49 protein-coding genes (1 of these 49 only partly in view) are annotated in these 57,671 nt (G+C 49.1%); 34 read left to right on the plus strand and 15 right to left on the minus strand.

Annotated features, from left to right (window positions below; translation table 11 throughout):
• Positions 1-393: 393 nt before the first annotated feature.
• Positions 394-2,139: a DUF6035 family protein gene (locus E4L36_RS14505; protein ID WP_136681194.1), complete on the minus strand. Its 1,746-nt coding sequence runs from the start codon at positions 2,137-2,139 to the stop codon at positions 394-396.
• Between the two features lie 780 nt (positions 2,140-2,919).
• Between E4L36_RS14505 and E4L36_RS14510 the strand changes: the two genes are divergently transcribed.
• Entirely contained in the window at positions 2,920-4,002 is a 1,083-nt protein-coding gene (locus E4L36_RS14510; protein WP_136681195.1) for an alkene reductase, read from the plus strand.
• 47 nt (positions 4,003-4,049) lie between these two features.
• A complete protein-coding gene (locus E4L36_RS14515) occupies positions 4,050-4,364 on the plus strand; it encodes an antibiotic biosynthesis monooxygenase (RefSeq protein WP_136681196.1) in 315 nt (104 codons plus the stop codon).
• 52 nt (positions 4,365-4,416) lie between these two features.
• Here the strand turns inward: E4L36_RS14515 and E4L36_RS14520 are convergent, their stop codons facing one another.
• Together E4L36_RS14520 and E4L36_RS14525 are read right to left on the minus strand one after the other, a co-directional pair.
• Positions 4,417-5,307, minus strand: a complete 891-nt coding sequence (locus E4L36_RS14520; RefSeq protein ID WP_136681197.1) for a halocarboxylic acid dehydrogenase DehI family protein — start codon at positions 5,305-5,307, stop codon at positions 4,417-4,419.
• 170 nt (positions 5,308-5,477) lie between these two features.
• Positions 5,478-6,155 carry a response regulator transcription factor gene (locus tag E4L36_RS14525; protein ID WP_127693833.1) on the minus strand — a complete coding sequence of 226 codons (678 nt, stop codon included), beginning with the start codon at positions 6,153-6,155 and terminating at the stop codon, positions 5,478-5,480.
• Positions 6,156-6,310: 155 nt separating this feature from the next.
• On the opposite strand from E4L36_RS14525, the gene E4L36_RS14530 reads away from it, so the two are divergent.
• The 7 genes from E4L36_RS14530 (at position 6,311) to E4L36_RS14560 (ending at position 12,655) form a co-directional block, all read left to right on the plus strand.
• Positions 6,311-6,688, plus strand: a complete 378-nt coding sequence (locus E4L36_RS14530) for a glycine zipper family protein (protein WP_127693832.1) — start codon at positions 6,311-6,313, stop codon at positions 6,686-6,688.
• A 62-nt stretch (positions 6,689-6,750) separates the two neighbouring features.
• Positions 6,751-8,046, plus strand: coding sequence for a HAMP domain-containing sensor histidine kinase (locus E4L36_RS14535; RefSeq protein ID WP_136681198.1), 1,296 nt, complete (start codon positions 6,751-6,753; stop codon positions 8,044-8,046).
• A gap of 125 nt (positions 8,047-8,171) precedes the next feature.
• Complete coding sequence (locus tag E4L36_RS14540) at positions 8,172-8,927, plus strand: hypothetical protein (RefSeq protein WP_136681199.1); 756 nt, start codon at positions 8,172-8,174, stop codon at positions 8,925-8,927.
• 128 nt (positions 8,928-9,055) lie between these two features.
• Entirely contained in the window at positions 9,056-10,042 is a 987-nt protein-coding gene (locus E4L36_RS14545) for an alpha/beta fold hydrolase (protein ID WP_169051553.1), read from the plus strand.
• A 136-nt stretch (positions 10,043-10,178) separates the two neighbouring features.
• Positions 10,179-10,661: a low molecular weight protein-tyrosine-phosphatase gene (locus E4L36_RS14550; RefSeq protein ID WP_136681201.1), complete on the plus strand. Its 483-nt coding sequence runs from the start codon at positions 10,179-10,181 to the stop codon at positions 10,659-10,661.
• Positions 10,658-11,662: a UDP-N-acetylmuramate dehydrogenase gene (gene murB / locus E4L36_RS14555; RefSeq protein ID WP_136681202.1), complete on the plus strand. Its 1,005-nt coding sequence runs from the start codon at positions 10,658-10,660 to the stop codon at positions 11,660-11,662. Before E4L36_RS14550 ends, murB begins: the two co-directional genes overlap by 4 nt.
• A gap of 129 nt (positions 11,663-11,791) precedes the next feature.
• Positions 11,792-12,655 (plus strand): cache domain-containing protein, encoded by an 864-nt coding sequence (locus E4L36_RS14560; protein WP_136681203.1) that lies wholly within the window; start codon positions 11,792-11,794, stop codon positions 12,653-12,655.
• Between the two features lie 129 nt (positions 12,656-12,784).
• On the opposite strand, the gene E4L36_RS14565 is transcribed toward E4L36_RS14560, so the two are convergent.
• Entirely contained in the window at positions 12,785-14,500 is a 1,716-nt protein-coding gene (locus tag E4L36_RS14565; RefSeq protein WP_136681204.1) for a proline--tRNA ligase, read from the minus strand.
• Between the two features lie 259 nt (positions 14,501-14,759).
• Between E4L36_RS14565 and E4L36_RS14570 the strand changes: the two genes are divergently transcribed.
• The 3 genes from E4L36_RS14570 to E4L36_RS14580 all read left to right on the plus strand — a co-directional run bounded on the left by E4L36_RS14570 (position 14,760) and on the right by E4L36_RS14580 (position 17,722).
• Positions 14,760-16,223: an ATP-binding protein gene (locus E4L36_RS14570; protein ID WP_136681205.1), complete on the plus strand. Its 1,464-nt coding sequence runs from the start codon at positions 14,760-14,762 to the stop codon at positions 16,221-16,223.
• A gap of 95 nt (positions 16,224-16,318) precedes the next feature.
• The gene (locus E4L36_RS14575; RefSeq protein WP_136681206.1) at positions 16,319-16,921 is read left to right on the plus strand and encodes a LysE family translocator; all 603 of its coding nucleotides are present in this window, start codon (positions 16,319-16,321) and stop codon (positions 16,919-16,921) included.
• Positions 16,922-17,722 carry an AraC family transcriptional regulator gene (locus E4L36_RS14580; protein WP_136681207.1) on the plus strand — a complete coding sequence of 267 codons (801 nt, stop codon included), beginning with the start codon at positions 16,922-16,924 and terminating at the stop codon, positions 17,720-17,722.
• Here the strand turns inward: E4L36_RS14580 and metH are convergent, their stop codons facing one another.
• The gene (gene metH, locus E4L36_RS14585; RefSeq protein ID WP_136681208.1) at positions 17,723-21,430 is read right to left on the minus strand and encodes a methionine synthase; all 3,708 of its coding nucleotides are present in this window, start codon (positions 21,428-21,430) and stop codon (positions 17,723-17,725) included.
• A 371-nt stretch (positions 21,431-21,801) separates the two neighbouring features.
• Between metH and E4L36_RS14590 the strand changes: the two genes are divergently transcribed.
• On the plus strand, positions 21,802-23,694 hold the full coding sequence (locus E4L36_RS14590; protein WP_136681209.1) for a propionyl-CoA synthetase: 1,893 nt from the start codon (positions 21,802-21,804) through the stop codon (positions 23,692-23,694).
• Positions 23,695-24,017: 323 nt separating this feature from the next.
• A complete protein-coding gene (locus E4L36_RS14595) occupies positions 24,018-26,093 on the plus strand; it encodes a 3-hydroxybutyrate oligomer hydrolase family protein (protein ID WP_136681210.1) in 2,076 nt (691 codons plus the stop codon).
• A gap of 42 nt (positions 26,094-26,135) precedes the next feature.
• Here E4L36_RS14595 and E4L36_RS14600 read toward each other — a convergent pair whose 3' ends face one another.
• Positions 26,136-27,026 (minus strand): LysR family transcriptional regulator, encoded by an 891-nt coding sequence (locus E4L36_RS14600; RefSeq protein ID WP_136681211.1) that lies wholly within the window; start codon positions 27,024-27,026, stop codon positions 26,136-26,138.
• A 139-nt stretch (positions 27,027-27,165) separates the two neighbouring features.
• Here E4L36_RS14600 and E4L36_RS14605 point away from each other — a divergent pair, with 139 nt between their 5' ends.
• Positions 27,166-27,474: a monooxygenase gene (locus E4L36_RS14605; protein WP_136681212.1), complete on the plus strand. Its 309-nt coding sequence runs from the start codon at positions 27,166-27,168 to the stop codon at positions 27,472-27,474.
• A gap of 5 nt (positions 27,475-27,479) precedes the next feature.
• Complete coding sequence (locus tag E4L36_RS14610) at positions 27,480-27,854, plus strand: hypothetical protein (protein WP_206064574.1); 375 nt, start codon at positions 27,480-27,482, stop codon at positions 27,852-27,854.
• A 346-nt stretch (positions 27,855-28,200) separates the two neighbouring features.
• Here E4L36_RS14610 and E4L36_RS14615 read toward each other — a convergent pair whose 3' ends face one another.
• The 3 genes from E4L36_RS14615 to E4L36_RS14625 all read right to left on the minus strand — a co-directional run bounded on the left by E4L36_RS14615 (position 28,201) and on the right by E4L36_RS14625 (position 31,147).
• Positions 28,201-29,625, minus strand: coding sequence for an MBOAT family O-acyltransferase (locus tag E4L36_RS14615; RefSeq protein WP_136681213.1), 1,425 nt, complete (start codon positions 29,623-29,625; stop codon positions 28,201-28,203).
• A 3-nt stretch (positions 29,626-29,628) separates the two neighbouring features.
• Complete coding sequence (locus E4L36_RS14620) at positions 29,629-30,693, minus strand: GDSL-type esterase/lipase family protein (protein ID WP_136681214.1); 1,065 nt, start codon at positions 30,691-30,693, stop codon at positions 29,629-29,631.
• Positions 30,694-30,880: 187 nt separating this feature from the next.
• Positions 30,881-31,147: a VF530 family protein gene (locus tag E4L36_RS14625; RefSeq protein WP_240770758.1), complete on the minus strand. Its 267-nt coding sequence runs from the start codon at positions 31,145-31,147 to the stop codon at positions 30,881-30,883.
• A 126-nt stretch (positions 31,148-31,273) separates the two neighbouring features.
• Here E4L36_RS14625 and ahpC point away from each other — a divergent pair, with 126 nt between their 5' ends.
• Both ahpC and ahpF read left to right on the plus strand, forming a co-directional pair.
• Positions 31,274-31,843 (plus strand): alkyl hydroperoxide reductase subunit C, encoded by a 570-nt coding sequence (gene ahpC, locus E4L36_RS14630; RefSeq protein WP_127693815.1) that lies wholly within the window; start codon positions 31,274-31,276, stop codon positions 31,841-31,843.
• A gap of 57 nt (positions 31,844-31,900) precedes the next feature.
• Positions 31,901-33,469 (plus strand): alkyl hydroperoxide reductase subunit F, encoded by a 1,569-nt coding sequence (gene ahpF, locus E4L36_RS14635; protein WP_136681215.1) that lies wholly within the window; start codon positions 31,901-31,903, stop codon positions 33,467-33,469.
• Positions 33,470-33,566: 97 nt separating this feature from the next.
• On the opposite strand, the gene E4L36_RS14640 is transcribed toward ahpF, so the two are convergent.
• Positions 33,567-34,070, minus strand: coding sequence for a thioesterase family protein (locus E4L36_RS14640; RefSeq protein WP_169051554.1), 504 nt, complete (start codon positions 34,068-34,070; stop codon positions 33,567-33,569).
• An 89-nt stretch (positions 34,071-34,159) separates the two neighbouring features.
• Between E4L36_RS14640 and E4L36_RS14645 the strand changes: the two genes are divergently transcribed.
• Positions 34,160-34,828: a glutathione S-transferase gene (locus tag E4L36_RS14645; protein ID WP_136681217.1), complete on the plus strand. Its 669-nt coding sequence runs from the start codon at positions 34,160-34,162 to the stop codon at positions 34,826-34,828.
• Here the strand turns inward: E4L36_RS14645 and E4L36_RS14650 are convergent.
• The gene (locus E4L36_RS14650) at positions 34,825-35,742 is read right to left on the minus strand and encodes a LysR family transcriptional regulator (protein ID WP_136681218.1); all 918 of its coding nucleotides are present in this window, start codon (positions 35,740-35,742) and stop codon (positions 34,825-34,827) included. The genes E4L36_RS14645 and E4L36_RS14650 overlap by 4 nt on opposite strands.
• 124 nt (positions 35,743-35,866) lie before the next feature.
• Here E4L36_RS14650 and E4L36_RS14655 point away from each other — a divergent pair, with 124 nt between their 5' ends.
• The gene (locus E4L36_RS14655; protein ID WP_136681219.1) at positions 35,867-36,829 is read left to right on the plus strand and encodes an NAD(P)H-dependent oxidoreductase; all 963 of its coding nucleotides are present in this window, start codon (positions 35,867-35,869) and stop codon (positions 36,827-36,829) included.
• A 53-nt stretch (positions 36,830-36,882) separates the two neighbouring features.
• On the opposite strand, the gene E4L36_RS14660 is transcribed toward E4L36_RS14655, so the two are convergent.
• The 3 genes from E4L36_RS14660 to E4L36_RS14670 form a co-directional block, all read right to left on the minus strand.
• Positions 36,883-37,701 (minus strand): ion transporter, encoded by an 819-nt coding sequence (locus tag E4L36_RS14660; protein WP_136681220.1) that lies wholly within the window; start codon positions 37,699-37,701, stop codon positions 36,883-36,885.
• A 98-nt stretch (positions 37,702-37,799) separates the two neighbouring features.
• Positions 37,800-38,501, minus strand: coding sequence for a monofunctional biosynthetic peptidoglycan transglycosylase (gene mtgA / locus E4L36_RS14665; RefSeq protein WP_136681221.1), 702 nt, complete (start codon positions 38,499-38,501; stop codon positions 37,800-37,802).
• A gap of 23 nt (positions 38,502-38,524) precedes the next feature.
• Positions 38,525-39,358: a LysR family transcriptional regulator gene (locus tag E4L36_RS14670; RefSeq protein WP_169051555.1), complete on the minus strand. Its 834-nt coding sequence runs from the start codon at positions 39,356-39,358 to the stop codon at positions 38,525-38,527.
• Positions 39,359-39,456: 98 nt separating this feature from the next.
• Between E4L36_RS14670 and E4L36_RS14675 the strand changes: the two genes are divergently transcribed.
• The 13 genes from E4L36_RS14675 to E4L36_RS14740 all read left to right on the plus strand — a co-directional run bounded on the left by E4L36_RS14675 (position 39,457) and on the right by E4L36_RS14740 (position 55,078).
• A complete protein-coding gene (locus E4L36_RS14675; RefSeq protein ID WP_136681223.1) occupies positions 39,457-40,452 on the plus strand; it encodes a zinc-binding dehydrogenase in 996 nt (331 codons plus the stop codon).
• 128 nt (positions 40,453-40,580) lie between these two features.
• Positions 40,581-41,450: a TraB/GumN family protein gene (locus tag E4L36_RS14680; RefSeq protein ID WP_169051556.1), complete on the plus strand. Its 870-nt coding sequence runs from the start codon at positions 40,581-40,583 to the stop codon at positions 41,448-41,450.
• A gap of 18 nt (positions 41,451-41,468) precedes the next feature.
• Complete coding sequence (locus E4L36_RS14685; RefSeq protein WP_346763630.1) at positions 41,469-42,317, plus strand: ribonuclease Z; 849 nt, start codon at positions 41,469-41,471, stop codon at positions 42,315-42,317.
• Positions 42,318-42,391: 74 nt separating this feature from the next.
• Positions 42,392-43,681, plus strand: a complete 1,290-nt coding sequence (locus tag E4L36_RS14690; protein ID WP_136681226.1) for a site-specific integrase — start codon at positions 42,392-42,394, stop codon at positions 43,679-43,681.
• A 185-nt stretch (positions 43,682-43,866) separates the two neighbouring features.
• The gene (locus tag E4L36_RS14695) at positions 43,867-44,730 is read left to right on the plus strand and encodes a cache domain-containing protein (protein ID WP_136681227.1); all 864 of its coding nucleotides are present in this window, start codon (positions 43,867-43,869) and stop codon (positions 44,728-44,730) included.
• A 211-nt stretch (positions 44,731-44,941) separates the two neighbouring features.
• A complete protein-coding gene (locus E4L36_RS14700) occupies positions 44,942-46,300 on the plus strand; it encodes a diguanylate cyclase (RefSeq protein WP_136681228.1) in 1,359 nt (452 codons plus the stop codon).
• A 60-nt stretch (positions 46,301-46,360) separates the two neighbouring features.
• Complete coding sequence (locus E4L36_RS14705; RefSeq protein WP_136681229.1) at positions 46,361-48,274, plus strand: DNA topoisomerase III; 1,914 nt, start codon at positions 46,361-46,363, stop codon at positions 48,272-48,274.
• Between the two features lie 354 nt (positions 48,275-48,628).
• Positions 48,629-49,105: a GNAT family N-acetyltransferase gene (locus E4L36_RS14710; RefSeq protein WP_136681230.1), complete on the plus strand. Its 477-nt coding sequence runs from the start codon at positions 48,629-48,631 to the stop codon at positions 49,103-49,105.
• A 531-nt stretch (positions 49,106-49,636) separates the two neighbouring features.
• Positions 49,637-50,515, plus strand: a complete 879-nt coding sequence (locus tag E4L36_RS14720; RefSeq protein ID WP_136681231.1) for a DUF4145 domain-containing protein — start codon at positions 49,637-49,639, stop codon at positions 50,513-50,515.
• A gap of 92 nt (positions 50,516-50,607) precedes the next feature.
• Entirely contained in the window at positions 50,608-52,041 is a 1,434-nt protein-coding gene (locus tag E4L36_RS14725; protein ID WP_136681232.1) for an SEFIR domain-containing protein, read from the plus strand.
• Between the two features lie 70 nt (positions 52,042-52,111).
• Positions 52,112-53,878: an ATP-binding protein gene (locus E4L36_RS14730; protein ID WP_136681233.1), complete on the plus strand. Its 1,767-nt coding sequence runs from the start codon at positions 52,112-52,114 to the stop codon at positions 53,876-53,878.
• Between the two features lie 122 nt (positions 53,879-54,000).
• The gene (locus E4L36_RS14735; RefSeq protein ID WP_127693794.1) at positions 54,001-54,468 is read left to right on the plus strand and encodes a GNAT family N-acetyltransferase; all 468 of its coding nucleotides are present in this window, start codon (positions 54,001-54,003) and stop codon (positions 54,466-54,468) included.
• Positions 54,469-54,619: 151 nt separating this feature from the next.
• Complete coding sequence (locus tag E4L36_RS14740) at positions 54,620-55,078, plus strand: GNAT family N-acetyltransferase (RefSeq protein WP_136681234.1); 459 nt, start codon at positions 54,620-54,622, stop codon at positions 55,076-55,078.
• 32 nt (positions 55,079-55,110) lie between these two features.
• Here the strand turns inward: E4L36_RS14740 and E4L36_RS14745 are convergent, their stop codons facing one another.
• Positions 55,111-55,818, minus strand: a complete 708-nt coding sequence (locus E4L36_RS14745; RefSeq protein ID WP_136681235.1) for a DNA topoisomerase I — start codon at positions 55,816-55,818, stop codon at positions 55,111-55,113.
• A 199-nt stretch (positions 55,819-56,017) separates the two neighbouring features.
• On the opposite strand from E4L36_RS14745, the gene topA reads away from it, so the two are divergent.
• Positions 56,018-57,671: the 5' portion of a type I DNA topoisomerase gene (gene topA / locus E4L36_RS14750; protein WP_136681236.1), read on the plus strand. 998 nt of this gene lie beyond the right edge of the window; the window shows 1,654 of its 2,652 coding nt (coding positions 1-1,654); the start codon lies at positions 56,018-56,020; its stop codon lies beyond the right edge, outside the window.

Genomic DNA, 57,671 nt, shown 5'->3' on the forward strand with positions numbered 1-57,671 from the left:
TAAACTCATCGTTTGTGATAACAGAACTGAAATTTACTAGTAAAGCTATGTTCTTCTAGAGTAAGGAAAACAGTGCAAAGCCGGCTTTTGTCCAGCTAGAGAAGCCAACTCAGAGCGCCTTTGTAGAAAGCTTAGATGATAAGTTCAGGAGAGCATGCCTGATTCAGCATTGGTTCCGAAGCCTTAAAGAAGCCGAGTGGGAAATCAATCAATGGAGAGATCACTACAACCATATCAGGCCATATAGCTCGTTGTGTTATATGTCACCAGTGGTATTTAAAAACAAAGCAGCATAGGATGAAAAATCTCATCGAAGAAGTGGCTCTAAAGCTGGGAAAAGTCATTTTAATCTTGACAGCTAAGCACGTTGATCTGATTTTCTCTGGCCGCCTATTAACTTGTAATGCTTCGAAGTTCTTTTTCTAGAGTTAATAGTTGATAATCTATTTTATCAAAGAAATTATCGTTTCCTGTGCTACCCACCGGAAAGTTTATAGCCTCATAGTCAGCATTAGGTGGTAGGTTTGGCATTGGTAACCAACGGTTGGATTTAGTGTGGTAATGTATCATTCGTTCTAGATCCCTACTCACCAGTCCCTTGGAAATTTCTTCCCTTGAGCAGGCTGTCTTATAGCCATCAAAATCTGAAAAAACAACATCGAGAATATCACTTTCTTCTCTTGCCCTAAGCTCAGCTGTATAACAAAAGCCATTTGTTTCGAAATCAATTAGATTATATTTGATTGGATTATTTTCTGTGCCCTCAAACGTATCGGGAAACATTAACGATAGTAGGTTTTTTTCTTTATATGTTAAGTAGATGGGGGTTTTCTTTAAGTCTCTATAGGTTTCTTGAAAAATACTTGACTCGATCAGATCATCTAGAGGCCATACGTTGCTTTTCTTCAGTAGTTTAAGGAAAGGAGAAAACCACCTAGAGTGGTTCTGACATACTTGATGGCCAGCCCATTTCCAAGATTGATTTTCCCAATGAAGATGCCCGTCTGCAGCACTTTGTAACAAAGCTAGAGTAGTATCCTTGCACTGTAGGTCTTTCCAATTAAGTCCGTATAGTCTTAAGAGGATTCCTAAAAGGTGGGAGGATTGGCTACCTTTTTGATACTTTTTGGTTATAGTGGAAATAAGATGCTTTTGAATAGCATCGTCAGTGATTGATTCGCAAATACTAGACCATCTACCCCATAGCCGCCTTTGTGAGGGCACAACTTTATTTGTATAGGTTGGGTAAGTAGTAGGCTGCTTTTTTTCCTCGATCAGTTCACATTCTGCCTTAATTTCGGATTCTATTGCTTCCACATCGACGACATATGGATGTCCGTTTTTAAATTGAACATCAGAGAGACCGATCGTTTGTTGTTGCCATTCGTACTCTAAACGACTGGCATTTCTGTAGGGCACATGAATCCAGCAACGAAGGTGCAACTCTTTTCTTTCAACACTCAGTTGGATCATCTCATCATCTAACACAAACAAGTGGTCATTGTTCGTGACAGCAATATCAATTTGGCTTTGTCGTATTTTTCCTGGGTCAAAATGAGGCATGACCCAGATTATTCGACCGAATTTCTGATAGAAGTATTGTCTGACAGAAATCATTGGAGCCATTTCAGTAGATACTTGAACTTCGAAGGCTGTTACAAGCCCATCGAGAGAGACTTGAACATCAGGCTTTCGCCACTCCCCCTTAACCTTAATTGTTCTCTCAATATATATGGTGTCACTAGGTATACTTGAATCTAGCCTGAGGATTTCAGCTATACGGTGTTTTAAGTCATGATGGAGCTTGCTTTCAGCTGCACCTTGATATTTGAGCGCTCGTATAACTTCTATTGGGATATGAGAGTGACTTCTTTGAGGGCAGAGTTCTTGTTCCTCAGAAAGAGCCTTATGGTGACTCGGAAAATACTCGTGTTTATCTGATAGGCTTTTGGATCTGATGTAAAGTGGTTCTTTACACAAGCTGCAGCGAAGAGTGGGGGGCGCTCCTGAATTTCTTGTGTCATTTATTTCCATCCTGAGCCGTTGATATGCCTTCTGACTTAGCTCTTCAAAAAAATCAACTCCATTAATGGGGTCGTAAGTTGATCCGTTCCAATAGTCTATCAGTTGTATTTTCATTCTCTTCCTTGATACGGCGATTTATCAATACGGTCTCTGGTTACTAAGCTATTATTCGATAGTTATTTATCTTGGATGTTTTGCGTGTTATTGAGCCCTGATAAATAGGTTTATTGCAGCTTCATCCAATGCCCCAATAAGTGAAGTGGCAAGAGTAACGATAGCAGCGTTATGCTAATCGTAATAACACATAATGTCTCTTATTTACTGCGGAAAGAAGGTGGAGAGTGTCAGAAATTTGGCATTCATTATTATGTGTTTAATCACTCCTTCTTGGTTCATAAGGAAATCACTAGAGGCCGCTTCGTGCGGGTCAGAATTCGGATAGATACAATCTTCTGATGATGCTTTGGTTACTAATACCGCAGAATGCAGTGCTTAATCTCTCTCTGTAAATTTCGTAGTTCAACTCCAGCGCTCTCTGCACTGTACAAAGCGCAGTAGTTCCAGTAAAGGATAAAGGTCATGACTTTTCAGTTTTTTGGAAACTCTTCTGCGCCTTAGAGCCCATCGATGGTAGAGCGATTTTAATAAGTTGGAACTCAGTTTCGGTACTCACTACATCCGAATCGCTGCACCAGATTTTTCGCCGCTGTGGGATCAGTAACGCTCAACAAAATGTGGTTGTCCAATTCGGGTTGGTTATTACTAATCGTTACAACCGTTTCAATTTTTTCCTCTCTACCCAGTGATGTTATCACTTGTTGTAATAGCAGCTGAGTTAATCAATTTAGGCGCCACAAGCCGGCCTAAAACCGCAGACAGATTCGAGGATTTTCGATGAATACACTGTTTAGCCCCTTACAACTGGGCGCTATCGAACTGAATAATCGCATTCTTATGGCCCCGCTGACGCGTACACGTGCGGATGCAGACCATGTCCCCACTGACCTTATGACCGAGCACTATGCTCAGCGCGCATCAGCAGGTTTGCTTATCGCAGAAGCCACGATGATCGCTGAAGGCTGCTCTGCATTCTGGCGTGAGCCGGGTATCTACTCGGATGCACAAGTGGCGGCGTGGAAGCGTGTTACGGATGCGGTACACGCGAAAGGCGGCAAAATTGTTCTGCAAATTTGGCATGGCGGCCGTGCGTGTCATCCGCTGTTAAATGATGGCCGTGTGCCGGTTGCACCGAGCGCGATAGCGATTGCTAACGAAGAGGTGCACACGCCCGAAGGCAAAAAGAGCTACACCGAGCCGCGTGCGCTTTCAGATGAGGAACTGCCAGAAATTATCGCGCAGTTTAGAGCCGCTGCTGAAAACGCCAAACGAGCGGGTTTTGATGGTGTTGAGGTACATGGCGCGAATGGATATCTGCTGGATCAGTTCTTGCGTGATGGCACAAACCACCGCGAAGGTCCTTACGGCGGCCCCATTGAGAATCGTGCGCGCTTGCTACTCGAAGCGATTGAAGCGGCGGTTGATGTCTGGGGGAGTGACCGAGTTGGCGTGCGCCTATCACCACTAAATAGCTTTAACGATATGCGTGATAGCGATCCCGTTGGTTTAATCACATGGTTAGCTAAGCGCCTAAATGATTACAACCTCGCTTATGTTCACCTAATGCGTACCGACTTCTTTGGTGCTCAGCAGGGCGATGTGGTGAGCCCGATGCGCGAGCACTACCAAGGCAATCTAATCCTAAACATGGGCTACAGCCATGACGAGGCGGCCACGGCGGTTGCCAGTGGTGAAGCGGACGCCATCGCTTTTGGCGTCCCGTTTATTGCTAACCCAGATCTACCCGAGCGTTTTAAAGTGGGCGCAGAACTAGCCGAAGCAGACCCTGCAACGTTCTACACGCAAAGTGCTGAAGGCTACACGGATTACCCCACGCTGCAAGACTCAGCAACGGCATAACCTAAACGGCGGGAGTTAACTCCCGCTTTTTTTTGGAGCAAAAAAGCATGTTACATCTAGTAGCGACGATCACCGCAAAGCCCGGCCAGAAACAACAAGTGCTTGATGCCTTGTTGGATATTCGTGACGACGTATTAGCAGAAGCGGGTTGTTACCAGTATTTACCGACGATTGATATGGCAGATACGGTGGCAAGGCAAGCGGCGCAACGTATGGATACGATCACCTTGCTAGAGCAATGGGAAAGCCTTGATCACCTTGAGGGGCTCTTTCAAACGGCGCATTTAAAAGCGTTCCAACAGACGGTTGAGCCGTGGTTGGAATCGGTGAGCTTACAGCTACTGCAACCTGCGGTTGTTTAAACCTGCACGATCGCGCTGATATTGCAGCGCCTTCAGCTGCGATGCTGTTGCATCAGCGATGTATGTTAGCCAACTGGTGTTTGAAGACCGCGACGTTGGTGATCAAGCCCGGTAATAGGTATTGAAATAGCTCAACGACACGCAAAACGGATTCGCGGTTAGTATCACGCGCAGCTGCATTGATTAGGGTCTGTGTATTCAGGCCCTCATGCACTGGTAGCTCTGAGATGATGTCGAGCGCTTTGCTGTGAATATCGGTAAGGATCTGCTCATAACGCGGTGTATCGATATGGGGCTGTAGGTCCTTCCATGCTGCCGTAAAGTAACTGGGCCAACGTGCTAGCGCACGATAATCTGTGTTCACGAACGGCAGGTCCAGTGTGCTTTTTATATCTGCATAAACCTGTTGAAGGTCAGGCGTAGCATGGTGCTCCTCTATTAGGAGTAATGGTGCTAATTTTTCGGTTGGTTTGGGCATTGGGGCCGCAGATGTTGGTGATACGGGTAACTCGTGGCCCTCTAGTATTGCGCGGGTCAGTGATGCAATGAGCAGATACGGCATGTTGCCCTTCGCGAAGACCTCTATAGTGGCCATGATTTGGCCAAGCTCGCGCTCTGAGTATCCCTGTTGAATTAGCGTATCTGAAAGATCCGTTGTTGGAATCTCCTTAGCGCGTAATTCCACATACTCTTGCAGCTTAATGCAGGCTTGAGAGAACTGCTCTGTACCACACGTCTCGCGAATGCCTTGCCAAAGTACCTCGTAAAAATTGTGGTAACTGGCAAACGCCATAGTGACGACGCCCATCCAAGGCACGCCGAGTATTTGCTTGGTATCCTCATAAACACGTTTGAGATCACCTCGTGCCTCGACTTCTGGAACAATATTAAGGCTCGGTAGTGGCGTGGGTTTAAGGCGGGGTAGTGGCTTCATCTGACGCATGTGGATACTCCCAAGTCTGATCTGGAGGGCTTGGCCGTGGTAACCGAAGATTGGCCTGCAGCGCATTATTTTTATGTGGTAAACAGACGGAATACCCGCACACTAACACCGCTGTGAGCTGCGTGGCTACATGTAGGAGAGCGTTTTACCGCTTTATGCAAGGCGCAGGCTCAGTTCAGCGCCAGTAGATAACCTTTACCGCGAATGGTTTTGATGTGCCGGTAGGGGGCGGATTCATCACCAAGCTTTTTACGCAACGTCGAGATACGTAGGTCGATAGAGCGGTCGAGGCCATCGAATGGGATGCCGCGTATATCTTGGTATAGCTGCTCTCTAGGGACGATATCGCCGTGGCGCTCGTACAGATAAGCTAACAACTGGTACTCACCGCTAGTCAGGTTTAAGCGCTGGCCATCTAGGTGGGCTTCATAGGTGTGCAGGTCGACCTGTAAGCGGTTCTCCGGTGTCGCGGAGCCGTTTTGCACGCGGCGCAGCAACGCGTGTATATGGGCTAGCAAAAGGTGTGGCCGGATCGGCTTTTGGAGATAGTTATCGACGCCAAGCTGTAAAGATGCCGCGGCAACCATATCGTCGTCTTTAGCGGTTAATATCAAGATGGGGCAGTCGCTGGTTTTACGCAGTTGGCGGCTTAGTTCAAGCCCATCACGCCCCGGCAGCATAAGATCGAAAATCGCTAGATCATAGTGGCTGGTATCGAGTGCTTGGAAGGCGCTATCGCCATCCATGAAGCAGGAGACATGATAGCCCTCCTGAGTTAAGAACTCTGTCATCATTTCGGCAAGTGGCGCGTCATCCTCGACGAGCAGAATCTGTTGTGGAGTGCTCATTTAGCAGTTGCCTTACTGTTTTTCCGAAGCGGCTTACAAACCCTTACAATTGCTCACCGAAACGCAACTTATTCCCGCGCGGCTCAGCGCTATTATCTCTCTCATTCACAGGATGCAGCTTGAAGCTTGCAACACTTAACTCGAGAGGAATTACGATGAAACTGAGCAACCATATTACCTTATCCGCTAGCGCTTTTGCATTACTACTCCTAACTGGCTGCGCCAATACATCTAGCCAATATACGCCGCTGGTTGATGGCCCAAAGGATCTGCGTTTTCAGCAAGATTTGGCCGCGTGTCAGAAGTTATCGGAGCAACGCGAGTACCTTAATGGCGATACTAAAAGTGAAGCGCTGTTAGGTGCTGCGTTAGGCGCACTGGCAGGCTCTGGCGGTGATACCGGCGATATCGTGGGTGGCGCGCTTGTTGGCGCTGCGGTAGGTAGCGGTGGCCGTGCGTGGGAGACCCGTGATGAGCGCAAAAATATTGTGATCAGCTGCATGAAACAGCGTGGCCACAAAGTCGTTGGTTAGTCGGTACGCTTAAGATAGTGCTACAGTGCGCTCTTTAACTTAGCGCTGGCTGGAGACGTTGAATGCGCCGACTGTTTATCAAAGCTTATCTTGGTATCTGTTTGATTATGGCGTTAGGGATTGCAGCGATCTTAACGATCGTTGTGGTCCCGCAGTTTGCGGACTTTAGCCGTATCGAGTTTCGCCAAGAGAGTGCGTTTGAGTATCAAGTGGTGCGTCCAAAGCTGGCAGCGGCGCCCGTTGATGAGTGGCCAGAACTATTGGCAGCGTATCACAGTTACTTTGAGTTAAGCGCTGAGTTAATAAAGACGTCGGAGCTCCCTGAAGAGAGTGAGCCGTTTACGATTGAAGAGACGATCACAGGTTTCTTTATGGCAACGGACGACGAAGATTTCTATACCTATTACCCCAGTCCACAGGAGGGACAACTCATTCGCTTTAAAGAAGGGGAGAGCGAGTGGGTTGATCCCTCCGACCTTGAGGGGCCGTTATTGTTTTTGCTTATCGGGCCATTAGTGGTGGTTTTGTTGACCATGTTCTTGGGCATCGCTTATCTGCTGTATCGGCTAAACAAACCCTTGAGCGCATTGGAAGTGGCCCTATCTGAGTTCACCGGGTTGCAGCAAACGCAGTTGCCGCAAGAGGCGATGAAGGCATTGCCCAATATCAGTGAGGCATTTCACTCGATGGCGGAACAGATCCAACGGCTCGTGTCTGAGCAGCAAGTGATGATTGCAGCGATCCCCCATGAATTGCGCACGCCAGTGGCACGTATCCGTTTTGCGCTTGATCTATTGGCAGCAAAAGCAGATGAGCCATCTTTGCAAGTGGGGCTAGGGCGGCTAGATCAATATGTGCAGCAGCTAGAGGATATTACGGAGGCGGTGCTAGCGTTTAGTCGCATCGAAAGGGATGAGCTGTACCTTGAACCTGTGGATCTCAATGGCTTGCTGACACATTTGTGCCGGAGTTATGACAATGCCAACCAAATCAACCTTGAACTCCCCGCCGAGCCTGTCGTTTTGATGGCAGATAAAGCCCTGCTGACGTTAGCGCTGGGCAATCTTGTGGGTAACGCACATCACTATACAAAAGCTGATGTAAAGATCACGTTATGCAGGAGTGCCGATAGCGTTGCGGTGACCATTGAGAACCCATGTGATGCAATTCCAGCAGAGGTGATCGCGCAGCTGTTTACGCCATTTTATCGAGCGGATAAAAGCCGTAGTCGCAACTCCGGTGGGCTGGGTATCGGCCTTGCGCTGGCGAAGCGTGTGATTGACACACTTGGCGGCTCAATCGTAGCCGAGCAACCTAGCCCTGATAGGTTTTCTGTGCGCGTGGTAATTAAAGTTTAGGCGGCCGTGAAAGCCAGTTTAAGCAAACGGTTCCTCCCTATTACGAATGTGTACCTTTATCGCTTCATTTCTTTTGTTTGAATGGGATATGATCTTGGCCAAACTATGAAGAAGGAGCTTTATCTGTGCGTTTCCTACAAAGCCTGATTATATTGTGCTTACTAAGCCGAACCGCCGTTGCGTTAGATGCCCCAGCAAATCTTATACCCACCGGCTTAACTCCGGGGGATGAGTTTTTTGTTGTCTTTACAACAAGCACGACAGATTACTTTTGTGGTGGGCCGCTAGGTGGAGTTGAAGTGCCCGTTTCCGCAATTGAAAACCACGCAACAAGTGCCGCCGCTGCAGGCAGCCTGACGAGCAGTATTAACGGCTGGCAAGCTTTGTATATTCACGAAAGCAGCAGCGCGTTAGGCGTGATCACAGATACGGTTGCAGCGTCTGGCAGCGCATTTAACAACAATATCGTGGCCCCAATCTACAACACGCAACGAAACCTTGTTGCCAATAACCGTTCAGATCTCTTCTCGGGAGGTGCAGTCCCTTTAGCTAACCCCATGCTATATGACGAGAATGGTAATGTGCTTTTATCAAGCCAATTTGCATTCACAGGCTTTGATGCTTTCGGGCAGCGAGTAGTAGGCTTTACGCTAGGCTTCGCGGGTACAGGGTGTGCGGTTGGGGATCTGGGCGAAATCGATCAAAATTGGGCAAATACAGGCAACTCAAATCTCGCTCGTCATCTTTATGTCCTTTCGCCGCTTCTCACCGTGCCTAGCCCAGCGGCAGCAGCCATACCGACAGTGCCCTTTGGCTTCCTTGTTGGCGGAGGCATAGTTATAGCCGGCATTGCGCGCCGTAAGCTGAAAGACTCTGCTTGATCCACAAATAAAGCGGGGCTTGCTGATAAAACTCCGCGTTGCTTTTCTGTCCATAAACCTTTTCAGCAATCATGATTCGGTTTTAAGCGTATTTGCTATCACAATTTTTTAGTTTTCAAGGAGCGATGATGAAGTATTTTCTTAGCGTGTTGCTGGCTCTGTGCTGTGGTTTCTCAAGCGTCTCTTTAGCATATGAGGTTGGCTTTAAACGCGTGGAGGTAGCGTCAGCGGGCGGTGCTGAGCGCTTCGACATGATGGTGTTTTATCCTACTCAGGCGGATGCAAAGCATGTGGAGTTTGGACCTTTTCATCTAAATTTGGCTATAGGTGCTCCGATAGCAGAAGGGCGTTTTCCCTTGGCGGTTTTTTCCCATGGTTCCGGTGCTAGCCCCTTGTCCTATAACCATATCGCTGTTGGGTTAGCGAGTCGCGGTTTTATCGTGGCAATGCCGTTACATCCTGGGAATAACTTTCGTGACAATACGCGAGCAGGTTCTGTACAAAACTATACTGAGCGCCCCAAGCATATCTCTTCGGCTATCGATTCTTTGCTCGCGCTAGCGCCAGTACATAACCATATTCAATCCGATAAGATCGCGGTGCTAGGGCACTCGGTGGGCGGCTACACGGCGCTGGCGGTTGCCGGAGGTCTTGCCTCTACCAATACACTGCTTGAGCAGTGCCTTACGAATGCGCTAACCGACTCGTATTGCCTTGCAGCTCGTGCTGGTGGCTTGAAAGAGGTTTCTATTCAGCACCCTAAAGACTCACGGGTAAAAGCACTGGCTCTAATGGCCCCCGTCGGCGTGCTATTTGCAGCCGACAGAGCGTTAGCGGTGGTCGATATACCGGTTTTTATGCTTAGTGCTGAGTTTGATCAAGCACTCACAACGCGTTACAACGCTGCCGTAATTGCCAACGGTTTCTCCGATGCAACCCTGCTGACTCATGAGGTTATAGTTAACGCGGGCCACTTCTCTTTTTTAACAACGTTCCCTGATGCGTTAGAGGTGGAACTCGGCCCTGTTGCAAAAGATCCAGACGGGTTCGATCGCGCTGAGTTTGAACAGGTACTGGTAGCCAAGCTCGCGCAGTGGCTCGATTCTGTTTTGTAGTTAGGGCCATATTCGAGAAGGAATATAGTTTGAGCTTTGGTCGCATAACGTTCTTTGCGGCCAATTTGCTTTATAATGTCCGCGCCAGTTTGATGTCCAGACTCTTTCCAATAACGCAGTAAGGTATGATTTTTTGATGGGAAATAAAAAATCCGTTCTTTTTGTCTGTCTCGGCAATATTTGCCGCTCTCCTAGTGCGCATGGTGTATTTGAAGATATGGTCGCGCAAGCGGGCCTTGCAGGTATGGTTAGCGTAGATTCGGCGGGGACAGCGGCTTACCATATTGGCAAGTCTCCTGATCAGCGCTCAAGTGCCGCTGCCGCAAACCGCGGGTATGATCTATCTTCGTTGCGTGCGCGTCAGGTTAGTGCGAGTGACTTTGAGGCATTTGATTATATCTTGGCGATGGACAATGAAAATTTGGCAAATTTACAAGCCATTGCTCCGCAGGATTATGATGGCCACCTAGGGTTATTGCTTGATTTTGCGCAGTGCGTTGAATCAGAGGTGCCGGATCCTTACTACGGTGGTGAAGCGGGCTTCGAGCACGTGCTAGACCTTGTTGAGAATGCGTCGATGGGGTTGTTGGTAGATATTCAGAAAAAGCTGATGGCATGAACGTTTTAGCAGATCATTCTCTGCAACAGCTCAATACGTTGGGGTTCCCCTCTGTTGCTCAGTACTTTATTCAGATTGATTCGGAGGCCGACCTTCTTGAGGCAGTAGCCTTTGCCAAGGCCGAGAATCTCAAGATCCACGTGCTGAGTGGTGGCTCTAACATCCTTATAGCGCCCCGTATCGAAGGGATTGTGTTGTTCATCAACATCCGCGGGATTGAGCTGCACAATGACGCGCTTGTCACTGTCAATGCGGGCGAAAATTGGCACGACTTTGTAGGCTGGAGCATTGATCAGGGGTTGTCGGGTATTGAATCAATGGCGCTGATACCCGGTAAGGTGGGCGCTGCGCCAGTGCAGAATATCGGTGCGTATGGCACTGAGCTGTGTGATGTGGCGGTTAGTGTAAGAGCGTTCGACCTTCAACATGAGTGCTTTGTTCGCTTCGATAATTTGGCGTGCGAGTTCGCTTATCGTGATAGTTTGTTTAAGCACACCCCAGGGCGTTACGTCATTACCCAAGTTACACTCCAACTCGCGCGAGAGTCGATATCGGTATGTCGTTACAAGGCACTAAGCGATGCGTTGGCGCAGCAAGGAGTTTTGTCACCTTCGCCTAAGCAGGTTTTCGAGACGGTTATCGCTTTGCGCCAACAGAAACTGCCAGACCCTGCGGTGTTGGGTAATGCTGGGAGCTTTTTCAAGAACCCAGTCGTTTCGCAGGCCCATTATGAAACTTTGCATAAGCAGTACCCCAAGATTGTGGCGTTTCCATCGGGAAATGGTATGAAACTAGCGGCAGGTTGGTTGATCGATCAGGCCGGTTGGAAGGGCTACCAAGAGGGTTGCGTTGGTGTTCACCAACAGCAAGCACTGGTGCTAACTCACACTGGCGGTGGCGAGATCGATATGTTGCTGCAGCTTGCCGAGCGCATTCGAGAATCGATCTCTAAGACCTATGGCGTATCCCTCGAGATCGAGCCGCAACGCTTTCCACTTTAATCATGCTTTCCATTCGGTGAAGAACCGAATATAGTCCTATGCGTTGGCAAACACGCCCATGAAGCCTTTAAATAACAATAATATAGTGAGGTTGTCGGATGCGACCTCTTGGCCCTTGGAGTTGGACTCGTGAGAAATCTCAAAATTAAGCAGAAGATCCTTCTGCTGACTGCTGTTCCGTTGATCCTTACCGTTATCGCACTGATGCTTGTTTCGATTTATCAACTTCGCTCTCTTGGTGAGCAAGAAGTGAATCAGATTCGAACCACCATGATGGCGTCAAAGCGCGAATCTCTGCTCAACTATATCGAGATTACCGAAAGCTCGATTCGTCCTATTCTGACATCTGAGTTGGATGTTGAAGAGATGAAGCGCGAAGTGTACACCGCAGTGCGTGCGATCTCTTATGGTGATGAAGATGGTTACATTTTCGGACTGAACTACGATGGGGTGATGACAATTCACGCCGCTAAGCCAGAGCTTGAAGGGCGCAACGTCATTGAGCTAAAAGATGTAAACGGTACGCCGCTTATTGCAGATCTGATCAAAGCGGGGCGTAACGGTGGTGGTTATGTCGAGTATCTTTGGGATAAACCGTCACGGGGTACAGAGGCGCCGAAACTGAGTTATGCCGTTGATATTAAGCCGTTAGGTTGGGTGCTAGGAACTGGCTTTTATATCGATGATATCGATGATGCTGTTGCGTTAAAACAAGCTGAGGTTGATGCAAAAATACAAGCAACAGTGGTCATATCGTCGGGCGTCGGTGTGGTGATCTTAATCGTGATTGTCTTAATTAACTTATGGTTCTCGAACCGAGCGCTGGTAAAACCAATTCTTGAATTGTCTGAAAGCGCACGCCAGATGAGTTTGGGTAAGCTGAACACCAATATCTCTGTCGATTCAAAAGATGAGATTGGTGAGCTGGCAGACGCGATTGGCCGTATGCAAAAGAGCTTGAAAGTGATTTTCAAAAAGCTCAAGCAGGGGTAGTTACACGTGATGATGAAAAAGGGACCGCTAGGTCCCTTTTTTGTATGAGTCGTGTTGCCTGCTCTGATCTACATAGCAATAAAAAAGCCTCCTAATGGAGGCTTTTTTCGTTAGTAGAAGAAGGCAGTTTTAGCCGATCTGCTGTTTGATAAACTCAACGATACCCTCAGCGGCTACGTCTTGCTTCTCATCATCACTGCGGCCTTTGTATTCAAAGGTTTCAGCTTTGATGCCGCGGTCAGAGATAACCAAACGATGCGGGATACCGATCAGTTCCATATCTGCAAATTTAACGCCTGGGCGCTCTTTACGGTCGTCTAGCAGAACCTCGACACCGGCTGCTTGCAGCTGCGCATAAAGATCGTCTGCCACACGGCGAACATCTTCAGACTTATCGTAGTTCAGCGTAACCAGTACCACTTGGAATGGCGCTAACGCTTTTGGCCAGATGATGCCGTTCTCGTCGTGGTTTTGCTCAATAGCAGCAGCGACCACACGTGTCACACCAATGCCGTAACAGCCCATCTCAACAGCTGTTGCCTTGCCGTTCTCATCTAGAACGGTCGCGTTCATCGCTTCGGAGTACTTAGTGCCCAACTGGAACACGTGGCCCACTTCGATACCGCGCTTAATTTGCAGTGTGCCTTGGCCACATGGGCTTGGATCACCCTCAACAACGTTGCGAATATCTGCAACTTCAGGTGTTGCGACATCGCGTTCCCAGTTGATGTTGAAGTAGTGCTTACCGTCGATATTGGCACCTGCACCGAAGTCAGACATCACCGCAACGCTGCGGTCGATGATGCACGGAATTGTCAGGTTCACAGGACCAAGGGAGCCCGGACCTGCGTTGATCACCGAGCGAATCTCCTCTTCAGTCGCGAAGGTAAGCGGTGCTGCAACCAGTGGCTGCTTCTCAGCTTTGATCTCGTTAAGCTCGTGGTCGCCACGCACCAATAGCGCAACGAAATCAACTTCGGCGTCTTCTGCAGCTTTAACGATGAGTGTTTTGACCGTCTTCTCAATAGGCAGCTCAAACTGCGTTACCAATTGCTCGATCGTTTTTGCATCAGGCGTGTCGACAAGGGTCATCTCAGCGCTAGCGGCAGCACGTTCGGCTGCGGGTGCTAATGCTTCTGCCATCTCCACGTTGGCTGCGTAATCACTGCCATTAGAGAAGGCGATATCATCTTCACCGGAGTCAGCGAGCACGTGGAACTCGTGCGAGCCTGTACCGCCAATCGAACCGTTATCTGCGATCACTGGGCGGAAATCCAGACCAAGGCGCGTGAAGATGTTGTTGTATGCTTGATACATCACGTCGTAGGTCTGGCACAGTGAATCACGATCGATATGGAAGGAGTAAGCATCCTTCATGATGAACTCACGGGAGCGCATCACACCAAAGCGTGGACGAATCTCATCGCGGAATTTGGTTTGAATCTGGTAGAAATTCGCAGGTAGCTCTTTGTAGCTACGCAGTTCACGACGGACTAGGTCGGTGATGACCTCTTCGTGTGTTGGACCAACACAGAATGGACGGCCGTGGCGATCTTTAAGGCGCAGTAGCTCAGGGCCATATTGTTCCCAGCGGCCTGACTCTTCCCAGAGCTCAGATGGCTGAATCGCTGGCATTAGAACTTCTTGGGAGCCTGCGTTGTCCATCTCTTCGCGGACGATGCGCTCAACTTTACGCAGCGTACGCAAACCCATGGGCAGCCACGAGTATAAACCAGAGGCTTCTTTACGAATCATGCCGGCACGCAGCATCAACTGATGACTGACGACTTCCGCGTCAGATGGGGTCTCTTTTAAAGTAGCAATAAGAAATTGGCTTGCACGCATGGCAATAGGAACCCTTTTAGTATCCAATCGGTTAATCGGACTATTCTATGGGGATGTGCCTTCGCTGCCAAGGGGCAGGCATGTTTGTGTCGACGGATTGGTAATGTCACCGGCAAGAAATTGCTATAATCGGAAGGGAACTTTGGAATATGATTTGTTATCAAGTATTTAGCGGTCTCTCGGTCGGCTGAGGTGATATACTCAGGCGGTTTCCGACAAGATCATAGATCCATTTTTTGTGCGATGAGCCCACAACTTTATGCAGAAATTTTTACTCCCCCTCGTGCTGCTCCTGATGACACCGTTTGTACAGGCAGCCATTAAGTTTACGATCAAAGATGAGCAGGGGAACACGAACTGGCAGTACGTAGCAAACTGGAGCAGCGGGATTCTGATCATCCTGCTTACCATTATCGCCATCTGGCTGTTTCTCACTAAGCGCCGCGAAAAGAAGACTAACCACGAACTCAATGTGATTCGTAAAGAGCTTGAGCAGCGTGTCAAAGACCGCACCGCGACGCTCGATGAATCCAACCGCTTGTTGCAAGAGAGTAACCAGCTTCTTGCCCAAGAGGTGGAGCAGCACGTCAATACGACCAGCCGTTTGCGGGTTTCGGAGTCCTATATCAAGGATATCCTTACCAGTATGCCGTTAATGCTGATCAGCTTAGATAAAGAGGGGCGCGTTACGCAGTGGAACCGTCGTGTAGCAGAAGCCTCTGGGATTAGTGCGGATGATGCGCTTGGGCGGAATCTGTGGGAGGTCTACCCTTCGGCGACAATCCAGCCAGAAACGGTTCAACAGGCGATCCGCGAAAACCGCACCATCCACCTTAAGCAAAGTTTGCGCAGCGTGTCTCACTTTGACATTACGATCTATCCGTTACGGGATGCTGACCATCCGGGCGTCGTGATACTGGTGGATGACGTGAGTAAGCAGATTACCGCTGAGAACATGCTTATCCATAACGATAAGATGTCGTTTATGGGGGAGCTGGCCTCAACCATGGCGCATGATATCAACGCGCCGCTGCAAGCGATTTTGCTGGACCTAAAGAGTTTTCAGGGCATTTTGTCCCAGCATGACTTCATTAAAGATGAGGCCGATAAAGAGAAAGTTGCCAAGTTGGAGGCGTTGCTGGCAGATATGTCTGAAAAGGGCACGCAGGTCTCTACGATTACCAACAACTTAGTGGCGTTCGCACGTAGCCAGCATCAGGGCAAACAACAGGCCAATGTCATCGATGTAATGGAGAGTGCCGTTGGCGTTGCGAACGATGTGATCAGCAGTGACTCATTCACGTTTCGCGACCTTAAGATCGAGCGTGATTTCGAGGAGAGCTTACCGGTATTGCCTTGCTATATCACAGAACTTCAGCAAGTGCTGTTAAGCCTTTTCAGACACGCGATGCGCTCTATCTCGGCTCGTGCTGCGCAGGCTAGCGATCCTTACGAGCCAAAATTAAAGCTGATGTTGTCTGAGTGTTATGACAGCCTGTGGATCCGGGTGCAGCACAATGGTATAGGGCTGACGCACGAAGAGCAGATGCACCTGTTTGAGCCGTTCTTCAGCCAAGATGGCGAGTCAGAAGATCATGATGCGGGTGGGCGGTTATCCTTCTCTCACTACATTATTACCGAGCAGCACCGCGGCAATATGGCTGTTACCTCTGATGTCGAAATTGGTTCGACCTTCCATATACAGTTACCCCTAGCGGACTAACGACCTCCAGCTATTGGCAGCGTAAGTTGCCAATAGCGTTCAATATTTCTCGCTAACCGTTTTGTAACCTGCTGCCTTCAGTGTTGGAGGTAGTTATGACGTTAGCTTTTTCGATGTGGATTTTTGCTTTAACCGGTGCGGTTTCGCCAGGGCCCGTTAATATCATCGCGACAACGACAGGGTCTCAGTTTGGTGTCATGCGGGCTTTACCGTTTGTACTTGGCGCGACGGTGGCTTACGTGCTGGTTGTGGTGACGGTGGGCCTGAGTATGGCTATAGCCACTCATGTGTTGCCAGCCATTGAACCTCTGCTCACGTTACTGGGCAGTGCTTATCTACTTTATATCGCTTATCGAATCGCTGTTTCTGCGCCGTTTGGAGAGAGCAGCGATGCGCGCTTGTTGGTGAATCCCGCCAGCTTTATGGATGGCTTTCTCACCCAAGTACTTAACCCTAAGGCGTGGTTGGTGGCGATGTCGGGTATCGGGCTCTTCGTTACGGGCGTTGAAAGTGCCATCTCGCCGCTGCTGTTATTCAGCATTATCTCCTTTATCGCGTGCTTTACCGGTGTGGGCACTTGGGCGTGCGCTGGGCACCTATTAAGGCCATGGGTTAGCGGGCCTGTGTCGGGGCGTATCTTTAATAGCGTGATGGCACTATTATTGGTGACGTGTGTGCTTTGGATATGGATCGGGTAGATGGAAGAGCAAAATCTATTTCAGCGCAGCCGTGCGTTGTCGCAGGTTGAGATGCGCAAAGCTCAGCATTCGGGAGCATGTTACGCGGAGCACGCCCACGACGAATTCTCGTTTGGGTTGATTGATCAAGGGCGAGCGCGTTATCTCAATCATCGTAATTATTATGATGTTGGGCAGGGCACCTTAGTGACGATTAATCCGGGCGATACGCACGCATGTAACCCCGAAGCGGGTGTTTGGTCGTATCGTATGCTGTTTGTTAACACCCATTGGGTTGCAGAACTACAAGCAGAGGTGGGCGGCAGCAAATTGTTTGACTATCAGCCGTTTGAGGCCGCTTTTTGTACTCAATCGCCTCTTATTGAGCAACGCTTCAACCGTCTCTACGACTACTTGCAGCACCAAGACGAAGGTGGTCTTGCAGAGACTGCTCTGATCAGTTTCTTAGCGCCGCTGTTTGCCAATACACAACATCAAGAGCCTACGTTGAGCCAAGGTATCGTTAGGGCGCATACGTTGTTGCTTGATCGTCTAGGCGAGAATATCCCACTGGAGGAGCTCGCCAACGAAGCGGGTTTAAACCGCTACACGTTATTGCGTCAATTTAAGCAAGCGTATGGTCAAGCGCCACATGTGTACCAAATTGATCAGCGTATTCGCCGAGCAAAGCGTTTGCTACGCGAGGGTGAGTCGCTTGCCGATACTGCCGCAACGCTCGGCTTTGCCGATCAAAGCCACTTTCAGCGCCACTTCAAACGGCGTGTAGCCATCACACCGCGTCAGTATCAGCAAGCCTGCTGATTAGCTATCTTCTGGCTCGTAACCAAGGTTAGGTGCAAGCCAGCGCTCGGCTACCTGTTTCTCCATGCCGGTACGTTTGGCATAGCTCTCTACCTGATCTTCACTGATCTTAGCAACGCCAAAGTACTGAGCCTCTGGGTGTGAGAAATACCAGCCGCTGACGGCTGCTGTTGGCAACATGGCATATGCATCCGTTAGCGTAATTCCAGCGGTATTGTCGACATCAAGCAGTTCCCAAAGCAGCCCTTTTTCAGTGTGGTCTGGGCACGCTGGGTAACCCGGTGCAGGGCGAATGCCTTGGTATTTCTCTTTAATCAAGGCTTCGTTATCGAGCGCTTCTTCTGGGTTGTAGCCCCAAACGTCGGTGCGCACAACTTTGTGTAGATACTCAGCAAACGCTTCGGCAAGACGGTCTGCCAGGGCTTTAACCATAATGCTGTTGTAGTCGTCGTGATCACGCTCATAGGCTTCAACCAGCGCGTCGATACCAATGCCTGCCGTGACTGCGAAGGCGCCGTAATAATCGGCTTTGCCGCTCGACTTTGGCGCGATAAAGTCAGTTAGGCACAGGTTGGCTTTACCCGCGACTTTCTCCGTTTGTTGGCGCAAATGGTGCAGCGTTGTGAGTACCTCCGTGCGGCTCTCATCGGTATATAGCTCGATATCATCATCGTTTACGCTGTTCGCCGGGAACAAACTGTACACGGCTCGTGCTTGCAGCGATCTATTTTCAATCAGTTGATCAAGCATCGTTGTCGCGTCTTTAAATAGTTTGGTGGCCTCTTCACCGATAATTTCATCGGTTAGGATGCGCGGATAACGGCCTGCTAGCTCCCACGAGTGGAAGAAAGGCGACCAATCGATGTAATCACGCAACACATTGAGGTCTAGATCTTCGATAACCTGTACACCGAGCTGTTTGGGTACCGGCGGGGTGTAGTTATCCCAGTCGATCACATGCTTATTTGCGCGTGCGTTATCCAAAGAGACGCGGCGCTTATCGTTTTGGCGTGCCAGATGACGCTCACGGGCGGCTTGATAGTCAGCTTGGATCTCTGCGACATAATCCGCCTTACGGCTGTCAGACAAGAGCGCAGATGCAACGCCCACTGCGCGTGATGCATTGGTGACATGAACCACTTGATCGCGCTTGAAAGCGGGCTCAATCTTTACTGCGGTATGTGCTTTCGATGTTGTTGCGCCACCGATCATCAGCGGGATATCAAAGCCTTGGCGTTCCATCTCTTTCGCAACGTGAACCATCTCATCGAGTGATGGTGTGATCAGCCCTGACAGACCGATCAGGTCTGCATTTTCCTCACGCGCTGTTTTGAGAATAGTTTCAGCAGGCACCATAACGCCTAAGTCAATGATCTCGAAGTTGTTACACTGCAGCACGACGCCAACGATATTCTTGCCGATGTCGTGCACATCGCCTTTAACCGTCGCCATGATCACTTTGCCAGCAGAGGAGGAGGCGTTCGCGTCCTTTTCATCTTCGATAAACGGCATGAGATAGGCCACCGCTTTTTTCATAACGCGGGCAGATTTCACCACCTGTGGCAGGAACATCTTACCTGAACCAAACAGGTCGCCGACGATTCCCATACCATCCATCAGCGGTCCTTCGATCACTTGGATGGGGCGCTCATAGTTTTGGCGGCACTCTTCTACGTCGTCGTCGATGAACTCAGTAATGCCTTTAACCAGCGCGTGGGCAAGACGTTTGTTGACATCCCAACCACGCCATTCCGCCGCTTGCGGGTCTTCTTCAACCGCGCCGTTGCCGCGATACTTCTCTGCAACATCCAGCAAGCGTTCGGTGGCATCGTCGCGGCGGTTTAGGATGACATCCTCCACCAACTCACGCAGCTCTTCTGGCAGATCATCGTAAATTGCCAGTTGGCCTGCATTGACGATACCCATATCCATACCTTGCTTGATTGCATGGTAAAGGAAGACGCAGTGGATCGCTTCGCGCACCGGGTTGTTGCCACGGAATGAGAAAGAAACGTTGGATACGCCCCCCGAAATCTTTGCATAAGGGAGGTTTTGTTTGATCCAGCCGGTGGCTTCGATAAAGTCAACCGCATAGTTGTTGTGCTCTTCTATACCGGTGGCGACTGCGAAGATGTTTGGATCGAAGATGATGTCTTCTGGCGGGAAACCCACCTCGTCGACTAGAACGCGGTAGGACTTTTCGCAGATTTCGATCTTACGCTCGCGGGTGTCAGCTTGGCCGACCTCATCAAAAGCCATCACGATCACGGCAGCACCGTAGCGCTTGATCAGCTTAGCTTGCTCGATGAACTTCTCTTTACCCTCTTTGAGAGAGATAGAGTTCACCACGCCTTTGCCTTGGATGCACTTCAGGCCCGCTTCGAGGACCTCCCATTTTGAGGAGTCGATCATGATCGGCACGCGCGAGATGTCAGGCTCGGATGCGATTAGGTTGAGGAAGCGAACCATCGCCGCTTCCGCATCAAGCATCCCTTCATCCATGTTGACATCGATAATCTGTGCGCCGTTCTCAACCTGTTGGCGCGCAACATCGAGTGCTGTCTCGTAGTCACCTTCTTTAATAAGGCGTTTGAACATCGCTGAGCCGGTCACATTGGTACGCTCACCCACGTTCACAAATAACGTGTCTGCGCCGATGTTCATCGGTTCAAGGCCAGCTAATCGCGCCTCTACTGGCAGATCTGGCAGTTGGCGCGGTGCGTGCTGCTCAACGGCTTCACGGATTGTTTTGATATGGTCCGGTGTTGTACCGCAGCAACCACCGACGACATTGAGGAATCCAGATGCTGCCCACTCGCCGATCTCTACCGCCATCTCTTCGGGCGTCTCATCGTACTCGCCAAAAGCGTTCGGCAGACCAGCGTTAGGGTGTGCAGAAACATGGCATTGTGCCACGCGTGATAGCTCTTCAACGTATTGGCGCAGCTCTTTAGGGCCAAGCGCACAGTTCAGACCAACCGCCACCGGGTTGGCATGACGAATCGAGTTCCAAAACGCTTCGGTCGTTTGCCCAGAGAGAGTTCGGCCGGAGGCATCGGTGATCGTGCCAGAGATAATCACCGGTAGTTTGATGTTGTTATCATCAAAAAATTTCTCAACCGCATAGATCGCAGCTTTCGCGTTCAGTGTGTCGAAAACTGTTTCGATCAAAATGATATCTGAGCCACCCTCAACCAGCCCTTGCGTTGATTCGTAGTAAGCCTCGACCAGTTGATCGAAGGTGATGTTACGAAAACCCGGATCGTTTACATCGGGCGAGATGGAACAGGTACGGTTTGTGGGGCCAAGCACGCCTGCCACATAGCGTGGGCGCTCTGGGGTTTGTGCAGTGAACTCATCACAGACTTCACGGGCAAGCTTTGCCGCTGCAACATTGATATCTAGGCTGACCGATTCCATATCGTAATCTGCCATCGCGACCTGTGTTGCGTTGAAGGTGTTGGTCTCGATGATATCTGCGCCCGCAGCGAGGTACTCGCGATGAATATCCTTGATGATGTTGGGCTGGGTCAGCACCAATAGGTCGTTGTTGCCTTTTACATCGCAGTGCCAATCAGCGAAACGCTCACCTCGATAGTCGGCCTCTTCAAGCTTATACGCCTGAATCATCGTGCCCATACCTCCATCTAAGATGACGATACGCTCTTTAAGGGTTGCGATAAGTTGATCTCTGATTGCCGCTGCCATTTTTGTTATCCAAAACCGTTATAAAACAGCGGGTATGATAAACCAATTTGGAATTAATTTACCTGAGCAAGCTTCATTTATAAGTGAAGTAGATTCATAGGTTCAGGTGCACTTTCGAGCTTTAAGGGGAGAAAAAAGCACAAAGCGGCCTGATATGTTCGCTGATTTGTATCAAAAATTAGCGTTGTGAGAGGAGCAAAAAGCCAACATTGTCGACAATGTTGCGATTTATTCGCCTTATGTCTTAGTTTAAACGCCCATTTTATTGCGTACAGTAGACACATCGAATCAAGTCGAGTGTCAACAATAACAATAAAGCTCGCATTATCGTTGTCCCGAAAAATTAATCTACAAGCAGAAGGGCCCACGCAATGTCGTACCAGGCAGAATATTCAAAATCGATCGAAACGCCAGAGCAGTTCTGGGGAGAGAAAGCGCAAGCGGTTGAGTGGTTTCAACAGCCAGAAACTATTTTGAGCCAAGACGAAAATGGCATCTACCGCTGGTTTGCCGACGGTGAGCTGAATACCGCTTATCTAGCGTTGGATTACCACGTTGAGAATGGCCGTGCGGATCAAGATGCACTGATCTATGACTCACCCGTAACCGATACAAAGCGTCGTTACACTTACCGCGAACTGCGTGATGAGGTTGCAAAATTTGCAGGCGTTTTAAAAGCACAAGGCGTTGAAAAGGGCGATCGCGTTGTTGTTTATATGCCGATGATCCCAGAAGCTGTAATCGCGATGCTAGCGGTAGCACGCTTGGGTGCTATCCACTCGGTTGTGTTTGGTGGCTTTGCGCCGCATGAGCTGGCGGTACGTATTGATGATGCGGAGCCAAAAGTTGTGGTGACGGCGTCTTGTGGTATCGAGATTGCAAAAGTCATTCCGTACAAGCCGATGCTAGATGAGGCAATTACGAAGTCAGCGCACCAGCCTGATAGCTGCATTGTGTTCCAGCGCCCTGAAGTGGAAGCTGAGATGGTTGCAGGTCGTGATATCGACTGGCAAGAAGCGATGGCAACAGCAGAGCCTGCTGACTGCGTGCCGGTGAAAGGCACTGATCCTCTTTATATCCTCTATACCTCGGGTACGACGGGCAAACCAAAGGGTGTTGTACGTGATAACGGCGGTCATGCCGTCGCGTTGAAATACAGCATGAAATCAATCTACAACATTGAACCGGGCGAAGTGTTCTGGGCCGCTTCCGATGTGGGTTGGGTTGTGGGCCACTCCTATATCGTTTACGGGCCGCTATTGGCAGGCTGTACAACCGTTGTGTACGAAGGTAAGCCGATCAAAACACCAGATGCTGGCGCCTTCTGGCGTGTATGTGAAGAGTACAAAGTTAAGGCGCTATTTGCTGCGCCAACGGCATTCCGTGCAATCCGTAAAGAAGATCCAGACTCTGAGTACCTCAAGCCCTATGATCTCTCAGGTCTAGAGACGATCTTCATGGCCGGTGAGCGTCTTGATCCGCCAACGTATCACTGGACAAAAGATACCCTCGGCAAGCCAGTGGTTGACCATTGGTGGCAAACAGAAACAGGCTGGGCAATCTGCGGCAACTTGACGGGTGTTGAGATGAAGGAACCAAAAGCGGGTTCTTCAACGCTGCCTATCCCAGGCTTCAATGTGCAGATTCTCGACAGCGCTGGTCAAGAGTTGCCAAATGGGGAGCAGGGTAGCATTGCCATTAAACTACCGTTGCCACCGAGCTGCCTACCTACAGTATGGGGTGATTTCGAGCGTTTCCGTACGGGTTACTTGTCTGAGTATCCAGGTTACTACTCAACAGGCGATGGCGGTTACAAAGACGAAGACGGCTACGTGTTTATTATGGGCCGTACGGATGATGTGATTAATGTCGCTGGCCACCGTCTCTCAACCGGTGAGATGGAGGAGATCGTCGCAGGGCACCCAGCGGTGGCTGAGTGCTGTGTTATCGGTGTCAACGATCCACTGAAAGGCCAGCAACCAGTTGGTATGGTCTTGATCAAAAACGGTGTTGATGTTGATGAGGACGAACTGGAAGCTGAGCTGGTGGGCATGGTTCGTAAAGAGATTGGCGCGGTTGCGTGCTTCAAGAAGGCGATTGTTGTACAGCGCCTACCGAAGACGCGTTCGGGCAAGATTCTGCGCAAGTTGCTGCGTCAGATTGCAGATGGAAGCGAGTACTCGATCCCATCGACAATCGATGATCCAGCTAGCTTGCCGGAAATCGAGGAGATTATGGATCGCCACGGTTTAGTGACGAGCTAAAAGTCCTCACCTATTTTGACCCTTAGTAGTTTAGGCAGCCAATTTGGCTGCCTTTTTTATGGACGTCATACAGCGCAGTTGCTGCGCGTTTTTAATACAAGGCAAGCACGACGTGGCGAAGCGTGCATTTACTCAAAGCACGCTATTAGATTTGTTAATGTATAAACGGTTGTTTGGCGATGCTGAATCTGCTTTGATGGAACGATGCGCAGCTCATCTGTGCATGCTAGGGAAAGCTGTACTGGCAGGATGCTAACGTTTCTTTCGCACCTCTGTGTCCGCTTTCTCGATCTCGACAAAAAATATAAAAAAGAGGTTATATCGTGAAGAATACGAGAGGTTTCAAGCAGTTATCGGCTGTACTTGCCTGTTCATCTATGTCACTTGTGATGGTGGGGTGTGGTTCGAGTAACGACAACTCAGCAGCCGTTCCAGCGCCAACAAATATCGGCCCAGTGGCTAAAACGTACTACGACGGTAGTGGTGATGGTTTGCTCGGTGGTTTTGGCCTCAGCGGTTTGCAAACGCCGCCAGCCAGTTTCTATACCGACCCAAATAACCCAGCTAAGACGGAACTGCGCAGCCAAGCGATCAGTGCGAACTACCGAGCCCTAGTTGACTCATCAGATGCAGGGGGCTTTGGTCGCCTTTATGGGCCGATGGATAATACTGTTTATCCCGGTCACGAATATCTCGCGTTTGTTGGGGAGGGCATCAACCGCTCCACTGTGATGGTGCAGATACCTGATAACTTCAATCCCAACAAGGCCTGTATTGTGGCGGCGCCATCGTCTGGCTCGCGAGGGGTTTATGGCGCGATTGGGACCTCGGGGGCATGGGCGGTTGAGCATGGCTGTGCCGCCGCCTATACCGATGCAAACAAAGGCACCGGCGCCGTGGATCTGACTCAAGGCATCGGCTATGGCTTGCAACTGAACCCTATCGCTATAGCTAGTGCTCAAGAGGAGCTCTCGTTCCAAGTACCCACACAAGAAGCGCTCGCTAAGCCCAGTGCCGAGTATGGTGGCGTCACACCGCCAAGCGCGGCTGAGCTGGCTGATTATGTGGCGAACAACCCGCATCGCTATGCATACAAGCATGCGCACTCGCAAAAGAATATTGAAAAGGATTGGGGTAAAGAGACGCTGGAGGCGATCCGCTTTGCCTTTGCCCAACTCAATGAGCAGTACCCCGATGCTAAGCTCAACAGCGATAACACCTTAGTGATCGCAGCGAGTGTATCGAACGGCGGCGGTGCCTCGTTGCGTGCGGCTGAGCAAGATGCTCACGGCTTAATTGATGCGGTTGTCGTGAGCGAACCTAATATCAACCCACAACAAGCATCAGCACCCTTCTCGATTGTCATGGGCAATCGAGCGCCGGTGAGCGAGCACTCCAAAGCGGCCTATGAGTACTTTGCTTTAGCTGAGCTGTATGCGCCTTGTGCCGCGTTAGCGCCCGACAACACCGGTGCACTATTCGCTCTTACGTCTATAGCGCCACAGCGCTGTGATGCTTTGGTCAGTGCAGGGATGATTCCGGCTTCCTCTGACTATGCAACGCTGGGCACATATGCCAAAGATGCGTTGAATAGTGCGGGTTTCCTTCCAGAATCCGATAAGTTGCTGGTGGGCTATGCGGGCATTAATCTGTTCCAATCGTTATTGGCGACATATGGCCCCGCTTACACCCGCAGTTCGGTGGTCGACAACCTATGTAACATCAGTATGTCGGCGGTTGATGGCGTGACGCCAACGGCTAACACCTCAGCAGCGACACTCGCAGCAACGAGTAACGGTATCCCGCGTACCGCGAATATTTTCCTCATCAAAAATGACTCGCCAGATGGGCCGCAACTGCAGATTGCAACGCGCTCAACCAATGGCCTTTTCGACTACAACTTCGAAGGTGCGCAATGCTGGTATGACCTTTATAGCAACTCAGACAACCCACTGCATGGCCGTTTAATGCAGGGTATTGATGAAGTACGCGGCACCGGTGATCTGCGTGGGTTGCCTACCATTATTGTTCATGGCCGTGCGGATGCGCTGATTCCGGTCAACCACTCTTCGCGTCCCTACTATGCACTTAACCAGCAAGTTGAAGGCGATAAAAGTCAGTTACGCTACTATGAGGTCACCAACTCGCAACACTTGGACGTGCTTAACCAGCTATATGCAACAGCGGGTATGAACTATGTGCCCATCGACTATTACTTCAAGCAGGCGATGGACCTGATGTGGTCTCATCTAACAACAGGAGCCGAGCTGCCACATAGTCAGGTTGTTGCTGCAACGGCACCGAATGGTAGCTTGGCACAAACTGATTTGCCGCCTATCGGTGATGCGAGCGCTCAGCCAATCAGTTACACCGGCGGTGTGTTGACCATACCCGAATAAATTCATTGCTTTAGCTTTGGGTTTAGTCTGAGGCTAAGACATTTAGAGGTTATCTCTCCGGTTCACCGACTCGCTTAGTAACGCGTAAAGCCTTCGGGCCGCTGGACCGGTTTTCTCCCCTTTAGGTAAAGTCAGGTGTAGCGGCACTTGATATTTGTTGGCCCCCTCAACAAGCAACCGGTGAAACGCATCGTTCGCGTAGCGTGCCAACATGTGCTCAGGGAAGCGACAATAGCCGACGCCAGAGATGACCGCATCCCATGCATGATCGAAGGTATCAACAGTGATCCGCTGGCTTGACTTTAGCCAACCGACATCATGCGTCTCACATGCGCCTAAATCGGTGACAACAATCTGCTGTAGGGCGGCAAGCTCGCTCAACGTGACTGATTCGTATTCGGCTATGGGGTGGTGAGCAGATACGATAGGTACCATCGAAACTGATCCGAAAGCCTCTGCTCCTGCATTTGTAACGGGGATATTGATAATAGAAAGATCGGTAAGCTCCGCCTTAACCATCTGCTCCGTTTTGGACAGTGATGTCTCGATCACTCGCACTGACGTCACGCTATTTTCAGCGATAAAGGTTGCAAGTGGTGCGTACAGCCAAGACCGGTCACACAGGTGGTCGATACCTACGATGATTTCCGCTTCTACGTTCTCCGCCAACAGCGCGCTGCTATTTTCAAGTGCGTGCGCTTGCTCCAACATTGACCGGGAGCGGCGCAGCAGTGCCTTACCGGCGGTTGTTAGTACGGACTTTCGTCCTTTGACTTCCAGAAGCGTGAGCCCGAGCTGCTCCTCAAGTTTGCGAACTGTGTATAGCAGAGTTGTGTGGCTTTTATTGAGGGATTTAGCAGCGGCTTGAATACTGCCCGCTGCCTCCACTTCGGAAAGTGTAAGCCATTGATCAAGGGTTGTTTTTAATCTCATATGTCTAATTTATCAACATTTACTGTCCGAATTATGAACTTTTATGTTTATAAATTGAAATTATCATAGATGTAAAGGTTGGGTAAGCGCAAAGTTGCTCAACAAAATACAAACATCAACGACCTTTCAAGAGGGCATTATGAAAAAGTTACTACAAGTTGATTTTGACTATCCAGAAGCTGCGTCTGCTGACCCAGATGCAATGTTCGAGCTCGCGCAATCGATTAACCACGAACCAGGGATGATCTGGAAGATCTGGACAGAGAACCGAGCAGACAATTTAGGTGGTGGTATTTACTTATTTGCTGACGAGTCTTCGGCCCAAGCGTATCTTATAATGCATACTGCGCGGTTGAAAAAGCTCGGAGTAGAAGAGGTACGTGGCATCATTTTTGATGTCAACGTACCGCTTACAGACATCAACCACGGCCCTATTCATGAGGAGTAAATTGTATGTTGTCGAATAAAGCGTTTTTGACGGTTCACGGCGTAATTTATATGATTTTTGCGCTCGCGCTATTTTTCCTGCCGAGTGTGTTCTGGCCTGTTTATGGTGTAGAGATAAACGATAAATATGCGTTGTTTTTATCCCAGCACACCAGCATTTTTTTAGGCGGTATTGGGGCAATAACATATCTTTTACGGGATATTGAGCCGGGTAAAACAGCCAAGCGCTTACTTGCGGGTGTGCTCATTACTAATCTGCTTGGTGTCGCTATCACCTTGTACGCTGCGCTAATAGGTATCTTTGTGGGCTTTGGCTGGAGTGACCCCATCTTTTTCGCACTGCTATCAGTGATAGGTTATTTACAGTTTTCGAAGCAATAATACGGCAATAAGCTGAGAGTGCCGCTCTCAGCTTACTTTGTAAGGTATCGTGGGGCCACAGGGTTGTTGTTAAGCTAAGTGAGAATCCGGTCTAAACGAGGTTGTTGGCTGCGTACAAGCCACTGCACTGCATGGCTTAGATAGTGAAATCACATTATAACGTCTGTGATTTTTGTCGAGTTGAAGAGGTGTCTGCCATTCGAGTTTGCGAGGCTGCAGTGGCATAGCCTTGTCTTCGTGTTGTTCACGTAGGTATACCTAAAACATGTACAATAGCTCCATGCAGTCATTGGGGGCATGTCATGAAAATGGGCAACAGCAGTTACTCTAATTTAATCATCGCCGCTTAGAACTGAAAGTAGATAAACGGCGCAGTGCCGGTGGAAAATGCCACCACGAGGTATGTTGTGGTTACGATAACTCCCGCTTGTAACCATGAAGGCATACGGCAGTAGATATTCTTCCACTCAAATGTCCATTTTGATGGTGTGTAATGCAGCGCGGTGGCGATCAAGAGTGTTGCGCCACCCACTAAGCCTATCGGCGTGTGCGTATTCGTGAAGTTCGTCATCGCTTCTACGTATAGCCACGCATCGTCAAGGCTCCCGCCACGGAATAGTACTCTTGTGAAAGATACAAGGGTAAAAATCCAAAATACACGCCAGATCCAATGCAGCCCAGTGTATTCAAGGGGAGGTAAGCCAGCAGCTTTGCGACGGTTCATGCGCCAACGCTCGTAGGCGATCATGCTGGCATGGCAAATACCGTACACGACGAAATTCCATCCGGCACCGTGCCAAACGCCGATAGCAACGAAAGTAATGAATAGGTTGGCATACACGTTGCCATACTTGGAGCCGCCGAGGCCGTAGAATAAGTAGTCCCGAAAGAAAGATGACATTGATATATGCCAACGGCGCCAAAAGTCGCCGATGCTGGTGGCTTTATAAGGGCGATCAAAGTTGATCTGCAGTTCAAACCCTAAACACCGTGCCGTACCTCTGGCAATGTCTGTATAGCCAGAGAAATCCATATAAACTTGGTAACTGTACGCATACAGCGCGATGAGCAAGAACCAAGGAGAGTAGTCACCCGGTGATGCAAACGCAGGGTCAACGATATGCACGGCTAAAACATCGGCAATGGCTATTTTCTTTATAAAGCCGCGTATTATTAGTGCGACGCCAGATTCTACTGGGTTTTTCTGCTCCTCTTTGTAGCCTTCTTCGAGCTGCGGCAAAAAGTGACTTGCCCGCACAATGGGCCCAGCGACAAGCTGTGGGAAGAAGGCTACGAACAGAGAAAAATCACGCAAACTGCTGACCGGTTTTAGCCTGCCTCGATAGATATCCAACGAGTAACTAATGCTCTGAAACGTATAAAACGAGATTCCCACAGGTAGGATTATGCTTAACAAAGGCAGCGATGTTTCGACGCCTAGGTTGGTGAGCAATGTGTTGAATGAGTCGATAAAGAAGTTGGTATATTTGAAGTAAGCGAGTATCCCCAAACTACTGACCAATGAGAGCGTCAGCCAAGCTTTCTTTTTCGGTTGATCTGTAGCATCGGCGATTTTCTGGCCAATGATGTAGTTAATTAAGGTGATGCCGAAAATTAACCCAGCAAAGCGCCAATCCCAACACATGTAGAAGTAATAACTGGCTGCTAGCAAACAGTTCTTTTTCGCATCGTGGTTGTCGCGGAATATGCCTCTCACCAAGCCAAAAATAACGAGGAAAAAAACAACATAATGAAAAGACTGAAAAGCCACACCTTACTCCTTGTTATTCGGTAAGTCGGAGGCTATTTTTGCCGCAATAATTTCAGCAACGCGTTTGTTACCTTTAACAGAGAAATGTGATGAATCACCGAACCATTCCTCCCCACCTGGTAATTCACTCTGTAAATTAAAAAACCGCAACCCGTTTTCCTCAGACGCTGCGCGGATAATGTCATTATGTGCGTCATAGAGCGTCAGTAGCCCCGCGGTGTCAAAGCAGCCATTATAGTAACGGGCGGTCTCCGACAAGCTGGCTTGCTGCTCCTTTGGCATATCTCGCCGAAATGCTACGGCGTTGCCTATCACTAAAACGGGCTTTTCGGTGCGCTTTAAGCTTTGCAGCAGTGCTTCTAGGTTGTGGCTGAACTTGCTCTTATCAACGTCTTGGGGATTCAATAGCGCCTGACTTTTTGCAAGCGATGTTCGCAAGGCTACCGTATTTTTCGTGATTAATTCGGTGGTGAGTAGCCATTTCGGCAACGCCAGCGTAGGGAGAGAGTAGTCATCTTTTTCCGCTGCACTCTGACTCGGTTTGCAATAGCCGCCAAGGTCGTTAAATCCCGTGTACAAGATGTAGCGATCAACATCGAGCTTAGATAGCAGGTTATCGACGATCTTTCTCTGATCTTGCAGTGAGTAACCAGCGATCCCCGCATTTATTACGCGCATCGGTCGTGACGTTTTATCAAGACTGTTATTCAGAATGTCCTGTAACTGATAGGAGAGTGTGTCAGCGTTATTCCGTGTATAGGTTCCCATCACCGTAGAGGCACCCACTAACGCAATACGATACTGATTTTCTGGCTTTGGGGATTCAAGATCATCATCACGCAGGCCCAAAGCATTCGTTGTGATGACCGCGTTTGAACCAGCAAGTGTATGGTTTGGACGAAGCAGTTTTATGCCAAGTTGCTCGTTAAACTGATAGGTCGTCTCATTTGCTAGCGCGTTGAAAACACTCTGTCCAAACCGGATGTGGGAACGTACCTGTAAGGCTATCTCAATTAAGAGGAAGAGCGCTAAGGTAATAACGAGCGTATTACGACTCTTTCTAAGCATCTGCCAAGACTCATTCTCTCGTGAAAATACTCAAAACTGGGTATCAACTGACAAAGAGACCGATCCTTGGACGTTGTCTGTTTTGCTATTAATCCGAGTAGATTACTCAAATTTTTTTAATTGTCCCTAAATCGAGCCTATCGGGGCAATTACTAGTTGTAGTGCTTCAAGCATTACAGGGGGTAGGCTAGCCCTTATTGCGTCGCTTTTTTAGCTCTGTTTTAAGATAAAGTGCTTCGACCTTATCGCGTGCCCATGGTGTGCGGCGCAAGAATTTAAGGCTTGAATTGATGCTAGGATCTTTTTTGAAGCAATTGATATCGATCTGCTTTGCTAGCCCCTCCCATCCATAATAGGCCTCCAACTCGGTAACGATGTGTTTGAGTGTGATGCCGTGAAGAGGGTCATTGGCGCCGGGGTTAGTCATTGATACATCCTGCTTATTGGCTTGCATAGTTGTTCTTAATCGTTCAATTAGAAAATTCTATCACACTCTTAGAAACTATTAATTTCCGAAATAAAAGCCGGTTTTTTACTATCTCTCCTGTCGAACACATACATCATCTCAAAGGAGAGAATCATGTCACATACACTGATCAACACTGAAGTTAAGCCATTCAACGCGACCGCATTTCACAATGGCGAGTTTATCGAAGTTTCTGACGCAGACCTGAAAGGTAAATGGTCAGTTGTGTTTTTCTACCCTGCTGATTTCACATTCGTGTGCCCAACAGAGCTAGGCGATTTGGCTGACTACTACCCAGAACTTCAAGGTATGGGCGTTGAGGTATACAGCGTATCGACTGACACGCACTTCACGCACAAAGCGTGGCACGACACCTCTGACACGATCCAAAAGATCTCGTTCCCAATGATCGGTGATCCAACCGGTGCTATCACGCGCAATTTCGGTGTGATGATCGAAGAAGCGGGTCTGGCAGAGCGTGGCACATTCGTGATCGACCCAGAGGGCAAAATCCAGATCATCGAAATTAACGCCGGTGGTATCGGCCGAGATGCGGGTGAATTGGTACGTAAAATCAAGGCAGCGCAATATGTTGCGGCTCACCCAGGTGAAGTATGCCCAGCGAAATGGAAGGAAGGTGAAGAGACGCTAGCACCTTCGTTGGACCTTGTTGGCAAGATCTAAATAGCGATACCTAGCCTGCCCTGCGGGGCAGGCGTTTCAGACTTATTTGGAGGCACTATGTTAGACGCTACGATTCGCGAACAGCTATCCCAGTACTTAACTAACTTAAAGCAACCTATCGTATTAACGGTTTATGTTGACGATTCGGCCAAGTCGAAAGAGCTGCACGCATTGGCTAACGATGTAGCGGAGCTTTCCGATAAGGTCTCTACCCAAACAGAATCTGGCGAAGCAGGGCGAATCCCGCGCTTGCAAGTCAGCCCCGCAGGTGAAACATCGCGGGTTGCCTTCGCCGGAATCCCAATGGGTCACGAATTTACATCATTTGTGCTTGCGTTATTGCAAGCTGGTGGTCACCCCTCGAAAGAGGACCAAGCGTTACTAGCGCAGATTGGTACGCTTGATCAGCGCTTGGATTTTGTTTCATATATTTCGCTGTCGTGCCAGAACTGCCCTGCGGTTGTCCAAGCGCTTAACTTGATGGCGGCGTTAAACCCGAATATCACCCACACCATGGTGGATGGTGGGCTCTTCCCGCAGGAGGTTGAAGAGCGCAATATTCTTGCGGTCCCCGCGGTGTACTTAAACGATGAACTCTTTGGCCAAGGCCGTATGTCATTGAGTGATATTTTGGCGAAGTTAGATACCACCAGCGATAGCGAGCTGGCAGAATCGCTCAATGCAAAAGAGCCCTTCGATGTCTTAGTTGTAGGGGGTGGGCCTGCCGGTGCGGCTTCTGCGATCTATGCGGCACGTAAAGGGATCCGCACAGGTGTATTAGCTGAGCGTTTTGGTGGGCAAGTCGCTGACACGATGGCAATTGAGAATTTTATCTCGGTTGCAGCGACGGATGGCCCGAAACTGGTCCGCGATCTTGAGCAGCATGTCAAAGAGTATGACGTTGATGTGAATACCGGCGTGCGTGCGACGCATCTTGAACCGGCAGAGCAGCCTGGAGGTTACTCGACCGTCACATTAGACAATGGCGCGCAGCTAAAGAGTAAAGCGATCATTCTATCTACGGGCGCCCGCTGGAGAGAGATGAATGTACCGGGTGAACATGAGTACCGTGGTAAAGGCGTGGCGTACTGTCCGCACTGTGATGGTCCGTTGTTTAAAGGTAAAAAGGTTGCCGTTATTGGCGGCGGTAACTCGGGGATTGAAGCGGCCATTGATCTGGCGAAAATCGTTGACCATGTGACGGTATTGGAGTTTTCCGATGTGCTGCGTGCCGACGAAGTGCTCATCCGCAAAGCGCGCTCGCTTAAAAACATCGAGATTATCATGCAGGCGCAGACCACAGAAGTGGTGGGAGATGGCCAGCGGGTAACCGGTTTACGCTACACCGATCGCCAAAGCGGTGACTCACACGATATCGAATTGGCGGGCATCTTTGTACAGATCGGGTTGGTGCCTAACACGGAATGGCTGAAGGGTGCGGTTGAGCTGTCGCAACATGGCGAAATCATCATCGACGAGCGTGGCCAAACATCGGCATTAGGTGTGTTCGGTGCTGGGGATGCCACCACCGTGCCTTACAAGCAGATCATTATTGCAATGGGTGCGGGTGCAACGGCTTCACTCGGAGCGTTTGACTACTTAATCCGGTCAAGCGATAACGACTAGACTACGGTTTAACTGATCAAAGAGCCTAGCATTTAGCTAGGCTCTTTTTTGTTGTAGGGCCTGCAAGCAGTAGCGCAAAGTGGAGGCTTATATAAGCTCAGGCAGAGGCGAGCGTGGTTAACTTTGGCATGCAGCCCTCAGCAGGGGCCGTAATGGATACGCCCGCGCCATCTGGCCAACTAAGCGTATTATGTGCTTCTTGCAATGCATAAACCTGCTCTGCAATCTCTGAAGGCCATGCTTCGCAGCGGCGCGATTCCATATTCACAGCTAGCATCACACTCTCCATGGTGGCCATGAGCGTGTTGTCATTTGGGTCACGCATTTCGTGCCACAAGCGCAGGCGTTTGTTATCGCTGGACAGCAGACGCGAGTGCGCAACAACCTGTTGGCCCTGTTTGACCTCGCGGAAATAGCGCAGGGTATTCTGCACGGTGAAAGCGCTAAATTGGTGCTTGTCTCGTGAAGTGGCATCTAATCCGGCATGATCAAGAATGGTATCGGTCGCCGTAGTGAGCATGACGAGATAGTAGCCCTCGTTCAAGTGGCCGTTATAGTCACAAAACGAAGACGGTATAGGCTCATAGTGCGTGAGCAACATAGGCGTTCCTTTTACTTTCTGTCTCTGGACCGGTACGCTATCCGGCATTATTTTTTTAGGGCGCAAGTATAACCACACCTGCTATTTCTATGACAAGTCCTATTCTCTACACGTTTCGTCGATGTCCATACGCAATGCGTGCCCGTTTAGCGGTTGCTGCGAGCACTATAAAAGTAGAATTGCGTGAGATTATCTTAAAAAACAAGCCCGCAGCGATGCTGGAGGCGTCTCCAAAAGGCACGGTGCCTGTGCTCCTTGATACAGACGGCGCTGTCGTTGATGAAAGCTTGGATATCATGCATTGGGCACTCAAGCAGTCCGACCCAGAAGGCTGGTTAGATGCAAGCTACTACGAAAGCGGTATGCAGCTTATCGGGCAAAATGATACCGCGTTTAAGCCTTGGCTAGATCGATACAAGTATGCTGATCGCTATCCAGAGCATCCAATGAGCTATTATCGCGACCAGTGTGCCGATTGGCTGAGTGAGCTTGACCACAAGATTGCGTCAAACGGTGGAGGCCTGTTGGCATCGCACTATGTGTTGGCCGATTACGCGCTGTTTCCGTTTGTCCGACAGTGCGCTCATGTTGATAAAGCGTGGTTTAACGCTCAGCCTTGGCCTGCGTTACAACAATGGCTAACACACCACCTTGAAAGCGACTTATTTGGCGCAGTTATGCATAGATACCAACCTTGGGAGGCGGGCACACAGGGTGTTATGTTTCCCCAGATGAGCGAGTCGCTAGCTGACTGCTAGGGTACTGTGCTGAATAGCGCGGCACCTTTCTCCACTAAAAAGTCGATCAATACCCTGACTCTGCGTGCTTTTTGGCTATTTTGCATAAAGTAGACAAACAGACTGGGGTAGGGATACCAGTTGGCTTCGAGAACCGGTGTCAGCGAGCCGCGCTTAAAATCTTCTGCAACCAGTGGTGTCACAATCCGCCCGATACCAAGCCCCTTACGTGCTGCATCTACCATAACATCCGTATCATTGACGATTAACGCAAGTGGCATCTGTACAGATGCAGCCTGACCTTGGCTTTGCAACAAAAGCGGCGCCAACTGATTGGAGGCGATGTAACGATATTGGATCAGCTTGTGGTCCTTTAAGTCATCAGGCGTTTTGGGCACACCATAGCGCTCGATATAGCTCTCTGAAACAAACAGCGCCTCGCGCATAGGGGCGGTCAGCTGGCGGGCAACCATACCGGGGTCGATGCGATCACCAAAGCGAATGCCCATATCATGCCCTTCGCTGATGATATCGACGGACTTATCTGAAACGGATATCTCTAACTGGATATCAGGATAACGCGCGCAGAACTCGGCATAGATGGGGCGCAGAAAGAAATCGAACGCAAAGCGTGGCAATGTAATACTGACTTTGCCGGAGGGAGAAGTGTTCAAGTCTTGTACGCTCTCTAGTGCAAAATCGAGCGTTGAGATGGCCCCACTGACCTGCTCATGGAGTAGCTTTCCTGCTTCAGTGAGTTCAATGCGACGTGTACTGCGGGTAAACAGGGGCAATCCGATATGCGCTTCGAGCTGCTTTAATGCGTGACTGGCTGAGGGCGGCGCTACCTCGAGTTTACGTGCTGCTCCGCGAATACTGCCTTCCTCAACAATCGTGCGGAAAACGACCAACTGATGGAATGTGCTGCCCTTCATAACCCATCTCACTGTTCAATTTAAACTAATAGTCCATTAGTTATTGCAATTCTAATCTGTATCAATAGGGAAGGATACACTACCAAATATTCGATCAGCCAGTGCACAGAATAGTGGAGCAAACATGAGTAAAGTCGTTGTTATATCGGGTCATCCCGATCTAGAGCAGTCCTATACCAATACGGTTATTTTGCAGCAATTAGAAGCGAGTAAGCTTGATGTTGAAGTGCGCCGTTTGGACAGTCTTTATCCTGACTATCACATTGATGTGGCTGCCGAGCAGCGCGCTTTAATGGCGGCCGATGTCATCGTGTTGCAGTTCCCACTTTACTGGTACTCGACACCGGCTTTGTTAAAAAAGTGGCTTGATGACGTATTTGCATACAACTTTGCTTACGGAGCCGAAGGCGACAAGTTAAAGGGCAAAGACTTTTTCCTCTCACTGACGGTTGGCGGCCCCGAGGAGTCCTATGATCCGCTTGGCTATAACCACTTCACCGTCGAACAGATGCTTCATCCGTTGCAGCAAACGGCCTACCTAGCAGGTATGAATTACCGCGCACCGATCTATACCAACCGTATGGTTTTCATTCCGGGCGTCTACAACACCCAAGCAGACGTCGAGGAGCGAGCGCGAGATCATGCAACGCGCCTGATGAGCGCCATCCGCAAGGTGGTGGAATCGCCTGAGGCGATTATCAAAAAGTTTGTTGCTGCATGGTTCGCCGAGTTTGATCAATTGCCAGCAGAGTCCGAGTTCTTTACCCAGAGTCTAGCGAGCGATGTGCAGTGGGTCACGCCAGAGGGCGAGTTTGCTGGGCATGAAGGGTTTCGTGACTGGTACAACATCGCTAAAGCGACTTTTAAGCCAGGCTGTGATCACCATGTTGAGCAGATCACGGTGAATCCTAAAGGCGCAGGCTTTGAAGTGCAGCTGCGCATCCGTTTGATCGCTGAAACGCAGTCTGCGTCTGAATTTAAGGGTGCACCAGTGAATATGCTCGTCAATGAAACGTGGCAGGTGCAGATTGAGGCGGGACGTGTCGAGATTCAAACCTATCACGTTGAACCGGTTACCGCCTCGTAAGCGGCAGCTAGCAAAAGAGCAGGGCGCCTTAGTTGCAAGGCGCCCTGTTGTTATCACTTCTCTTTTTGCTGTGAGCTTAACTCAGCAATCATCGCTTTGAGCGATTGGATTTCGCTATGCAACGCTTGCATGGTTGGCTCGTTGTTCTCTTCTGACTTGCGTTCCTTCTCGGCAGCGTGTTCCGTTTCCATCACGTTCACAACGATACCGATCACCATATTGAGGAACGCAAAGGTGGTTAAAAATATAAAGGTTAAGTAGAAGAACCAACTTAACGGATAGACCGCCATCGTTTCATACATAACATCGGTCCAATCCTCGAAAGTCATGACCCGAAAGAGGGTAAGCATAGCAATCGAGATATCGCCCCAAAGTGTGTCATTTATGCCAGCAAAGAAGGTTGCACCGATCGCCGCATAAATATAAAAAATGATAAACATCAATAGGATAACGTATCCTAATTGAGGGAGCGCTTTAAGTAAGGAGTTCAGCAGCACGCGCAGCTCAGGCACGATAGATACCATCCGTAAAACACGGAAGATACGAATCAAACGGCCTACCAGTGCCATCTCGCTATCTTCGATAGGGATAAGGCTGACCACCACGATCAATGTATCGAAAATGTTCCAAGCGTTATGAAAAAAGCGCTTTTTATCAGGCTCACCTAAGAAACGAACGGTGATCTCCACCAAGAAAAATAGGGTGATCCCAACATCTAACCAACCGATCACGGTCAGCAGCGCAGGGGGCATATCATAGGTCTTCGCGCCGATCACCAGAGCTGAAAATAGAATAACGGACACAACAAAAAGCTCGAACGCTTTGTTGCTGCGCAGCGCGAAAAAGCGCGCTTGTAGATTTGCGTAATTCATGAGGCATGGGGTTCAGTAGTTAAATCGGCAGCACTTTACCGTTGTTTTGATGCGGGTAAAAGTGATTCTTAGTGGTATGGACGTTGTGCCGCGTGTTGTTAAAGCTGGCGCAAGTAGCGAGCGCCCCCTAAGTTGTCGATTGCACGGATGATTAAGCGCTGCTTACGCTTGAGCGAGCGGCTAGGTTGCAACGCTTGATAGCGCGCTGGGGCTGGCAGCATACAGGCCAGCATGGCGGATTGAGCGGTGTCCAGTTGTGTAACCGGTTTGTTGAACTGGTATTTAGCACCTTCGGCAACGCCGTAATGGAATGGCCCAAACTGCGCTAGATTTAGGTAAAGTTCTAGGATGCGAGATTTGCTTAAGGTGGTTTCCAGCAGCAAAGTTAGTGGAATCTCCAACGCCTTTCGCACATAGCTACGCTCCTCCCAAAGAAAGAGATTTTTGGCAAGCTGTTGGCTAATTGTGCTGCCACCTCTGGCCTTTTTGCCTGCGATAACTTGGTGTATTGCAGTTTTGAGCGCTTCAACATCAAAACCTGGGTGCTGAGCAAACTTTTGATCCTCTGCTGCGATGACCGCCATCTGCATTCTGGTTGGAATTTGGTCGAGACTTTGCCATCTATGCAGCGGGTAAGGCGTGTCCTGAATCACTGACATCAATTGTGCCCGCAGCATAAACGCGCTTGTGGGTGGGTTAACCCAGCGCAGAGCCACACTCATTAGCACAGGTGTCAGCGTTACGACTAGTATCGCAATGAGGATAAGCCGCTTGGCGCGCCGTAGGGTTAAACGTAGCAAAACAACTCCTGAAAATGGGAGATTTAACGCGCCATAAAGTCGATGAGGTCGCGCACGCGCGCCGGTAACAAGCGCCGGCTTGGATAAACGGCAAACATATCACGGTTGAGCATTTTAGCATCGGCCAACGCGAGACGGCGTAAGTTTCCATCGACCATCTCTTGCGGGAGCATCGCTATCCCCATGCCACGGCACACCGCATCCTTGATAACATCAAGGTCATCAATCTGGTGGCGTATCTGCTTAGGACGGACACGGCTGCCGCCGCTGAGTTCCCAATGCTGATGTGAAACAATCGCAGGTAGTTGCAATACTTCATCCAATTTAACGGGTGAAGTCAGTTCGTGCTGTTCGATAAAGCTTTGACTGGCACACAGACAATATTCAATTGGCCAAAGTTGGCGAGCAATTAGATTGGAGCTGTCTAGCGGCCCAACTCTGAATGCAAAGTCGATATGGTCACGAAAGAAATCTAGCATCGCATTGGTGGCAGTTAGGTGGATCGATAGCGCTGGGTTTTGCTCTGCGTACTCTAGCAACTTAGGGCCAACGGTGGTTCTGGCGGCGACTACAGGCGCTGTGATATGCACCGTGTGGCTTTTGATATCATCGGCAAAACCGGCGGCCTCATGGAGCGCTTCCATGGGAGCTTGGCAGCGGTTGAGCAAGCGCAAGCCCTCTTCAGTCAGGCGGACGCGGCGTGTTGAACGCTCCAGTAGCTTAACGCCGAAATGATCTTCCAGTTCAGCAATACGCCGACTAACACGACTAAGCGGAATACCGAGCTGGTCGGCAGCAGTAGAAAAACTTAAGTGCTTCGCAACCACTGTAAAGAGTGCAAGATCGTTATAAATCATTATTCTACCTGCGATATAATATCTTCTATATTTGGATATTATCATACTGGGCGTGGCTCGATATCCTCTTCTCAAATAGCTTTTAAGAGGAGATCAACATGTCTTATGCCATTCATATTCCCCAAGCCGGCTCACCGGATGTTTTACAGCGCATCGAGCATGACATCCCTGTACCCACTAAAGGGCAGGTGCTGATTCGCAACCACGCTACTGCCGTGAACTTTATTGATACCATCATTCGGCGCGGTGAGATGCCTGCTGGCATGATGCCAGATCTGCCGCATATACCGGGTGTAGAAGGCGCTGGATTTGTTGAAGCTGTGGGCGAAGGAGTGCAGGGCATATCCGTTGGTGAACGCGTGGCGTGGATGGGGCCTATCGGTGCGGGTGGTTACAGCACGCATTCGGTTATTGATGGGCACTACGTTACCCCAATATCCGCTTCCACCAGCTTTAACGCCGCGGCTGCGCTTCCTGTGAACGCTATGACCGCTTGGCATATGCTGGTTAACCTAGGCCGTGCTCAAGCGGGCGATACTGCGTTGATTCATGCAGCAGCTGGCGGTGTTGGGACAATGGCTATCCACATTGCTAAGCACCTCGGCCTAACTGTGATCGCATCGGTGAGTAGTGGTAAAAAGGATTATGCGCGTGCGCAAGGCGCAGATCATATCATCGATTACAAAACGGAAGTGCTTGTAGAGCGTGTCAAAGAGATCACCGACGGTCGCGGTGTCGATATTTCGCTAAATCCTATTTCTGGAGACTCCTTACGCGATGATATGAGCGCACTAGCACCATTGGGCACTGTGGTGCTGTTTGGCTTTTTGGCAGGGCCACCTGCAGGAACGTTTGCAGAGGATATGGCGCAGCATTTCCAGAAATCGATTGCCGTACGTGTCAGTGATATCTACACCTACTTCACTGCAAAACCTGACGCGTTCAATCGTGATATGCAGCAAGTGTTTGAACTAGCGCGCAGCGGTGTATTGGCGCCAACTATTACAGCGCAGCCGTTGGTCGATGCTGCGCAGGCGCACCAGCGTTTAGAGGCAGGTGAAACCACTGGCAAACTGGTTTTAGAGATCGACTAGCCGGTAACGAACACGAGAAACCCAGCCATTAGGTCGGATTGGCATCAACTCAGATCCTACCTTTGCTGTGTATGCAGAGCGATTCTGCTACATTATGCGCTCTTTTAAAGAGTCTTGGGGACGATCAGATGACAATCCGCCTAGGCGCTGCTGTGTTGGTGGCGTTGTGCTGGGGAGCGACCGCATTTGCGGCATCGCCTGTGTGGAAAATAGAGATAGCAGGTAACACGCTTTACCTAGGTGGTACCGTCCATGTTTTGAGTATCGACGATTATCCGCTACCGCAAGGGTTTGAGTCAGCGTTTAACGCATCTCAGCGCTTGGTTTTTGAAACCGACGTGCAGGCGATGCAGAACCCCACCTTCTATATCGACTTCTTTGGCCAATTAACCTACCCCGAAGGCCAAACACTAGCCAACGATCTACAGCCAGAGACGATGGCAAAGCTCAGCGCTCTGCTGGCCGCTCGCCAATGGCCTGCAGAGAGTGTTGTGCACTTTCGCCCCGGCGCCGCAGTTGCTGCGCTCACTATGATGGAGTTGGATCGGCTCGGGCTTGCGGAGGCGGGTGTTGATAGCTATCTCAGTGACAAAGCGCTCATAGCGCAAAAGCCCCAAGAGGGTCTGGAAACCGTCGCCGAACAAATTACGCTGCTTGCAACGATGGGCCAAGCTGATCCGGATAAGCTAGTGCTGCATAGCTTAGAAGAGGTGCAAACGCTTGCGAGTATGATGGCCGACTTAAAAGCCGCGTGGCGTGTGGGTGATAGGGAAGCGCTTGTTCAGCTTGGCATTGCGCCTTTTCAGGAAGCCTTTAGTGAGCTGTACCAGCGGCTGATTGTGGCACGTAACCAAGCCTGGTTACCCAAGATTGAGCGTTACCTGAGTACCGCTGAAACGGAGTTTGTGCTGGTGGGGGCGCTGCACCTTATCGGAAACGATGGTCTATTAAATACGCTGCAAGCGCGCGGTTATACGATATCCCAGTTGGAAGAGTAGGAGTATTTTGTGGAGTTTATGATACTGGGCACATCGTCGGGCATGCCAACGAAATCACGCAACGTATCGGGTTATGGCTTGCGTAAGAGCGCGGTAAAACCGTGGGTCATGATCGATTGTGGCGAGGCCACTCAGCATCAAGTGATGCGTATGCCGGTCTCTTTGTACCATTTAGAGGCGATCTTTATCACTCACCTACATGGTGATCACTGCTACGGCCTGCCGGGGCTGCTCTCAACGGCTGCCATGCAGTCCCGCCAGCGCCCGCTGACCATTGTTGCGCCAGCCGAGGTGTTAACCTTTGTGAATGCTGCGGTGGTGTGTAGCCAAATGGAGCTCGGCTTCGAGCTAGTGTTAGTCGATGTGACGACGCTTGCGCCGGACTTTACCACCGAGCACTTCGCGGTATCGGTGCACGCGCTTTCGCACCGCACCGCCTCGTACGCATACAGTTTTACGGAGCGGGAGGCCCTTTTCGGCAAGCCAGCCCGTAAGGTTGTGATTGCGGGTGATAACGATGAGCCAGCGCTACTAAAAGAGGCGGTACAGGGGGCAAGCTTTCTGTTGCATGAGGCAACGTACACTCAGGCAATCGCAGAGAAGATCGCGACCAACCCCCAGCATAGTTACGCGGCACAAGTGGCTGAATTCGCACAGGCCAGCGCGCTACCTGCGTTGGTATTAAGCCACTTTAGTGCACGTTATCTAGACTTTCCCACCCAGCGGCAACTCTCGCTAGACGATATTGAGGCGGAGGCAAGCGCGCATTACCAAGGGAATTTGTTTATCGCACGTGACCGCGATATCTACACGTTGGATGAAGCGGGTGCTTTATCGCTAACACAGCGCCAGCGACGTTTTCGTTAAAGACTGCTAGTATCTTTTTTGATATAAAGTTAATTATAATAAAGTGCATTTAATTTACTGTTTTAAAAGGCTTTATGTCGAATATTTTTCAGCCATTGTTTGACAGCCCAACGCATGTAGAGGAGGGCAACGAACAAGTAAATCGTTATCTCACGCAGGTGGCGATGAACCGTGTGAATGATGCGTTATTAGCCTATGAGCTGGCGTATGAGTGGCTACTTGAGCAGCGCTTTAGCGAGAACAATTTCAAAAGCTACCGCAGTGAAGTGACGATATTTCTACTGTGGGCCTTTGAGGTTGAGCAGTGTTCCGTTGCTGAAATAACCCGCCGCGTATTGATGCGTTATGTCCGGTTTTGTGTGGCGCCACCCGAAGCGCTGGTGGGGTATCACAATGTACCGCAGTTTATCGTCTGCAAAACGACGAAGGAGCGTATGCCAAATCCTGCATGGCGCCCTTTTCGCGGTCCGCGGATAGATGGCGTGCAGGCGCCGTATCAAATTACTGAACGTGCGCTCAAGACGAAGCTTGCGATTCTCTCCTCTTTTTTCAATTTTCTCATCGAGGCTGATTACACCGAGATCAATCCGGCCATGGTGCTCTTAAAGAACGGCCGCTTTAAGGCCGCTTATGGCATCGTCGATCAATCACCGCCGGACGAGATCAAGGCGTTTAGCGAGTTGCAGTGGTCTTATATTGTTGAAACCGCCGAGCAGCTCGCGGCAGAAGAACCGGAACTGCACGAGCGCACCTTGTTTTTAATCGCGCTGATGTATAGCTGTTACCTGCGGATCTCTGAAGTGTCGGCGCGGCCCGGCTTCGCGCCGGTGATGGGGCTGTTCCGCCGTGATAACCACACCGGCGTTTGGGGTTTCTTTATTCCGGCCAGTAAGGGCGGGAAATCGCGCACCGTGGCGTTATCGAACTCTATGCTGGCAGCATTGAAGCGTTATCGGCGCTTTTTAGGCTTAACAGCCTTACCCACGCGCAATGATGATACGCCATTGTTTGTGCGCCACCGAGCGAGTGGCCGAGGACGAGATGCAGGCCTTAAAAACGCGAACTTGGGGATTCGTCACCTGCGTGATGAGATCAGCGCCTTGTTTAATCGCACTGCTGATCGCCTAACACACGACGGGCTTTACGAGGATGCTCAAGAGGTCCGAAATATGACGCCACACGCGATTCGGCATACCGGCATCTCCCATGATATTAACTTAAACCAGCGGCCGTTAGCGCATGTGCAAGCCGATGCCGGTCACGACAGTATTGATACCACGTCCCACTATCTGCACACGACTCAGGTGGAGCGGCACGAGTCGGCTGCGGGCAAACCGATTGATCGTTTAGAGGCGTTGCGCTGATCAGATACGCGGCACTAGGCTATTAGTCGTAATGAAGCCAAAGTCTTTGAAAAAGATCGGTTATTTAGTTTTGTTGTCATCGTTTTTCAGTAGAATGTCGGCTGGCCAACTACAAAACCTTGACCTTGGCTGAATGGTGTGGAGGACTCCACATTTCAAGGATATTCGCCCCGAAGGAGCGTTCGGTGAAAAATTTAAAAATAAAACATAAGATCCTTTTACTTACAGTTCTACCCCTGACGATCACACTGGTTGCGCTGCTGTTTATCTCGATTGCGCAAATCCGCTCATTGGGTGAGGCGGAGATCGTACAAGTACGTCAGACGATGATGGAAGCCAAAAAAGAGTCGCTGAAAAATTACTTAGCGATTGTGAAAACATCCATCCTGCCGATCATCAAAAGCGATCAACCTGAAGATGTTGTGCGCCAGAAGGTTGATGCGGTGTTGCGCTCTATCCGTTATGGCAGCAACAATGGCTATATTTTCGCGATCGCATACGATGGCATCACGCAGGTTCAGCCGATCAAAATCAGCCTTGAGGGGAAAAATACGCTCGAACTTGAGGATGAGAACGGCGTGCGCTTCATCGAAGAGCTGATCCGTGCAGCACGTAATGGTAGCGGTTATGTCGAATATATGTGGCGCAAACCCTCTATCGAGCAGTCAGCGCCTAAGTTGGCCTATGCTGTCGATCTGCCTGAGTTTAACTGGATTCTGGGTACGGGCTTCTATATCGACGATATTGACCTAGTCATTGAGCGCCGCCAGCGTGAGATTGACGACAAGGTAAAAGCGACGACGATTTTATCATTGGTGGTGGGGCTGGTTATTCTGCTGGTGATTATCGCTGTGAACCTGTGGATCTCGAACCGCGCCTTGGTAAAACCGATCCGTGAGCTGTCTGAAAGTGCTCGCCAGATGAGCTTGGGTAAGATGGATACAGAGATCAACGTGGAGTCTAACGACGAGATTGGCGAACTGGCAGACGCGGTAAAACGTATGCAGAAGAGCTTGCTGGTGATCTTTAAAAAGCTGAAACAGAAATAGTTAGCACCCATCTTTGCAAGAGGCAGCGAAAGCTGCCTTTTTTGTTGCTAAACTTCTTAAGCTGTTGTGAGTGTTTTAGCGCCGCGCTTGTCACGTGATAGCGGGGCTAATCGAACTTAACTTCTGCCTATTATCAAATAGTTAATTACACGAGTGCAGCCAACTTCTAGGCTGTTTTAGTTGTCCTGTTCCCGATGTTTGTAGGATAAGAATGAAAAAAAACCGTGATGACCTGCCGTTGATCTTAGGTCTCTTTAGTGTGCTGTTTATCGGTATTTACGTTGTTGATGGCAGCCAGCTCTGGATCAAGATGAGCGAGCTAGTTTTTGCGCCGTTGTCCGCGTTGCCGTTAGCACTGGGTTTAACCGGTTTGGTGTTGCTTTGGTATGTTGTTGAGCTTTGGAAAGACAGCCAAGCGGCCCATGAAGAGCTCAACGATGCACTGGCTAAAATGCAGAACGAGGTTGAGGAGCGCCGTCTTGCAGAAGAGCACGCGCACATTCTAACAGCGACTAAAAATGAGATTATCGAGAGCGAGCTGCAGCGGACAAAACGCCTCGAACAGATCCGCAGCATGGGGGATTTCCTTGCCGGTGCCAGCTCCCTAAAAGAGTTGCGACAGATCGCTGTGCGCTCGCTCAACACCATTCTTCCGGAGTATACGGTAGGCGTGCTATTCGCTGATCGCGAGTTTAAACGCTGGAAGTTGATAGGCGCTTGGGGCGAGCACAAAGAGAGTGTCCACACCGAGATCGATATCGAGAGCTGCTGGGTGCTGCGCCAAGGGCAGGCCTACAAAGATCGCTCCTCCACACAGATGATGATGTGTGATCAAGCCAACCTAACGACAATTAAGTCCGTTGCCTGTTACCCCATATTCTGCCGCGATATGCAATTTGGTGTGCTGCATATCCGCTCCGATAAACCGCAAGAGCCACTGCTCTCTACAGATGATGAGAAGTTGATTATCGGTGTCTGTAATACACTTGGGCTGCACTTTTACAACGCGCAGTTACGTGCTGAGCTGAGTATGGCATCTAACCGCGATGCGTTAACGGGGCTCTTAAACCGGCGCGGCCTAGGTAACACGCTAAAACGAGAGATCCGCTCCGCTGTTGCGCAGAAGTATGAAGTTGCGGTGGCGATGATCGATATCGACCACTTTAAACAGTACAACGATACCTACGGCCACCCCGAAGGTGACAAAGCGCTGCGCTTAGTTGCAGAGGTGCTAACCGAGAACACGCGCGCGCGCGATGTTGTGGTGCGCTACGGTGGTGAAGAGTTTATGTTGATTCTGCCCAACACCACAAAAGCTGAGGCGGAGTCAAAACTCAATACATTGATCAAGACGGTTGAGAGCGAGTCTAAAAACAGCCCGCAGTGTCAGCGGGCGATCACGCTATCGGTGGGTGTGGCTTGCGCGCCGCGAGACCAGCGCAGCGAAGAAGCCTTAGTGCGCTTAGCCGATGTCGCGCTTTACAGTGCCAAGAAACTTGGGCGTAATCGCGTGGTTACACACAAGTCTGAGCCACAAGATAAGATTATTCGTAGTCGTGCGCGTACTTAAATCAGCTATTTAGCAAACTGCCGTTTTTATTGATCTCGATATACGCATTTAGGTTTTCAGATGCCACGCCTTTTTATTGCAGAAAAACCCAGCCTTGGCCGCGCGATCGCTGCGGCTTTACCGAGCCCGCAAAAGAAAGATCAAGGGTTTATCCGCTGTGGCAACGGCGATGTGGTTACCTGGTGTATTGGCCACTTGCTTGAGCAGGTTGAACCCGATGCTTACGATGAAAAATACAAGCGCTGGAACCTTGATGATCTGCCCATTATTCCTGACAAGTGGAAGCTCAAACCACGTAAGGAAGCAGCGAAGCAACTGAGCGTTGTGCGTAAGCTACTCAAAGAGTTTGATACAGTTGTGCACGCCGGTGACCCTGATCGCGAGGGCCAGTTGCTTGTTGATGAGGTGATCGATTATTGCCGCGTTAGTAAGGCCAAGAAAGATAAGATTCAGCGCCTGCTGATTAGCGACTTGAACTTGCCAGCGGTTAAAACATCGCTTAGCCAGATGCGCAGCAATCGCGAATTTATACCGTTATCTATATCTGCATTGGCGCGCTCAAGAGCTGACTGGTTATACGGGATGAACATGTCTCGCGGCTACACGCTGCTGGGGCAGAAGGCCGGTTATAAAGGCGTATTATCGGTTGGCCGCGTACAATCGCCGTTGGTTGGGTTAGTAGTGCGCCGCGATGAAGAGATAGAGAACTTCGTCCCGAAGGACTTCTACACCCTAGATGCTGTTATTCCGTATCAACAAGCCCCTATTTTAGCGCGCTGGCAACCCAGCGAAGCATGTCAGCCTTGGCAGGATGAAGAGGGCAGAGTGCTTAACCGTAAGTTGGTTGAGAATGTCGCATCACGTATAGCTGGCCAGTTGGCTACCGTCACGGCATCTGAGCAGAAGCAGAGTAAACAAGCGCCGCCACTACCGTATTCGTTATCGGCCCTACAGATTGATGCGGCGAAACGCTTTGGTATGAGCGCGCAGCAGGTATTGGATGCGTGCCAATCCCTGTATGAGAAGCATAAGCTGATCACCTATCCGCGCTCTGATAGCCGGCACCTGCCGGTAGAGCACTTTAAGCAAGCCAGCGCAGTGCTTGGTGCCGTCTCTAACAATGAGGCTACATTGGCGCAGGCGGTTGCTGGGGCTGATCAAACGCTACGCTCAAAAGCTTGGAATGATAGTAAAGTGGATGCCCACCACGCGATTATTCCAACCCCTAAAAAGCAGTCGTTAAGTGGTTTATCAACTCACGAAGCTAACATCTACCAACAAGTTGCACGCCAGTACATCATGCAGTTCTACCCAGCGGCGGTGTACGCAGACTCCAAGCTGATCTTTGATATTGCGGGGGGCTGCTTTATCGCCAAAGGGCGCGTGCTAATTGAGCCCGGCTGGAAAGCGCTGCTGGGCAAAGATGCCCAAGATAAAGACGATAATACCGTGCCGGCCTTACCTAAGGGGGCGGAACTGACGTGTACCGAAGGCTTGATAAAAGACCGTAAAACAGAGCCGCCCAAGCACTTTACCGAAGCAACGCTGCTACAAGCGATGACCGGAATCGCCAAATTTGTTGCCGACAAAGAGCTGAAAAAGATTCTCAAAGAGACCGATGGCTTAGGCACCGAAGCAACACGAGCAGGCATTATTGAAACGCTATTAAAGCGCAAACTGTTAACGCGTGCTGGTAAGCTTATCAAAAGCACCGCCGCAGGGCGGGGGTTGATTCATGCCTTACCATCAGAATCTACCTATCCCGATATGACCGCCCACTGGGAGCACCAACTGCACTCTATGGCTGAGCGTGGCTACGCCTATCAACCCTTCATGGATGGGCTGGTCAAGCAGGTTGAAACCATTGTGGTGCAGTTGAAAGCGGGCGATGTTCCCGAGTCCTTGCGCCACCTGCCAGCGGTGGAACCTAAAAACTCTAAGAGAAAAAGAAGAGCTACTAAAAAGAAAGCGTAATGCCTAAAAACAGGCCTTGCCATCGCAGACACCCGCGATGTACTGTTTTATTAGTGTTCTGGCAAGTAAACGCGTAGATCGTGTTGCTTGAAAGCAGGAAGCTGAGCCATAAGAAAGATCGCCTTTACCTGTATGGATAGCCAACCTATTTTTCCTGCCGTTTTTTAAGCCTCGCAAAGCGAGAACCTGCCACTCTATTTTTTCTGAAGCTGATGGTGTTGATTTAAACCCTTTTAAAACAATGGTTTAAAAATTTAGCCCAAAAGTCAGAAAAATAAAATGACATCATTTAAATAATTATTATGATGCCGCGTGGCGTCATAATCAGGCTGTTAAATTGCATGGAAGGAAATTATGCACCTCCGCGAAGTAACGGAAGACGATATTTCCGATATCTGTAGGCTTCCAAGTACACGAGAAGAGCTTTTTTATTGCTTCCCTAGAGCAGTTTTCCCACTTTCGGAAGCGGAGGTACGCCAGAGTATTAAAAAGCGCTCTGACTCAACTGTCGTGGAAGTCGAGGGGCGTGTTGTTGCGTTCGCAAATTTTTACCGGTGGGAAGAAGGGCTGTGCTCAATCGGTAACGTTGTAGTAGCGGCTGATACGAGAGGTTCCGGAGTGGGCAGTTGTCTGATTAAGCATATGGTCACGTTGGGGTTTGAGAAGCATTACGCGAAGGCGGTTTCCGTGTCATGTTTTAACCGAAACGCAGCAGGGTTGCTCTTTTACCCCAAGTTAGGCTTCCTGCCTTACGATATTGAGCAACGGGTCGATTACAATGGCGATCGGGTGGCACTGATTCACCTAAGGGTGGAGAATAATGCAATTTAACAAGTCACAGCAGTCGCTCACGTTGGTCGCTGGGACGTCCAAAACGCTGCGCTTATTTGGCCGCCCCTGTGTGCGGCGTTATGTTTCAAAACCACCATGCAGATAGCGAATCAAATAGAGCCAGGGTTCTCCACAGCTGATGCTGAGTACCCTGAAATTAAGCAAGAGAATGGAGATTTAACTCTGCGTTTTAAAGATTGGGCAGGAAAACGACGTAGAAGTTTTCTTTGGTGATGCTATTGCCTTCAAGTGGCAGATGGCCGAATTTTTTCTAACGCAACGAGCGTGACGATTGTAGCTACGAGATTGAAAATTCTGAATGGCTAGAGCTTCATCGAAAACAAGGTGAAATTGGCCCTGAAGAATATAAAACATTACAAATTCAACTTTAACGCTGTTGGTCAATTCGAGGTTTTAGCTCAGTGTTATATCGTAAAAACATAACAAGCAAAGGCAGCATCGCCCTGCGGGCTGGACGCACTAACGCGCGCCGCTGCTTTGGGCGTTAACTTTTCGGGATTAAACATTCGAATGACGACCAAGAAATTAAAAAGCTATTGTCGTTCCTGCGGGCAAGATACCAATCACGGGGTCCTCTCTGAGCACACTGAATCTTACATGGAGGAATATTCTTGTGATTATATTTACCAGATCGTGGAGTGTTTAGGTTGTAATACGAAGTCTTTCCGAGAAGTTTTCGAAGACATCGAGTCAGCATATCAACTCTATGACAACGAATGGGAAGTTCCAACTCGAATCGATGTATATCCTAAGTTTATTAAGGGGCACCGCAACCTAGATGGCGACTATTGCCTTCCAGATCTCGTGGGCAAGGTTTATCGAGAGGTTTTGCTAGCTTTTCAGGAGAATGCTCCTGTACTCGCTGGTCTCGGGCTTCGTGGTACTGTGGAGGCGGTCTGCAATGATTTGGGTATAAAAGGTCGGAATTTAGAAGTAAGGATTTCCAAGTTGGCCACTGCTGGAAATATCTCTCGCAAGGATGCAGAGCGACTGCATGGTATTCGTTTCATGGGAAATGACGCCGCCCATGAGATGAAAAAGCCGAAAAAGGAGCATTTGTCAGTCGCATTGAAAATTGTGGAACACCTACTTTCGAGTGTTTACATTTTGGAAGAAGAAGTCGAAGGGAAGATCGATACGACGATTTCTGAGTTTTCTAAGTTTGAAGCATTGCTGGAAAAGAAGGTCAAAATTCTGAACGCGGGTGACGAACTCCCGCTAGAAGCGATTTTAGGGAAAGATATTCGAAGGGTGAAAGAATCTGTCGCCACTCTAGAAGCGGAATTGTTGAACGAGGTTGCATCTGGAAATATCACGTATTTAGCCAAGGGAAAACTTGATAAATATCAGGGGTCTAAGAACGATCTTCAGCACTACATTGTTGTATGAAGTTAACAAATGGGTGAAGCTGACCGGTACTACGCTGCGCTCTGCACCGGCAGCTTACCCAAGGCGTAAGCTCTAAACGAAGAATCGATTTTATGGATGAACCAAAAGTATTTATTTCATATAGCTGGACGGATCAATCACACCAAGAGCTGGTCAAGCATTGGGCTGATAGGCTTGTAGCCGATGGCGTGGATGTCATTTTAGATATTTATGACTTAAAAGAAGGTGATGACAAATACGCATTTATGGAGACCATGGTAACTGACCCTGAAGTTACTCATGTACTAGTTATATGCGACCACGCATATGCAGAAAAAGCTGATGCGAGGAAGGCCGGTGTTGGGACAGAGTCGCAGATTATATCGAGTGAAGTGTATGCAAAAGTAAAGCAATCCAAATTTATACCAATCGTGTGCTCGTTTGGAGATGATGGGGAGCCAATTTTGCCCACATTTATGAAATCACGAATGTGGATTAATTTCTCAAGCTCAGAAGCCGAAAATGAAAACTGGGAGCAATTAGTTCGTCTTCTGTATGGCAAGCCTCAGCATGTGAAGCCAAAAAAAGGAAAGGCACCAGCTTTTATTACTAGCGATACGCCCATCCCTACAAGTGAAGCCTTTGCGAAGTTCAATTCTCTTAAACAAGCACTTTTGCAAGACAAAAAAGGAATAAAGCATTACAGGCGAGATTTTGTTGATGCTTGCATTTCGTATGCAGATAAGCTGCGAGTCAGAGAACGTCCAGATGTAACATCCATGGGTGAAAAGGTTTTGGAAGACTGCGGAAAACTAAAACCGATAAGAGATCACATCTGCGATTGGATTTTGTTAGAAAGTGAAGTTTGTGAAGAGGCAGAGTTCTCCGAAGCATTAGTGGAAGTGCTTGAAAAGCTGCGGGAATTAAAATCTAGGCCGCCGAAAATCAATAGTTGGAATGATTCATGGTTTGAAGCTCACTCGGTTTTTGTATACGAAACATTCCTATATATAGTTGCAGCCCTACTTAAAACTGGGGCTTACAGCGTTTTACATGAGGTTTTCACCTCTCATTATCTTATGCCTTCTTCAGATAGCTACGGAGGAGAAAATTTTGAAAGGTTTGATTGCTTCTATGGATATTCAGAGACCCTACAAATATTAGCCCCAGAAGGAAGAAAGTTACATGCTCCTGCAGCAGAATTGCTGAAGCGCCAAGCAGATCGAGAAGACATTCCTTTCGCAGACGTTATGCAGGCTGAATTGATAGTGCTCTTGATGTCTTTTATAACACCGGAAACTCGCTGGTATCCTCAAACACTGCACTACGCATCTTATAGTAAAGGATATCCATTTTTCATCAGAGCTGCTCAGCATAAGAATTTCAATAAGTTGTCCACTATTACTGGAATAGCTTCTGCAGATGAACTTAGAGAAAAAGTTAAGGAAGGACATCAACGACTTAGAACCGATGGGTGGTATAACTTTCACTTTGAAAGAAATTTTTGGTCTTCCATGAATATGGATAAAATCGACACACTTAAATGAGCTAACAAAGCGTTGCACCGGACTAGCCGGTGAACGCGGCGTTATGGCCTTATAGAAATCGGAGTTCAGTTTGTCTGAAGTAAGAATTAGTTCAGTAAAGTTTACAAATTTTAAGGCATTAAGGAATTACTCTGTAAGTTTCAATGAAACTAACATTCTAGTTGGGCCTAATAATGCTGGAAAATCAACAATAATTAGTGCTTTTAGAATCCTAGACGTAGCTCTTCGTAAGGCACGAAGGCTAAAAGCGGAAAGAGTACCTTTACCAAGTGGGAGTACTGGTTTTGGCCATAGAGTACCTGAGCAACAAATTAGTGTTTCTCTAGAAAATGTGGCTACGGATTACAACTCAGAAGATAGTAAAATTGAATTTAGGTTAACTAATAGAAATAAGCTTTATTTATATTTCCCTAGTGAAGGTGGTTGTATCTTGCACTGGGAAAATGAAGGTAGCGGAGTAAATACTCCCGGTCGGTTTCGAAATGCCTTCCCAATAAATATTCAAGTCATTCCAGTTCTGGGTCCTCTTGAGCATGAGGAAGCATATGTAAATGAGGATACAGTTAAAAATTCCTTAAACACGCATAGAGCTTGTAGACACTTCCGAAATTATTGGCACTATTTTGATGAAGGGTGGGATGATTTTTCTGAAATGATCGCATCAACTTGGCCTGAAATGCGGATAAGCAAGCCTGAATTAGATATACCTAACAGAAAATTAAGTATGTTTGTCTCTGAGGATAGAATTGATCGTGAGGTTTACTGGGCAGGATTTGGATTTCAGATTTGGTGCCAGCTCTTAACTCACCTATCAAGGTCGAGTGATGCAAGCATTGTTATTATAGATGAACCCGAGATATATCTTCACCCAGATGTACAGCGTCAATTGCTCAGTATTCTTAGAGGGCTGGAATCTGATGTGCTACTCGCAACTCACTCTGTCGAAATAATGGGAGAAGCTGACCCTTCAGAAATTTTATTGGTTAATAAAGGTGCACGATCAGCTAAAAGGCTCAAAGATATTGAAGGAGTTCAAGTAGCTCTTGAGGCTCTAGGTTCCGCGCAAAATGTTACACTGACTCATTTGGCTAGAACTAAGAAGATTCTATTCGTGGAAGGGATGAGTGATTACAAATCCGTGAGAAGGTTTGCTAAGAACCTTGATCTTCATGATTTAGCCTCAGGCAATAACCTAACAGCATTCGAATCAGGTGGGTTTTCATCTTGGGAAAAAATTAAATCATTCGCTTGGGGAGTGAAAAACACGATAGATGCAAATATGAAACTATTTGCAGTCTATGATCGAGATTATTACTGCCAAGAAGAAATAGGAGAAATTTTAGAAAGCCTACAGGCTGAGCTCACTCATGCGCATATTCACGAACGAAAAGAAATGGAAAATTACTTTCTTGTATTGCCAGTTCTTCAGAGAGTTTTAGAAAAGCAGATTGAAAATAGACAGCGCAGATCTGGTGAAGAAATAAGTATTGATAAAAATATCGCCGATTATTTAGAAGAAATTACAAGTGAACTTAAAGTAGATGCTCAATCACAATATATAGCTAAACGAATTACTCACCATCAAGGGAGCAGCGTTGATACAGGTACCATTAGTAGAGAAGCTATTGAAGTGTTTGAAGGGATATGGGCAAATATCAATACAAGAATGGGAATAGTGCCTGGGAAAAATACATTAAGAGTGCTCAGAAATGCAGTACAGGAAGATTACAAGGTAAACTTAACCGATGTTCAAATCATTGATGAGTTTCAAAGAGATGAAATACCACAAGACTTGCTCTATTTAATAGACCAATTGGAGTCCTTCCGTGCAAGCTAGCCATAACAAGGCGCTGCAACCGACTGGCCAAAAGCTATCACCGTTTTTTCATCAGAAAAAACACCGCCATCCTTTGTCCACCCCTAATCGCAGCGTTATGCGGGAGAAGGATTTGAGATCGCATGAAGTACAAGATTATTGATAAGTCCCAGTCAGAAGAAATCGCCAAATTGGCAGTTTGTCTAACGAACGAAATAATTGAGCGAACTGGCATTAAGCATTTCGATGTTGATGTTCCTCTAGCGATAGACCTATGTGAAAAGTATGTGTCGAATGGCATTTATCATGTAATGGCCGCATTTGATGAGGATAAAATCGTTGGGTTTGGTGCTATCTGTGAAAGTCACTCGCTCTATGCCGAGGGAAAATTTGGAATAATTCAAGAATTCTACGTGGCTCCAGAATATCGATCAAAAGAGATTGGGAAATTTCTTATCCAAGCGATTGTAGAATTCGCGAAAGAGCAAGGATGGAAGCGCCTAGAGTTATGTACACCACCAGTACCAGAGTTCGATCGTACAGTCGGCTTTTACAAGTCTAATGGCTTTGAAATTACTGGCGGTTACAAAATGAAGTATGAAGTCGCATAACAAGCGGCAGCAGACGGACTCGGCAAAACTGTCACCTTTTGTGCTGTTCGTACCAAAGCCGCCATTGTACCTCTCCGCTGTGCCTGGCGTTAGGCCGCCGAGTTACCCAAACTCAGTAGACACCTCATATAGTCAGATCGGAGACGTATCAATGATCAGAAAAATGGTAGCTGGCGATGCTGTCGCTGTTAGCAACGTCTGTATGGCTGCTTTTATGAAATCGGTTGCGCCTGAGTTATCCCAAGAGGGAGTTGTTACCTTTAAATCGATAGCAGAGCCAGAGGCTTTTAACCGGCGTGCGGCGCAAGGTCATGTGATCTTGGTTGCTGAAAGGAATCAATCTGTTGTTGGGGTGGTTGAGCTTAAAGCGGGGCAGCATATCGCGATGTTTTTTGTCGAGCCGTGCGCACAGCGCCTCGGTATTGGCCGCGCTTTGTTAGATGCAGTGCTTGGGTTTGCAAAAAAGGATGAAGTCACGGTAAAAGCATCACTCTCATCCGTGACCGCTTATGAGAGGTTTGGCTTTAAGAGAGTGGGCACTGTGGCGGTTGAGTCGGGGCTGCGTTATCAAGCGTTAAGCCTTAACCTGCGTGAGGTAAAAGCGGATTAATTCAGTTTGGCTTTAACGCACCTCTGGGGACGTTAGCCTAAATAGCTGTCTAATGAGTCCTCGAGCGCGCCGCCACGGTAAATTTTCTTGGGTTCAAGTTCAAGGATACGGGGCTGGATCTCATCGATCAGTGGCTGTTTCTGTTTCGGTGGCACCATCGCGCGCACCAAAACGGCTTTAGCGTGCTTATAGTGGGATAGGGCAGTCAGTTTATCATTCTGTGTTAGCAGTTGATTCGCTTGGCTAACGTGCGCGTTAGCAACCACGCGAATATTCAACCAATAGAGCTCTTTGGCGTAGCTGGAGCCGAGCGCATAGGGCAGCTCGTTTTTTTCTACCATATCTTTAAGTAGATTCTCTGTGTAGTTCACATAGATCTGGAAGCGCTTGAGGTCTCGATCACTCGTGAAGCCCCGTTGCCCTTGTGTCATGCGGTCGGCGGTTTCTTTCTGGGCGTTCACTTGGGTCATGAGGTCTGAGTCAGGCGCGAGTGTGCTGATCTCTTCGATATAGCGTAACGCATGGCGATTCAGCCTATCCAGCAGTTCCGGCATACAGCCTGCTGCTTTGAGCATACTGATCGCTTCTAAGCAGTGTAGCGTCTGTTTGCCAAGCCATTGCAGGCGGTTAGAAACGTTGCGCGCGTTGGTTTCTCGGCGGGTAATAAAGTAGCTCACCGATACAGCAATTGAGCCAATAAGGGCTATTATAAGCAGATAGATTAGATTTTCTTCAGACATATACGATATAACCTATCACAAGTGGTTGAATAAAAAGTATTTTTTATTCAATCTGTCCCAGCGCTTGAAAAGTAACTTAATGGTCATAGATTATAATAGTAAATCAGTTTTTTGACAGACTTGCTTGACCGAAGGGCGCTAAGCCCCTATATATGCTCGCTGTTTTTGTATCGCCGTTTAGCCCGAGGACATCGACCCGATGGGAAAATCACTCGTAATTGTGGAATCACCCGCAAAAGCCAAGACTATAAATAAGTACCTTGGTAACCAGTATGTAGTTAAGTCCAGTGTGGGCCACATCCGTGATCTGCCGACCAGCGGCAGTGCACAAAAGAGCGACCCTAAAGCTCGTGCTAAACAAGCGGCGTTAACGCGTAAGATGTCACCCGACGAGAAAGCTGTCTATAAAGCCAAAAAGGCGAAAGAGCAGCTGATTGCACGGATGGGCGTTAACCCAGAAAAAGATTGGGAAGCGCACTATCAAGTGTTGCCGGGCAAAGAGAAGGTTGTTGATGAGCTAAAACGGCTCGCAAAAGATGCCGACACTATCTATCTCGCGACCGATTTGGACCGCGAAGGGGAAGCGATCGCGTGGCACCTGCGCGAGGCGATTGGTGGTGATGATGAGCGCTACCGTCGTGTGGTCTTTAACGAGATCACCAAAAAGGCTATCACGGCAGCGTTTGATGATCCAGGCGAGCTGGATATGCACCATGTTAACGCTCAACAAGCCCGTCGCTTTTTGGATCGGGTGGTGGGTTACATGCTCTCGCCTTTACTGTGGGAAAAGATTGCTCGCGGCCTATCGGCTGGGCGAGTACAGTCGGTTGCTGTAAAGCTGGTTGTTGAGCGCGAGAAAGAGATTCGTGCCTTTATCCCAGAAGAGTACTGGGAAGTACACGCCGGTGCTGAAACGCAAGAGAAAGATGCGCTGCGCCTGCAGGTTGCCAAAAACGCGGGTAAGGCGTTTCGTCCAACCTCTGAACAAGAGACACAGCAGCATCTAGAGCAGTTGCGCCAGTCAACACTGGAAGTGGTCAGCCGTGACGACCGCGCAACCAGCAGCAAACCATCTGCGCCGTTCATCACATCAACGCTACAGCAAGCTGCAAGCACGCGTTTGGGCTTTGGCGTTAAAAAGACCATGATGATGGCCCAGCGCCTCTACGAGGCGGGTTATATCACCTACATGCGTACCGATTCCACCAACCTTAGTGCAGAAGCGGTTGCGGCCTGCCGTGAGTATATTGGCGATAACTTCGGTAGTAAGTACCTGCCAGAGACAGCGAACAGTTATAGCAGTAAAGAGGGCGCTCAAGAGGCCCACGAGGCGATTCGCCCATCAGATGTTTCTATTGAGCCGGTCAGCCTAAAAGGCATGGAGCGCGACGCAGAGCGCCTATACGACCTGATTCGTCGTCAGTTCTTGGCGTGCCAAATGACGCCAGCTCAGTACACCAGTACCCGAATTACCGTGAAGGCTGGCGATTACGAGCTAACCACAAAGGGCCGTATTCTGCGCTTTGACGGTTACACCAAAGTGATGCCGAGCAAAGGCAAAGGTGATGAAGATATCATCCTTCCGGATGTGAAATCCGGCGAAATTCTCACGTTATCTGATCTTGAGCCGAAGCAGCATTTCACTAAGCCAACCGCTCGCTACACAGAAGCAAGCTTAGTTAAAGAGCTTGAGAAAAGAGGTATTGGCCGCCCATCGACATATGCGTCTATTATCTCGACGATTCAGGATCGCGGTTATGTTGAAGTCCAAAACCGCCGTTTCTACGCCTGTAAAATGGGCGATATCGTGACAGAGCGTTTGAACGAAAACTTCAACGATCTGATGGACTACA

This window comes from Neptunomonas sp. XY-337 (assembly GCF_004959845.1).
GTDB classification, from domain to species: domain Bacteria; phylum Pseudomonadota; class Gammaproteobacteria; order Pseudomonadales; family Balneatricaceae; genus Neptunomonas; species Neptunomonas marina.

What these genes read in the sequence shown, in the direction of transcription:
- E4L36_RS14505 (WP_136681194.1), bottom strand. Translation starts at nt 2,139, where the DNA reads ATGAAAATACAACTGATAGACTATTGGAACGGATCAACTTACGACCCC.
- E4L36_RS14510 (WP_136681195.1), top strand. Translation starts at nt 2,920, where the DNA reads ATGAATACACTGTTTAGCCCCTTACAACTGGGCGCTATCGAACTGAAT.
- E4L36_RS14515 (WP_136681196.1), top strand. Translation starts at nt 4,050, where the DNA reads ATGTTACATCTAGTAGCGACGATCACCGCAAAGCCCGGCCAGAAACAA.
- E4L36_RS14520 (WP_136681197.1), bottom strand. Translation starts at nt 5,307, where the DNA reads ATGCGTCAGATGAAGCCACTACCCCGCCTTAAACCCACGCCACTACCG.
- E4L36_RS14525 (WP_127693833.1), bottom strand. Translation starts at nt 6,155, where the DNA reads ATGAGCACTCCACAACAGATTCTGCTCGTCGAGGATGACGCGCCACTT.
- E4L36_RS14530 (WP_127693832.1), top strand. Translation starts at nt 6,311, where the DNA reads ATGAAACTGAGCAACCATATTACCTTATCCGCTAGCGCTTTTGCATTA.
- E4L36_RS14535 (WP_136681198.1), top strand. Translation starts at nt 6,751, where the DNA reads ATGCGCCGACTGTTTATCAAAGCTTATCTTGGTATCTGTTTGATTATG.
- E4L36_RS14545 (WP_169051553.1), top strand. Translation starts at nt 9,056, where the DNA reads ATGAAGTATTTTCTTAGCGTGTTGCTGGCTCTGTGCTGTGGTTTCTCA.
- E4L36_RS14550 (WP_136681201.1), top strand. Translation starts at nt 10,179, where the DNA reads ATGGGAAATAAAAAATCCGTTCTTTTTGTCTGTCTCGGCAATATTTGC.
- murB (WP_136681202.1), top strand. Translation starts at nt 10,658, where the DNA reads ATGAACGTTTTAGCAGATCATTCTCTGCAACAGCTCAATACGTTGGGG.
- E4L36_RS14565 (WP_136681204.1), bottom strand. Translation starts at nt 14,500, where the DNA reads ATGCGTGCAAGCCAATTTCTTATTGCTACTTTAAAAGAGACCCCATCT.
- E4L36_RS14570 (WP_136681205.1), top strand. Translation starts at nt 14,760, where the DNA reads ATGCAGAAATTTTTACTCCCCCTCGTGCTGCTCCTGATGACACCGTTT.
- E4L36_RS14575 (WP_136681206.1), top strand. Translation starts at nt 16,319, where the DNA reads ATGACGTTAGCTTTTTCGATGTGGATTTTTGCTTTAACCGGTGCGGTT.
- E4L36_RS14580 (WP_136681207.1), top strand. Translation starts at nt 16,922, where the DNA reads ATGGAAGAGCAAAATCTATTTCAGCGCAGCCGTGCGTTGTCGCAGGTT.
- metH (WP_136681208.1), bottom strand. Translation starts at nt 21,430, where the DNA reads ATGGCAGCGGCAATCAGAGATCAACTTATCGCAACCCTTAAAGAGCGT.
- E4L36_RS14590 (WP_136681209.1), top strand. Translation starts at nt 21,802, where the DNA reads ATGTCGTACCAGGCAGAATATTCAAAATCGATCGAAACGCCAGAGCAG.
- E4L36_RS14600 (WP_136681211.1), bottom strand. Translation starts at nt 27,026, where the DNA reads ATGAGATTAAAAACAACCCTTGATCAATGGCTTACACTTTCCGAAGTG.
- E4L36_RS14605 (WP_136681212.1), top strand. Translation starts at nt 27,166, where the DNA reads ATGAAAAAGTTACTACAAGTTGATTTTGACTATCCAGAAGCTGCGTCT.
- E4L36_RS14610 (WP_206064574.1), top strand. Translation starts at nt 27,480, where the DNA reads ATGTTGTCGAATAAAGCGTTTTTGACGGTTCACGGCGTAATTTATATG.
- E4L36_RS14620 (WP_136681214.1), bottom strand. Translation starts at nt 30,693, where the DNA reads ATGCTTAGAAAGAGTCGTAATACGCTCGTTATTACCTTAGCGCTCTTC.
- E4L36_RS14625 (WP_240770758.1), bottom strand. Translation starts at nt 31,147, where the DNA reads ATGCAAGCCAATAAGCAGGATGTATCAATGACTAACCCCGGCGCCAAT.
- ahpC (WP_127693815.1), top strand. Translation starts at nt 31,274, where the DNA reads ATGTCACATACACTGATCAACACTGAAGTTAAGCCATTCAACGCGACC.
- ahpF (WP_136681215.1), top strand. Translation starts at nt 31,901, where the DNA reads ATGTTAGACGCTACGATTCGCGAACAGCTATCCCAGTACTTAACTAAC.
- E4L36_RS14640 (WP_169051554.1), bottom strand. Translation starts at nt 34,070, where the DNA reads ATGTTGCTCACGCACTATGAGCCTATACCGTCTTCGTTTTGTGACTAT.
- E4L36_RS14645 (WP_136681217.1), top strand. Translation starts at nt 34,160, where the DNA reads ATGACAAGTCCTATTCTCTACACGTTTCGTCGATGTCCATACGCAATG.
- E4L36_RS14650 (WP_136681218.1), bottom strand. Translation starts at nt 35,742, where the DNA reads ATGAAGGGCAGCACATTCCATCAGTTGGTCGTTTTCCGCACGATTGTT.
- E4L36_RS14655 (WP_136681219.1), top strand. Translation starts at nt 35,867, where the DNA reads ATGAGTAAAGTCGTTGTTATATCGGGTCATCCCGATCTAGAGCAGTCC.
- E4L36_RS14660 (WP_136681220.1), bottom strand. Translation starts at nt 37,701, where the DNA reads ATGAATTACGCAAATCTACAAGCGCGCTTTTTCGCGCTGCGCAGCAAC.
- E4L36_RS14670 (WP_169051555.1), bottom strand. Translation starts at nt 39,358, where the DNA reads ATGATTTATAACGATCTTGCACTCTTTACAGTGGTTGCGAAGCACTTA.
- E4L36_RS14675 (WP_136681223.1), top strand. Translation starts at nt 39,457, where the DNA reads ATGTCTTATGCCATTCATATTCCCCAAGCCGGCTCACCGGATGTTTTA.
- E4L36_RS14680 (WP_169051556.1), top strand. Translation starts at nt 40,581, where the DNA reads ATGACAATCCGCCTAGGCGCTGCTGTGTTGGTGGCGTTGTGCTGGGGA.
- E4L36_RS14685 (WP_346763630.1), top strand. Translation starts at nt 41,469, where the DNA reads ATGATACTGGGCACATCGTCGGGCATGCCAACGAAATCACGCAACGTA.
- E4L36_RS14690 (WP_136681226.1), top strand. Translation starts at nt 42,392, where the DNA reads ATGTCGAATATTTTTCAGCCATTGTTTGACAGCCCAACGCATGTAGAG.
- E4L36_RS14700 (WP_136681228.1), top strand. Translation starts at nt 44,942, where the DNA reads ATGAAAAAAAACCGTGATGACCTGCCGTTGATCTTAGGTCTCTTTAGT.
- E4L36_RS14705 (WP_136681229.1), top strand. Translation starts at nt 46,361, where the DNA reads ATGCCACGCCTTTTTATTGCAGAAAAACCCAGCCTTGGCCGCGCGATC.
- E4L36_RS14710 (WP_136681230.1), top strand. Translation starts at nt 48,629, where the DNA reads ATGCACCTCCGCGAAGTAACGGAAGACGATATTTCCGATATCTGTAGG.
- E4L36_RS14720 (WP_136681231.1), top strand. Translation starts at nt 49,637, where the DNA reads ATGACGACCAAGAAATTAAAAAGCTATTGTCGTTCCTGCGGGCAAGAT.
- E4L36_RS14725 (WP_136681232.1), top strand. Translation starts at nt 50,608, where the DNA reads ATGGATGAACCAAAAGTATTTATTTCATATAGCTGGACGGATCAATCA.
- E4L36_RS14735 (WP_127693794.1), top strand. Translation starts at nt 54,001, where the DNA reads ATGAAGTACAAGATTATTGATAAGTCCCAGTCAGAAGAAATCGCCAAA.
- E4L36_RS14740 (WP_136681234.1), top strand. Translation starts at nt 54,620, where the DNA reads ATGATCAGAAAAATGGTAGCTGGCGATGCTGTCGCTGTTAGCAACGTC.
- E4L36_RS14745 (WP_136681235.1), bottom strand. Translation starts at nt 55,818, where the DNA reads ATGTCTGAAGAAAATCTAATCTATCTGCTTATAATAGCCCTTATTGGC.